The sequence below is a fragment of the Dasania sp. GY-MA-18 genome (assembly GCF_024734385.1).
Taxonomy (GTDB): domain Bacteria; phylum Pseudomonadota; class Gammaproteobacteria; order Pseudomonadales; family Dasaniaceae; genus Dasania; species Dasania phycosphaerae.
The window spans coordinates 1-57671 of sequence record NZ_JANHAP010000004.1; the positions used below are offsets into that span (position 1 = coordinate 1).

Annotated in this window: 51 protein-coding genes and 1 tRNA gene (1 of these 52 running past the window's edge); 32 read left to right on the top strand and 20 right to left on the bottom strand. The window is 47.9% G+C overall.

All coding sequences use genetic code 11. The features are described from left to right. Window positions 1–196: 196 nt before the first annotated feature. The 3 genes from trpC to NO559_RS05920 are packed head-to-tail and all read right to left on the bottom strand — an operon-like array spanning window position 197 to window position 2667. Complete coding sequence (gene trpC, locus NO559_RS05910; protein WP_258330882.1) at window positions 197–1024, bottom strand: indole-3-glycerol phosphate synthase TrpC; 828 nt, start codon at window positions 1022–1024, stop codon at window positions 197–199. Window positions 1025–1034: 10 nt separating this feature from the next. Then, window positions 1035–2060 (bottom strand): anthranilate phosphoribosyltransferase, encoded by a 1026-nt coding sequence (gene trpD / locus NO559_RS05915; protein ID WP_258330883.1) that lies wholly within the window; start codon window positions 2058–2060, stop codon window positions 1035–1037. A 28-nt stretch (window positions 2061–2088) separates the two neighbouring features. Next, window positions 2089–2667 (bottom strand): aminodeoxychorismate/anthranilate synthase component II, encoded by a 579-nt coding sequence (locus NO559_RS05920; RefSeq protein ID WP_258331126.1) that lies wholly within the window; start codon window positions 2665–2667, stop codon window positions 2089–2091. An 89-nt stretch (window positions 2668–2756) separates the two neighbouring features. Here NO559_RS05920 and NO559_RS05925 point away from each other — a divergent pair, with 89 nt between their 5' ends. From NO559_RS05925 to NO559_RS05955, 7 genes are all read left to right on the top strand, one after another. Continuing rightward, complete coding sequence (locus tag NO559_RS05925; RefSeq protein ID WP_258330884.1) at window positions 2757–2999, top strand: trp operon repressor; 243 nt, start codon at window positions 2757–2759, stop codon at window positions 2997–2999. A gap of 50 nt (window positions 3000–3049) precedes the next feature. After that, a complete protein-coding gene (locus tag NO559_RS05930; RefSeq protein ID WP_258330885.1) occupies window positions 3050–4456 on the top strand; it encodes an anthranilate synthase component I family protein in 1407 nt (468 codons plus the stop codon). An 8-nt stretch (window positions 4457–4464) separates the two neighbouring features. Continuing rightward, window positions 4465–5127, top strand: coding sequence for an aminodeoxychorismate/anthranilate synthase component II (locus tag NO559_RS05935; protein ID WP_258330886.1), 663 nt, complete (start codon window positions 4465–4467; stop codon window positions 5125–5127). A 96-nt stretch (window positions 5128–5223) separates the two neighbouring features. After that, window positions 5224–7065, top strand: coding sequence for a carbamoyltransferase (locus NO559_RS05940; protein WP_258330887.1), 1842 nt, complete (start codon window positions 5224–5226; stop codon window positions 7063–7065). A gap of 4 nt (window positions 7066–7069) precedes the next feature. Then, a complete protein-coding gene (locus tag NO559_RS05945; protein ID WP_258330888.1) occupies window positions 7070–7462 on the top strand; it encodes a hypothetical protein in 393 nt (130 codons plus the stop codon). Beyond that, window positions 7463–7615 carry a DUF5989 family protein gene (locus NO559_RS05950; RefSeq protein WP_258330889.1) on the top strand — a complete coding sequence of 51 codons (153 nt, stop codon included), beginning with the start codon at window positions 7463–7465 and terminating at the stop codon, window positions 7613–7615. A 6-nt stretch (window positions 7616–7621) separates the two neighbouring features. After that, the gene (locus NO559_RS05955; RefSeq protein ID WP_258330890.1) at window positions 7622–8719 is read left to right on the top strand and encodes an SGNH/GDSL hydrolase family protein; all 1098 of its coding nucleotides are present in this window, start codon (window positions 7622–7624) and stop codon (window positions 8717–8719) included. On the opposite strand, the gene NO559_RS05960 is transcribed toward NO559_RS05955, so the two are convergent. Beyond that, complete coding sequence (locus NO559_RS05960) at window positions 8716–9408, bottom strand: phosphoglycolate phosphatase (protein WP_258330891.1); 693 nt, start codon at window positions 9406–9408, stop codon at window positions 8716–8718. The two genes, NO559_RS05955 and NO559_RS05960, sit on opposite strands and share 4 nt — an antisense overlap. Window positions 9409–9414: 6 nt before the next feature. Further along, window positions 9415–10083, bottom strand: a complete 669-nt coding sequence (gene rpe, locus NO559_RS05965; RefSeq protein WP_258330892.1) for a ribulose-phosphate 3-epimerase — start codon at window positions 10081–10083, stop codon at window positions 9415–9417. Window positions 10084–10185: 102 nt separating this feature from the next. Between rpe and NO559_RS05970 the strand changes: the two genes are divergently transcribed. Continuing rightward, a complete protein-coding gene (locus tag NO559_RS05970; protein WP_258330893.1) occupies window positions 10186–11043 on the top strand; it encodes an alpha/beta hydrolase family protein in 858 nt (285 codons plus the stop codon). Between the two features lie 173 nt (window positions 11044–11216). Here NO559_RS05970 and murU read toward each other — a convergent pair whose 3' ends face one another. Both murU and NO559_RS05980 read right to left on the bottom strand, forming a co-directional pair. Next, the gene (gene murU / locus NO559_RS05975) at window positions 11217–11897 is read right to left on the bottom strand and encodes an N-acetylmuramate alpha-1-phosphate uridylyltransferase MurU (protein WP_309149061.1); all 681 of its coding nucleotides are present in this window, start codon (window positions 11895–11897) and stop codon (window positions 11217–11219) included. A gap of 5 nt (window positions 11898–11902) precedes the next feature. Further along, window positions 11903–12934, bottom strand: coding sequence for an aminoglycoside phosphotransferase family protein (locus NO559_RS05980; protein ID WP_258330895.1), 1032 nt, complete (start codon window positions 12932–12934; stop codon window positions 11903–11905). A 180-nt stretch (window positions 12935–13114) separates the two neighbouring features. Between NO559_RS05980 and NO559_RS05985 the strand changes: the two genes are divergently transcribed. Genes NO559_RS05985 through NO559_RS06010 form a run of 6 tightly spaced genes read left to right on the top strand, consistent with a single transcriptional unit; the run spans window position 13115 to window position 19875 of the window. Beyond that, window positions 13115–15505 (top strand): LPS-assembly protein LptD, encoded by a 2391-nt coding sequence (locus NO559_RS05985; RefSeq protein WP_258330896.1) that lies wholly within the window; start codon window positions 13115–13117, stop codon window positions 15503–15505. Further along, entirely contained in the window at window positions 15489–16811 is a 1323-nt protein-coding gene (locus NO559_RS05990; RefSeq protein ID WP_258330897.1) for a peptidylprolyl isomerase, read from the top strand. The genes NO559_RS05985 and NO559_RS05990 overlap by 17 nt, the downstream gene beginning before the upstream one ends. Before the next feature lie 7 nt (window positions 16812–16818). Beyond that, entirely contained in the window at window positions 16819–17805 is a 987-nt protein-coding gene (gene pdxA, locus NO559_RS05995; RefSeq protein WP_258330898.1) for a 4-hydroxythreonine-4-phosphate dehydrogenase PdxA, read from the top strand. Window positions 17806–17851: 46 nt separating this feature from the next. Continuing rightward, window positions 17852–18631 (top strand): 16S rRNA (adenine(1518)-N(6)/adenine(1519)-N(6))-dimethyltransferase RsmA, encoded by a 780-nt coding sequence (rsmA, locus tag NO559_RS06000; RefSeq protein ID WP_258330899.1) that lies wholly within the window; start codon window positions 17852–17854, stop codon window positions 18629–18631. 4 nt (window positions 18632–18635) lie between these two features. Next, the gene (gene apaG / locus NO559_RS06005) at window positions 18636–19025 is read left to right on the top strand and encodes a Co2+/Mg2+ efflux protein ApaG (RefSeq protein ID WP_258330900.1); all 390 of its coding nucleotides are present in this window, start codon (window positions 18636–18638) and stop codon (window positions 19023–19025) included. 37 nt (window positions 19026–19062) lie between these two features. Further along, window positions 19063–19875: a symmetrical bis(5'-nucleosyl)-tetraphosphatase gene (locus tag NO559_RS06010; RefSeq protein WP_258330901.1), complete on the top strand. Its 813-nt coding sequence runs from the start codon at window positions 19063–19065 to the stop codon at window positions 19873–19875. A 36-nt stretch (window positions 19876–19911) separates the two neighbouring features. On the opposite strand, the gene NO559_RS06015 is transcribed toward NO559_RS06010, so the two are convergent. Next, window positions 19912–20541, bottom strand: a complete 630-nt coding sequence (locus NO559_RS06015) for a LysE family translocator (RefSeq protein WP_258330902.1) — start codon at window positions 20539–20541, stop codon at window positions 19912–19914. 153 nt (window positions 20542–20694) lie between these two features. Here NO559_RS06015 and NO559_RS06020 point away from each other — a divergent pair, with 153 nt between their 5' ends. From NO559_RS06020 to NO559_RS06030, 3 genes are all read left to right on the top strand, one after another. Then, the gene (locus NO559_RS06020; protein WP_258330903.1) at window positions 20695–22980 is read left to right on the top strand and encodes a TonB-dependent receptor; all 2286 of its coding nucleotides are present in this window, start codon (window positions 20695–20697) and stop codon (window positions 22978–22980) included. A gap of 117 nt (window positions 22981–23097) precedes the next feature. After that, window positions 23098–24180 carry a multifunctional CCA tRNA nucleotidyl transferase/2'3'-cyclic phosphodiesterase/2'nucleotidase/phosphatase gene (locus tag NO559_RS06025; protein ID WP_258330904.1) on the top strand — a complete coding sequence of 361 codons (1083 nt, stop codon included), beginning with the start codon at window positions 23098–23100 and terminating at the stop codon, window positions 24178–24180. Then, a complete protein-coding gene (locus tag NO559_RS06030) occupies window positions 24177–24923 on the top strand; it encodes a pteridine reductase (protein WP_258330905.1) in 747 nt (248 codons plus the stop codon). The genes NO559_RS06025 and NO559_RS06030 overlap by 4 nt, the downstream gene beginning before the upstream one ends. A 74-nt stretch (window positions 24924–24997) precedes the next feature. On the opposite strand, the gene folK is transcribed toward NO559_RS06030, so the two are convergent. The 3 genes from folK to tsaD are packed head-to-tail and all read right to left on the bottom strand — an operon-like array spanning window position 24998 to window position 26925. Continuing rightward, window positions 24998–25501 (bottom strand): 2-amino-4-hydroxy-6-hydroxymethyldihydropteridine diphosphokinase, encoded by a 504-nt coding sequence (gene folK / locus NO559_RS06035; protein ID WP_258330906.1) that lies wholly within the window; start codon window positions 25499–25501, stop codon window positions 24998–25000. A gap of 1 nt (window position 25502) precedes the next feature. Next, window positions 25503–25856: a dihydroneopterin aldolase gene (gene folB, locus NO559_RS06040; protein WP_258330907.1), complete on the bottom strand. Its 354-nt coding sequence runs from the start codon at window positions 25854–25856 to the stop codon at window positions 25503–25505. Window positions 25857–25896: 40 nt separating this feature from the next. Then, window positions 25897–26925, bottom strand: a complete 1029-nt coding sequence (gene tsaD, locus NO559_RS06045) for a tRNA (adenosine(37)-N6)-threonylcarbamoyltransferase complex transferase subunit TsaD (protein WP_258331127.1) — start codon at window positions 26923–26925, stop codon at window positions 25897–25899. 277 nt (window positions 26926–27202) lie between these two features. Between tsaD and rpsU the strand changes: the two genes are divergently transcribed. The 12 genes from rpsU (at window position 27203) to qatD (ending at window position 41683) form a co-directional block, all read left to right on the top strand. After that, entirely contained in the window at window positions 27203–27418 is a 216-nt protein-coding gene (gene rpsU, locus NO559_RS06050) for a 30S ribosomal protein S21 (protein ID WP_258330908.1), read from the top strand. 143 nt (window positions 27419–27561) lie between these two features. Then, window positions 27562–28011, top strand: a complete 450-nt coding sequence (locus NO559_RS06055; RefSeq protein ID WP_258330909.1) for a GatB/YqeY domain-containing protein — start codon at window positions 27562–27564, stop codon at window positions 28009–28011. Between the two features lie 139 nt (window positions 28012–28150). Then, a complete protein-coding gene (gene dnaG, locus NO559_RS06060; RefSeq protein ID WP_258330910.1) occupies window positions 28151–30022 on the top strand; it encodes a DNA primase in 1872 nt (623 codons plus the stop codon). A gap of 141 nt (window positions 30023–30163) precedes the next feature. Continuing rightward, a complete protein-coding gene (gene rpoD, locus NO559_RS06065; RefSeq protein ID WP_258330911.1) occupies window positions 30164–31957 on the top strand; it encodes an RNA polymerase sigma factor RpoD in 1794 nt (597 codons plus the stop codon). A gap of 638 nt (window positions 31958–32595) precedes the next feature. After that, window positions 32596–33561 carry a cysteine synthase A gene (gene cysK / locus NO559_RS06070; RefSeq protein WP_258330912.1) on the top strand — a complete coding sequence of 322 codons (966 nt, stop codon included), beginning with the start codon at window positions 32596–32598 and terminating at the stop codon, window positions 33559–33561. A 124-nt stretch (window positions 33562–33685) separates the two neighbouring features. Then, window positions 33686–33762: transfer RNA gene (locus NO559_RS06075), tRNA-Ile, on the top strand. Window positions 33763–34106: 344 nt separating this feature from the next. Then, on the top strand, window positions 34107–34967 hold the full coding sequence (locus tag NO559_RS06080) for a cyclin-dependent kinase inhibitor 3 family protein (RefSeq protein WP_258330913.1): 861 nt from the start codon (window positions 34107–34109) through the stop codon (window positions 34965–34967). Between the two features lie 59 nt (window positions 34968–35026). Further along, a complete protein-coding gene (locus NO559_RS06085) occupies window positions 35027–36838 on the top strand; it encodes a phosphotransferase (RefSeq protein ID WP_258330914.1) in 1812 nt (603 codons plus the stop codon). Between the two features lie 114 nt (window positions 36839–36952). Beyond that, complete coding sequence (locus NO559_RS06090; protein ID WP_258330915.1) at window positions 36953–38815, top strand: P-loop NTPase fold protein; 1863 nt, start codon at window positions 36953–36955, stop codon at window positions 38813–38815. Further along, a complete protein-coding gene (gene qatB / locus NO559_RS06095) occupies window positions 38815–39666 on the top strand; it encodes a Qat anti-phage system associated protein QatB (protein ID WP_258330916.1) in 852 nt (283 codons plus the stop codon). Before NO559_RS06090 ends, qatB begins: the two co-directional genes overlap by 1 nt. Beyond that, window positions 39663–40937, top strand: coding sequence for a Qat anti-phage system QueC-like protein QatC (gene qatC / locus NO559_RS06100; RefSeq protein ID WP_258330917.1), 1275 nt, complete (start codon window positions 39663–39665; stop codon window positions 40935–40937). Before qatB ends, qatC begins: the two co-directional genes overlap by 4 nt. Beyond that, window positions 40937–41683: a Qat anti-phage system TatD family nuclease QatD gene (qatD, locus tag NO559_RS06105; protein WP_258330918.1), complete on the top strand. Its 747-nt coding sequence runs from the start codon at window positions 40937–40939 to the stop codon at window positions 41681–41683. The genes qatC and qatD overlap by 1 nt, the downstream gene beginning before the upstream one ends. 57 nt (window positions 41684–41740) lie before the next feature. Here qatD and NO559_RS06110 read toward each other — a convergent pair whose 3' ends face one another. The 4 genes from NO559_RS06110 to NO559_RS06125 form a co-directional block, all read right to left on the bottom strand. After that, entirely contained in the window at window positions 41741–42655 is a 915-nt protein-coding gene (locus NO559_RS06110) for a sugar kinase (RefSeq protein WP_258330919.1), read from the bottom strand. Between the two features lie 29 nt (window positions 42656–42684). Continuing rightward, window positions 42685–43716: an SPFH domain-containing protein gene (locus NO559_RS06115; protein WP_258330920.1), complete on the bottom strand. Its 1032-nt coding sequence runs from the start codon at window positions 43714–43716 to the stop codon at window positions 42685–42687. Between the two features lie 168 nt (window positions 43717–43884). Then, window positions 43885–45312, bottom strand: a complete 1428-nt coding sequence (locus NO559_RS06120) for a nicotinate phosphoribosyltransferase (RefSeq protein WP_258330921.1) — start codon at window positions 45310–45312, stop codon at window positions 43885–43887. 83 nt (window positions 45313–45395) lie between these two features. Beyond that, window positions 45396–46478, bottom strand: coding sequence for a bifunctional nicotinamide-nucleotide adenylyltransferase/Nudix hydroxylase (locus tag NO559_RS06125; RefSeq protein WP_258330922.1), 1083 nt, complete (start codon window positions 46476–46478; stop codon window positions 45396–45398). A gap of 272 nt (window positions 46479–46750) precedes the next feature. Between NO559_RS06125 and NO559_RS06130 the strand changes: the two genes are divergently transcribed. After that, a complete protein-coding gene (locus NO559_RS06130) occupies window positions 46751–47488 on the top strand; it encodes an NUDIX hydrolase (RefSeq protein WP_258330923.1) in 738 nt (245 codons plus the stop codon). A gap of 26 nt (window positions 47489–47514) precedes the next feature. Next, on the top strand, window positions 47515–47907 hold the full coding sequence (locus NO559_RS06135; protein WP_258330924.1) for a hypothetical protein: 393 nt from the start codon (window positions 47515–47517) through the stop codon (window positions 47905–47907). A gap of 308 nt (window positions 47908–48215) precedes the next feature. On the opposite strand, the gene NO559_RS06140 is transcribed toward NO559_RS06135, so the two are convergent. The 5 genes from NO559_RS06140 to tmpT form a co-directional block, all read right to left on the bottom strand. After that, window positions 48216–50612 (bottom strand): CHAT domain-containing protein, encoded by a 2397-nt coding sequence (locus NO559_RS06140; RefSeq protein ID WP_258330925.1) that lies wholly within the window; start codon window positions 50610–50612, stop codon window positions 48216–48218. A 225-nt stretch (window positions 50613–50837) separates the two neighbouring features. After that, entirely contained in the window at window positions 50838–53228 is a 2391-nt protein-coding gene (locus NO559_RS06145) for a TonB-dependent receptor (RefSeq protein ID WP_258330926.1), read from the bottom strand. A gap of 569 nt (window positions 53229–53797) precedes the next feature. Then, window positions 53798–54964 carry an MFS transporter gene (locus tag NO559_RS06150; protein WP_258330927.1) on the bottom strand — a complete coding sequence of 389 codons (1167 nt, stop codon included), beginning with the start codon at window positions 54962–54964 and terminating at the stop codon, window positions 53798–53800. Between the two features lie 66 nt (window positions 54965–55030). Then, the gene (locus NO559_RS06155) at window positions 55031–56302 is read right to left on the bottom strand and encodes an aromatic ring-hydroxylating dioxygenase subunit alpha (protein ID WP_258330928.1); all 1272 of its coding nucleotides are present in this window, start codon (window positions 56300–56302) and stop codon (window positions 55031–55033) included. 582 nt (window positions 56303–56884) lie between these two features. Beyond that, complete coding sequence (gene tmpT / locus NO559_RS06160) at window positions 56885–57541, bottom strand: thiopurine S-methyltransferase (RefSeq protein ID WP_258330929.1); 657 nt, start codon at window positions 57539–57541, stop codon at window positions 56885–56887. 98 nt (window positions 57542–57639) lie between these two features. On the opposite strand from tmpT, the gene NO559_RS06165 reads away from it, so the two are divergent. Continuing rightward, on the top strand, window positions 57640–57671 hold the 5' end (the start) of the coding sequence (locus tag NO559_RS06165; protein ID WP_258330930.1) for a helix-turn-helix domain-containing protein. The gene runs 421 nt beyond the window's last position; only the first 32 of its 453 coding nucleotides appear in the window; the start codon lies at window positions 57640–57642; its stop codon lies beyond the right edge, outside the window.

Consider the following 57671-nt stretch of genomic DNA (forward strand, 5'->3'; position numbering starts at 1 on the left):
AACGCTTGGTGCAGTCCTACATTAATGACTTTTATAACACGTGGCGAGTACATGGCACCTTGAATCAGGTGCCAATGCTCTGCTATAAAGCTGCAATCTAAGTGTCCGTTTTATGTGGGTCACATCAGCAAGCTGCAAAAATTTTGAACATATAAATCTAAAAAGCCAAGCCCTCGCTTGGCTTTTTGCTTGCCGCTTATAGCTTGCCGCTTGCCGCTTCGAAGAATAGCTCTTTTAATTTCGCACCGGGGTCATCCGCTCGCATAAACGCCTCGCCCACTAAAAACGCATTGACTTTATGCTCGCGCATGGCGGCCACATCGGCAGCAGTGTGTATGCTGCTTTCGGTGACGACTATGCGATCATCGGGAATATGCGGCAGCATATTGAAGGTGGTATCTAGCGTGGTTTCAAAAGTGTTTAAATCGCGGTTATTAATGCCCACTAAGGTATTACCTACGGGCAGGGTGCGATCTAACTCTGCACGATCATGCACCTCTATTAATACATCCATACCCAGTTCTAGGGCGGCGGCATTAAGTTCGGCAATTTGTATATCGTCTAAGCAGGCGGCAATTAATAAAATACAGTCAGCACCTATGGCGCGCGCCTCGACCACTTGGTAGGGGTCTACTATAAAGTCTTTTCGTATTACTGGCAGGTTGCAAGCAGCCCGCGCCTGCATTAAGTATTCTTCACTACCCTGAAAAAAATCAGCATCAGTTAATACCGACAGGCACGCTGCACCGCCTTGCTCATAGCTTTTGGCGATGGCTGCGGGGTCGAAGTTAGGCCGTATCACGCCTTTACTAGGCGAAGCTTTTTTTGCCTCGGCGATAACACCTGATAAACCTGCATCCAGCTTGGCAGCAATGGCATGCGCAAAACCACGGCAAGCTGTTTGCTGGGCCGCTAAGGCCTGCAATTGCGCCACGCTAGTCTTGGCCGAACGCTCTGCAATTTCTTCACGTTTGCGGGCGACAATTTTTTTTAAAATGGTTGGGGTATTAATAACTGTGCTCATAATAGGATGACTAACCTTCTTTCATGGCGCGGGTCAGGGCCACGAGCTCATGTAATTTTTCTAAACCTTTACCGCTGTTTAAAACATCTTGTGCAGCTTTTATACCCAGCTCTAAGCTGTCTACCACATTGGCTGCATATAAAGCCGCACCGGCATTTAAGGCCACTATATCAGCAGCAGGGCCTTTTTCACCGGCTAACAAAGCATTCACTATCACTAGGCTTTCTGCTGCACCGCTGACTGTTAAGCTATCTAAGCTGGCGCGGGTCATACCAAATTGTTCGGGGGTAATAGTGTATTCGGTAATTTCGCCATTGCGTAATTCTGCTACGTAGGTTTCTTTGGCTATGCTAATTTCATCCAGGCCATCAGCAGAGTGCACTACCAATACGTGCTCACTACCTAAGTTTTTTAGCACCTCGGCCATAGGCCGTACCCAGTCTTTGCTGTACACGCCTAATAATTGATTGACCACACCGGCGGGATTAGTCACCGGCCCCAGTAAATTAAATACTGTGCGCAGTGCTAACTCTTTGCGGGGGCCTACTGCATATTTCATCGCAGCATGATGGTTGACCGCAAACATAAAACCTATACCTGCCCGGCTAACACACTCAGCCACTTGCTCAGCACTTAAATCCAAGCGCACTCCAGCAGCCTCTAATAAGTCGGCAGCGCCGCTTTTAGAGCTCACCGAACGGCTGCCGTGCTTGGCCACTTGACCTCCGGCGGCCGCCACTACAAAGCTACTGGCAGTAGACACATTAAACAGGCTGGAGCCATCACCACCAGTACCAACAATATCTACCAGGTAATCACCGCTAACACTAACTGGCGTAGCCAACTCGCGCATCACCTGTGCGGCGCCGCAAATTTCTTCCACGGTTTCACCCTTTACCCGCAGGCTCACCAGCAAAGCGGCAATCTGTGCATCGGTGGCCTGGCCCGTCATAATTTGGCGCATAACTGCCGTCATCTGCTCGGTGCTTAATGAGCGGCCTTCAATCACTTCGCCTATAGCGGCTTTAATATCCATGGTTGTTTCCTGTTTTTATAAGCTAGGCTTAGCTTGCTAAAAAATTACGTAATAATTGGTGGCCATGCTCAGTCAAAATAGACTCGGGATGAAATTGCACCCCCTGCACGGCTAGAGTCTTGTGCTTAAACCCCATAATCTCAGCCAAGCTACCGTCTTCATGTTGAGTCCAAGCGGTAAGCTGCAAGCAATCGGGCAAGCTATGCTTATCCACCACCAATGAATGATAACGGGTGGCTTGAAAAGGATTACTCAAACCGGCAAAAACCCCTTGATCGTTATGATAAATAGCCGAGGTTTTACCGTGCATAACCTTGCCCGCTGGCACTACCTCACCACCAAACACCTGACCTATAGCCTGATGCCCCAGGCATATACCCAGTAAAGGGATCTTGCCGGCAAAGGCCTCTATAGCTGCCAGCGATACCCCCGCTTCGTTGGGGGTACAAGGGCCCGGTGAGATCACAATTTTTTCTGGCTGCAGCTGGGCAATTTCCGCCACGGTGATCTCATCATTATGCACCACCTGCACCTCAGCCTTTAGCTCGGCCAGATACTGCACCACGTTATACGTGAAGGAGTCATAGTTATCTATCATTAACAACATTAGCGATTTGCCCACATCAATAACCGTTAGCTTCACGGATAAGCTCACCGCTATTGATCTTTCATTGATTTGTGGTAGTGTACTAGTACATGGATACAGAATGCAACTACACCCACGAACTAATCGCCCATCTGCTCACCGCGGAAGACAGCGGCCGCATGGAACATATACTGCGCAGCCTGCTGACCCCTTCGGAGCTCAGTGAAATCAGCAAGCGCCTGCAGATCTTTAAGCTGCTGGAGCAGGGCATGCCACAGCGGCAAATTGCCGAAAAGCTGGGCGTAGGTATAGCCACTGTTACCCGAGGCTCCCGCGCCCTCAAAGGCGACTAGCCTCTGCTGGCAGCATTGACAAACATTACTACCGAACTAGAGCTAGGACTATGGCCAACAAGCCCCGCAGCATAACACTGCCCAGAAAGCCCCACTATATAACTCTCACTGCCGATTGTGATTTTTTTGCGCTGTTTAAAAAAATAGAGCGCCGCTTTGAGCACTGCTTTTATTTAGAGTCACTGGGCGAAGACAGCCATATGGCACGCCACTCTATTATAGGCTTCGATCCCGAACAGCTAATCCACGCCAACGAAAATACCCTGAGCATAGAACAGCGCGACGGCAGTACCGAGCACTTTAATAGCGACAACCCCTACCAACTGCTGCGCGATATAGTGCCGCAAAATATTTTGTCCCGTAAATATGCTGGCGGCCTCACCGGCTATCTTAGCTATAACTGCATGAATTATTTTGAGCCCAGCTTACAGCTACAAGACAGCGACATGTTTGACGCCTTTCGTTTTGGCGTCTTTAAAGACGGCCTTATCCTAGACAAAATGACCGGCGAACTTATCTACTTTTATTACGAGGGCAGCGACACCGGCAACCGCGAAGCACTGATTAAAGAGCTAATAGAGCAACCCGATGTTGTTAACGGCGAACTGACCATCACCCCGCTGGGCGAAACCATGAGCCAAGAGCAGCACAAAGCGGCGGTATTAAAAGTTAAGCAAGACATTATAGATGGCAAAATATTCCAAACCGAAGTGGGCTTTAAAAAACGCTTCCGCCTAGAAGGCGACACCATCAATATTTACGAGCAACTGCGCGAGGAAAACCCCTCACCGCAAATGTACTACGTGAAATTTGGCCAGCAAAAACTCATAGGTGCCAGCCCGGAATTACTATTCCGCCTGCGCCAGGGCGAAATGGAAACCTTCCCACTGGCGGGCACCACCACCCGCGGTGCCACAGCCAAAGAAGACACCGCCCTGGCCCGCGCCATGCTCAACGACCCCAAAGAAATTGCCGAGCACAATATGATAGTGGACTTACACCGCAACGATATAGGCAGGGTCGCCCAGTTTGGTACCGTCAAAGTACGCAGCCTGATGGACATCAAGCGCTTTAGCCATGTACAGCATATCTCTAGTGAAATCGTTGGCATTATTGCCGAAGGCGAAGACATGTTTTCTGCCCTAGCCAGCAACTTTCCCGCAGGCACCTTAACGGGCGCCCCCAAAATAGAAGCCATGAAAATCATTAATGATTTAGAAAACGAAGGCCGCGGCCCCTACGGCGGTGCGGTGGGCCACTTCTCCTTTAACGGCGACTGCACCTTTGCCATACCCATACGCACGGTATTCGCCAATGGCGAGCAGGCCTATGTACAAACCTGTGGCGGCAATGTTTACGACTCCAACCCCGAAGACGAGTACGAAGAAATACGCCGCAAGTTCGCTGGCACTAAAAAAGTGTTAGATCAATTTATTCCAGCCGCGCACAAAGGGTAACCGCAGTCATGAAAGTTTTTATTATCGATAACTACGACTCTTTCACCTACAACCTATACCAATACATAGGTGAGATACTCAGCTCCGAAAAAAATCGCGGCCACATCAACGATTTTGAAATCATCGTCAAACGCAATGACCAAATCAGCCTGCAAGAAATACGCGACATCAACCCCGATCGTATTATTATCTCACCAGGGCCAGGCTCACCCGACGATGAAAACTATTTTGGCATATGCGCGCAGGTGATTACCGAGCTGGGCCAACACACCCCACTGCTAGGGGTTTGCCTGGGCATGCAGGGCATTACCCATGTATTTGGCGGCAAAGTGGTGAAAGCCCATGTACCCATGCACGGCAAAATCAGCCCTATCACCCATAACGGCCTAGGCATGTTTAACAACATACCCGATCAGTTAGAGGTGATGCGCTACCACTCGCTTATGGCCGAAGCCGAAAGCTTTCCCGACTGCCTGCAAATAACCGCCCTGGTAGGCGATATACCCGCCAGCGAATTTGAAAACAAAGCGCTGATCCAAGCCGGTGGTGATTTTGAAATTATGGGCATACAACATCGCGAGCACCCCATCTACGGCATACAGTTTCACCCCGAGTCCTTTGCCACTGAGGGCGGTAAAGAACTGATTAAAAACTTTTTATTTTGCCGTTAAGTATCTTTACGCCGCAGCCTGCTGCGGCAAATCCGTGACTATCTAGCAGAACAGGACTATCTTTAAACACTAATCCCCGATAAAGAACGGATAATAATGAATAAGGGACTTATTCTAGGCATATCCGCCTACTATCACGACAGTGCGGCGGCCCTGATTGACTGCGGCAATATTATTGCTGCGGCGCAAGAGGAGCGCTTTAGCCGTATAAAACACGACCCTAGCTTTCCGCTACAGGCCATCAACTATTGCTTAGCACAGGCTAATTGCCAGTTAAGCGATGTTGCAATTATCGTATTTTACGATAAGCCCTTTCTTACTTTCGACAGACTACTGGAAACCACACTCAGCTATGCCCCGCGCGGCCTTAGTACTTTTTTACGACAAATGCCGCGCTGGCTTAAAGAGCGGCTACATTTAAAGTCGCTATTGCGCCGCGAACTCTGTGCGCTCAGCCAATTACATAAACACCAACTACCCCAGTTATTATTTACCGAACACCATCAAGCCCATGCCGCCTCAGCCTTTTACCCCAGCCCCTATCAAGACGCTGCAGTGCTGTGCCTAGATGGCGTAGGTGAATGGGCGAGCACCTCTGCCTGGATGGGGCGCGGCCAGCAACTGGAGGCTTTATGGCAAATTAACTTTCCCCATTCACTGGGTTTATTGTACTCAGCCTTTACTTACTATTGTGGTTTTAAAGTCAATTCCGGCGAGTACAAACTGATGGGCTTAGCGCCCTATGGTAAGCCCCGTTATGCCGAGTTAATCAAACAACAACTCATCGATATACGCGCCGATGGCAGTTTTAAGCTGGACCTAAGCTACTTTGACTTTTGCCTAGGCAACACCATGACCTCGGCTAAATTCCATCAACTATTTAACGGCGAACCCCGCCAACCCGAAAGCCCTCTCAGCCAAAAACAATTAGACTTAGCAGCCTCTATACAGGCCGTCACCGAACAAGTGGTTATCCAGCTCGCGCGTACATTGCAAGCCGAAACAGCTGCGACAAAGCTGTGCCTGGCGGGGGGTGTAGCCCTTAACTGCATGGCCAATCGCGCGCTTAAACAGGCAAATATTTTTGAACATATCTGGGTACAGCCCGCAGCGGGCGATGCCGGTGGTGCACTGGGAGCTGCACTGGCGGGCTGGCATATATATCAACAGCAAGCGCGCACCAGCAGCGCTGATGGCGACAACATGCAAGGCTGTTATTTAGGGCCTCAATATAGCTCACAATATATTGCCGATTATTTACACGCTCAGAACATAACTCATCAATATTACAACGATGCTGAGCTCACCCAACTATGCGCAGACTTACTCTCTCAAGGCCAAGTATTAGGTTGGTTTCAAGGGCGCATGGAGTATGGCCCCAGAGCCTTGGGAAATAGATCCATACTGGCCGACCCGCGCAATAAAGACATGCAATTAAAACTCAATAAAAAAATTAAATTTAGAGAATCTTTTAGGCCTTTTGCCCCCGCAGTGCTAGCAAATAAAACCGCCGATTATTTTCAATCTGAACAAAGCCCCTATATGACATTTACCTGCGGCGTCGCAGAAACTATACGCAAACCCCACAGTGAACAAAAAATGGCAACGCTGGCCATGATGGACAAACTCTATGTAGAGCGTTCACAGCTGCCCGCTATTACCCATGTAGACTACAGCGCCAGAATCCAAACCGTCGACGGTCAGCACAATCCTTTATTTCATCAACTACTCACGGCGTTTGAGCAACTAACCGGCTGCCCGGTATTAATTAACACCTCCTTTAATGTGCGTGGCGAACCCATAGTGTGCAGCCCTGAGGATGCCTACCAATGCTTTATGGCCACCGACATGGATTACTTAATACTGGGTAACTACCTGCTGCGTAAAACTGAGCAACCCCCAGCCACATCTGCAACACGCACTTTTGAGGCGGATTAAAGCTATGGATACCCGCACAAAAACACTGCGCATATTTATTATTAGCCTAAGCTTGGTAGCAGCCTTCTGGTTTAGCCTATTCAACTACTGGCAGCAGTACAGCACAGCCTATGTGATCAGCGCTTACTTAATTATTGGATTATTTGCCTGCCATGGCTTATGGCAGCCACAGCGCTATCTGGGGTTTTATTGCGGCTGGATTAAAGTCAGCCACACTCTTAACCGCTGGCTGATACAGTTTTTATTAACTATGATATTTTTTATCATTATCACCCCCAGCGCATTACTATACCGTTTAAGCGGCAAAAACATACGCAACAGCACGCTTAATCAACAGGGTTCTTATAGAATTAATAGCAGCAAAAAAACAGCCCAAGACATGGAGCATCCATTCTAAATGTTTGAATTTTTAAAAGACCTATGGTTGTACGGTAAAAAACACAAAAAGATGTGGATGCTGCCTATTATTCTTAGCATGATGCTAGTGGGGGCTTTAATTATTTTTACCGAATCTTCGGCACTCAGTCCGTTTATTTACACCTTGTTTTAAACGGCTATGAATAAAAACTTTTGGCCAGCCAGTTTTTTTATTATTAGCAGCAGCGTACTAAGCCTGCTAGCTATTGAATTTATCCTAGCCAAATATAATAGCAGCATAGCTAACAGCTCCCATATCAGTGCCAATTTATTACGCTACCACCCCACCCTAGGTTGGACGCTCACCCCCAACTGGCAAGGCCAGCATCAACACCATGATTTCAATGCCAGCTACAGCACCAACCTGTTGGGCTTTCGCGGTGAGCTCAGTAATTTTAATCAGGCCCAGGCCAACAGTTTGGCAATAGTGGGCGACAGTTTTAGTTTTGGCCTGGGCGTTAACGATGATCAAACCTTTAGCAGCTTAATTAACCAGCAAGTCGCTAACCGGGTATTGAATCTCAGCATCCCCGGATACAGCACCGACCAGCAACTCTTGCTGATCAAAGATATGGCGCCGCGATTAAAAGCTCAACACTATGTGTTATTTTTTTATCTGGGCAATGATTATTTAGACATTATGCTCAGCTACCCATTACAAGCCGCCCAAGCCAAGCCCTTATACACACTACTACAGCAGCAGCTGCAACTGACTAACACCCCAGTGCCCAAAACCCCAAAAAAAACCAGCACTAACTCGCTGCGTCTATCTATCAATCAAACACTCAGCCAACAACACACGCCCTTAATTAAGCTAAGGCAGCGCAGCTTATTACTGCAACGCTTACTACCCGCTCCTCGGTACGACCCTGTTACTACGCAAGCCCTGTTTGCACAATATTATAGTGACAATAGCCGCTTACTCACCGCCCTGCTTAAAGAACTGCAACAACAATTACAACAACAAGGTGCCAGCCTCACTGTTGCCAGCCTACCCAACAACACGTATTTACAAGCACCGCTATCTGCGGATGGTTTACTACAAGCTTATATAGAGGGGCAGTTACAAACGATATGCCAGCAATTAAGCTTAGACTATTGGAACTTAGCCCAGCAATTACAACAGCTTTACTTAGCGCAGGGGCAGCCGCAGTGGTACTACCCCCATGAAGGGCATTTAAATCCTCAAGGTCATCAGATTATTGCCCAACTGATACAACAACAGTTTAAACTTTAAGCACACAACTCTAACAAAGATCCCACCACCACATCAGGGTTAGCAGCACTAATAGGCTGGCCCTGATTATAGCCATAGTTCACACAAGCCACCGGCATACCAGCAGCCCTAGCGGCGGCCACATCAATTTGCGAATCGCCTATCATCACACAGCGATCTAGCGGCACAGCTAAAGCAGCGCAGGCCTGGATTAAAGGCGCCGGCTGCGGTTTGCGCTGGGGCAGGCTGTCGCCCCCTAGGCACACAGTAAAAAAATCCTCTAGGGCAAACTGCTTTAGTATATGCGGAATAAATTCAGCGGGCTTATTGGTGACTACCGCCATGGCTATGCCCTGGCTGTGCCAATGTTGTAAAGCTGGCATTACGCCTGCGTATAAGGCGCTGTGCTGGCCACTACTTTGCCGATAATATTTAAAAAACTGTTGCTGCTGTTGCGCCAGTTCTGCGTCATCCAATTCAGCGAGCTCGCAATTTTGCGCAAAGGCCAATGCTTTTTGCACCAGCACTTTAGCGCCATTGCCCACCCAAGTACGCACCCGCGACTCCCCCGCCAAGGGCAAATTGGCAGCAGCTAACATCGCATCTACTGCAACGGCTAAATCGGGTACGCTATCGACTAGAGTGCCATCCAAATCAAACAACAAACCTTGCAGCGGCTGATCTAATAAGGCACTGAGCTTTTTAGCCATAACGCGCTACACTGATGCCAATTGCTCACGCATCTCATCTATGACTTTTTTATAATCAGGCTGATTAAAAATGGCTGAGCCCGCCACAAAAGTATCGGCACCGGCAGCGGCGATTTCGGCGATATTGCTAGCAGAAATACCGCCGTCGACTTCCAAGCGTATGTCATAACCACTGGCGTCTATTAATGCACGCACTTCGCGTACCTTGTCTATGGTAGAGGGGATAAATTTTTGACCGCCAAAGCCGGGGTTAACCGACATCAGCAAAATCATATCCAATTTATCCATCACATATTTCAGCGGCTCTAAACCCATGGCCGGGTTTAATACCAAGCCAGCCTTGCAACCGGCATCGCGTATCATTTGCAAAGAGCGGTCTACATGGGTGGAAGCATCGGGGTGAAAAGTAATATAGCTGGCTCCGGCCTTGGCAAAGCTGGCGATCAAATCATCCACCGGGCTTACCATTAAATGTACATCTATAGGCGCGGTGACACCGTGCTTGCGCAGCGCTTCACACACCATGGGGCCTATGGTGAGGTTGGGCACATAGTGATTATCCATTACATCAAAATGAACAATATCGGCACCGGCCGCGATGACGTTATCCACCTCTTCGCCTAAACGGGCAAAGTCTGCGGCAAGAATAGAGGGTGCTATTTGATAATCTCTCATAATACAATCCGAACTCTAGGTTTAGGCTAATTGGCCGCTATCTTACTGAAATACTAGCCGCGATTCAGCAGGCTTTGCAGGATTCCACAAAATAATTGCTACATGATGACTCAACTCAACGCCATAGCACGATTACTAATAGTTAGCCTTTGGCTGCTTAGCGCGGCCGCCTACGGCCAGGATGAATCGGTCGACAGTGCCGCTGACACTAACGAAGATACCGCGCCAGCCGCTACCCCCGCAGCCAGAGCACAGTTTAGCAGCAATACCCCCACACTCTTGGCCCAAGACCTACCCCAAGAGCAAGTCATGTGGCTGGAGGTGGCTGGCCAGAAAATACTTAGCCTATATAGCCCCGACCACTCTGGCGAGGCCCGCGGCGGCGTGATATTGCTGCCCCGCCACGAACAAACCATTACCCGCCATAACCGGCTTTTTAACCTGCAACAAACTTTAGCTGATAACCGCTGGCACGCTTTAATGCTGACCATGCCGCCGCTCACTACCGACACTGCCGAACAGGCACAGCAAACCATTGCCGCCGCCATTAGCTTTTTTAACAGCAAGGGCATCTACAATATGGTGTTGCTGGGGGAAGGTAGCAGCGCTAATCGCCTAATCAACTATGCCAGCCAAATCAGCGATAAAACCCAACTCAAACAAATTCGCGGCTTGGCGCTGGTGGATGCCAAAAACCAAATCAACCAACAGCCCATTACCGCACTATTGCCCAAGTTGAAATTTCCAGTGTTGGATATTTATTTTAGTGGCGATAGGCAGGCTCAGCTCTTTGCCCAGCAACGCCTGCGCAGCACCAAACCTTTGCCACGGGGCCAATATCAACAGGTGCGCATGCCCCGCATGGGTTTGCGCCCACAGCAGGACGAAGACAAACTCAGCAAACGCATACGCGGCTGGCTAAACAAAACCGCAGCAGGTTTTTCGGTGGGGGTTAAATAATAGGGCTGCTCGCAGCCCAGCTTTATAACGGGCCGCTAAGGAATCAGCTCGGCGACTTGCACCTCATAGCTGGCATACCACTTCGCCTTACCCAAAGCCTGCGCCTGCTGGTGTTCGGCATTGTTATGCCAGGCTTTAATATGTGCCAGCGACGGCCAATAGGAAATGGCTAGCTAATCACAGCACGCTGCCCGCACCTGCCTATCCAATTCCAGCAAGCGCTGCGGTGTGCCCACATCCACCCAGTTGCCGCGGTAGTGCTCACCACTAACTTGGCCCGCCGCCATTGCCTCGGTTAACAGCCCCAGTAAGGGAAAGCTGCCCGGCTCGCAGGCATTAAATAAGTTGGGGTGTAATAGGCTCAAGCCGGTAAAGGTCAAGCGCGGCCCCTCACCCTCGGCCACCACATGTTGGCCGGGTAATAATACAAAATCACCTGTAGCGTTATGTTCGGGGTTAGCGGTTAACACCAAGTGTGCCAGCTTTAAGCTGTTGGCGCCCTGGCGCAAGACTAATTGCTCTAGCGGGTAATCGGTCCACACATCGCTGTTAACCACTAAGAAAGGCTGCTCACCCAATAAGGGCAAGGCTTGGTATATTCCGCCGCCGGTTTCCAGCGGCTCACCCTCGCGGGAGTAACTAATACTCGCCCCCCAGCGCGAGCCATCCCCCAGGCAGTGTTCAATTTGCTCGCCTAGGTAGGCGTGATTAATCACTATGTCCCTTATACCTGCCGCCACCAGTCGCTCTATGTGGTATTCAATTAAGGGCTTACCGGCAATTAACAATAAAGGCTTGGGTACATGATTGGTCAGTGGCCGCATGCGCTTACCTAAACCGGCGGCTAAAATCATGGCCTTCACTGCGCTTGCTCCTTGCTGGCTAAAGGGTTAACTAAAGGTGAGATGATGGCCAGCAAGCTAGTTAGGCTGCTCAACTCCGGCCTACGCTCACTCACAGTCTGTAAATACGCGATAAACCTAGGGGCATCTTGCAAGTATTGGGGCTTGCCATCACGGTAGTGGATGCGGGCAAAAATCCCCAACACCTTTAGGTGACGCTGCACCCCCATATAATCACAATCGGTTAAAAAATCTTCAAATTGCGCAGCCACGGGTAACTGCGCCGCCACGGCCTGCTGCCAGTATTGCTGCAACCAAGCCTGTACCTGCGGCTCTGGCCAGCTGATAAAGGCATCTTTAAATAGGCAAATAGGGTCGTAGCTAACGGGGCCGTAGACCGCATCTTGAAAATCAATAATGGCAGGCTTGCTCTCAGCATCACTAAGCATCAGATTGCGAGGCATATAATCGCGGTGCACAAAAACCCGGCCTTGGGCGCTGATATTAGTCAGCAGTTGCTGGCTCAAAGTGTTAAATAAGCTGCTGATTTCCGCCTTGGCTGCTGGGCTCAGGTGCTCATTGAGATGCCGACCTATATACCACTCGGGGAACAACGCCAGCTCCTTGCTCAGCAGCGCCTCATCATACGCTGGCAAACCGGCACTGGCAGTATGGGTTTGCATGGTCACCAAAGCCTGGATGGCGTCGCTCATTAAAACCTGGGCATTATCGGCATTAATAGCCTGCAAATAAGTTTGGGTACCCAAATCGCTAAGCAGCAAAAAACCCTGCGCTTGCTCATAAGCAATAATTTCCGGCACGGTTAAACCGGCTTGCGCCAAGCGCTGGGCTATATCAACAAAGGCGGGATTGTTCTCAGTATCGGGGGGCGCATCCATGCCGATCACGCTGCGCTGATCAGCTAGGGTATAACGAAAATAACGTCTAAAGCTGGCATCGGTAGAAGCTGGCACCCCCACCACAGGCTGCCCTAACTGACTGCTGGCCCACTGCTCTAAAGCCTGCTGCCTTTTATCCTTTGCTAACACACACTCACCACACATACCGGTTATTGATATTATCTTGCACCATGCTGCGCCACTATAACCGAAACCGCCACAAGATAAATCCACCTATTTAACAGAAGCCAGTCGCAAACAGGCAATTTATTAAGGAATGCTTTATTATGCCTGCTTCCATCACAGAGCTTGTTATTGCCAAGCTTATTATTGCCAACCCAGCCCGCGCTGTTATCGCCGGTAACTAAAATACACTTTATGGCCGCAGTAAAATCCATCTACACGCCGCTATTTCGCTACCACAGTTTGGCGACGGCAATCACCCTATGCGCTGGCATTAGCCCAGCCATGGCCAACGACTATCAAGCCTGGGACTGGCTGCCAGAACATGAGCTTAGTGACCAGCAGCGCTGCCAAATGAGCACCGGCTGCCAAGGCGCCTATGTAGAGCCTAAAGCCGACTGGCCCGAGGCCCATATCCCCCCCGAGCAAGCCGCCTTGCATGCGGGTGCCAACCAGTCGTCTATGACGGAAAACACCGTAGAGCTCAATGGCGATGTCATTTTAAGCAAAGGCCAGCGCCGCGTAATTGCCGACAGCGCCACCCTTAATCGCTTAAGCAATGTGCTCAAGCTTAAAGGCCATGTAGAGGTGCGCGAGCCCGGCTTTTTATTGCGCTGTGAAGCTGGCGAAATCAATACCGATACCGGCCTAGGCTCTTTTAGCCAAGCCCATATACTCAATCACGATACCGGCCTGCGTATTAGCGCCGAGCAAGCCGAGCACCCCAGCGAGTTCAGCTTTAATTTTAGCGGTGCGCGCTATACCCAATGTACTCCCGACGACGAAGTCTGGGTTATGACTGCAGGCCAGCTAAACCTAGACCAAGCCACCGGCTGGGGCAGCGCCGAAGATGTAGTCGTGCGCGTAAAAGACATTCCGGTTTTTTACAGCCCCTACCTCACCTTCCCCATAGATGATCGCAGAAAAACCGGCTTTTTATGGCCCACCATAGCCAGCAGCGATGGTGGCTTGGATTTATCGCTACCCTACTACCTCAATATTGCCCCCAACTTTGACGCCACCATCACACCCCGTCGCGTGGGCCAGCACGGTAATATGTTAGAGGCCGAAACCCGCTATTTAAATCAATACAGTTTTTGGACTGTCGCTGGCGCGCAGCTTAACGACGATGAAATGGATGGCGAAAAGCGCTGGCTGGGCAATATCAAAGAGCAAGGTCGCTTCGGCCAACACTGGAGCCATAGCATAGATTACAACAAGGTCAGTGACCTGGATTATTTGCGCGACTTTAGTTTTGACAGCATCAGCACCCAAAGAAGCAATCACCTAGCCCAAACCGGCCGCATGAGCTTTAACTCGCAAAACTGGAGCGGGCAAGTCTTAGTGCAAGAGCATCAAAGTTTGGACACGGTATACAACGCCCCCTATAAACGCCTGCCGCAAATCAGCCTCAGCAGGCAAAGCCACGGCGAAAACTTCGTCCCCGATTACTCGCTGTCGCTGCAATTCACCGAATTTGACCACGAAGAATCCAAAGAAAAAGGCGGCAGCTTTGACAGTGGCCAGCGCCGTTACGCCGAGGCCGGTGTTAGCTTTCCCATGCGCTGGGCACCGGGCTTTATTATCCCCAGCACCAAAGTACGCCACGTCAGCTACCAGCTGGACGGCCTGCAAGCTAGCGAAGACGACAGCCCCGAGGCCACCGTCGCCTTAGGCTCTTTAGATATGGGCCTAATCTTCGAGCGCCCCTTTAGCCTTAGCGACAGCCGCTACAGCCAAACCCTAGAGCCACGTGTTTATCACCTGTACAGCGACTATGAAGAGCAAAACCAACAGCCCGACTTTGACAGCAAGGCGCTGAACTTTAGCTACAACCAACTCTTTAGAGACAGCCGCTTTACCGGCCACGACCGATTAGACGACGCCAACCAAACCTCAGTGGGTGTCACCAGCCGCTTTATAGACGAAGCCACCGGCCTGGAAACCCTCACCCTAAGCTTGGGGCAAACCTTTTATTGGCAGGACCGACGCATACAGGAAGACCTCAGCGACAGCCCGCTAAGCCAGGACAACTCGCAGATAGCCGCCGAAATACGCTACCAGCCTCAGGACAACTTCTGGTTAAATAGCACCAGCCTGTGGGACTCGCGCCAAGACAAAATGGATGAGTTTGGCTTTAGCAGCCACTATAAAAACGACAAAGCACTATTAAATGTAGGCTACCGCTTTCGCCGCGACGACCCCGCCACCAGCAGCGTAGAGGCACTGGAACAAGCCGACATCTCCACAGTCATAGCACTTAACGATAGATGGCAGGCCATGGCCAGGTTTCAATACGATGTCGCCGAAGACCGCTCGCTGGAAGACCTGTTCGGCATAGAGTATCAAGACTGCTGCTGGCTAACCCGCATAGTCTACCAACGCGCCGTTAAAAAAGTTAACGCCAGTAGCAGCCTGGACACCGAGCACGATCACAAAATCGTTTTACAGTTTCAATTAAAAGGCCTGGGCGGCATAGGCAACAAAGCCATACGTCTACTCCAAGAAAGCATTTTAGGATATGAAGAACGTGATTAACAAAGCCCTACTTAACACCATCATGCGCCCTTTATTGATAAGCGGCCTACTTAGCGTTAGCGCACTTAGCCACGGCCAAGTACAAGCAGCCAACGCCAGTGCGCCACAAACTCTGGATCGCATCATTGCCATCGTCGATGACGATGTCATCCTAGCCAGCGAATACCGCGAACGCTACGAATCGGTAAAAGCCAACTTCAGCAACAACCAGCAAGCCCTGCCCGACGATAAAGAACTGCAACGGCAAATACTGGATCAGCTAGTAGTAGAAAGCATACAGCTGCAAATGGCCTACCGTGCTGGCGTGCGCATTAGCGACGAGCAACTCAACGAAACTCTGGCCCGCATCGCCCAGCAAAATCGCCTTAGCGTACCGCAGTTTAAAGCCATGCTAGAAAAAGAGGGCCGCTCTTACACCGCCGTGCGCGAACAAATACGCAAAGATTTACTCATCCAGCGCGTGCAAAGTGGCAACGTCAGCCGCCGCATACAAATTAGCGATCAAGAAATTGAAAACTACCTCAACTCAGAAGAGGGCAAAAAACTCACCGCCCCCGAATACCGCTTTTTACATGCACTTATTCCACTGGCCAGTGATGCCAGCCAAGCGCAGGAAATTAAAGCGCAAGAGCACGCCCACGCCTTAGCGCAACAAGTACGCAAAGGCACAGACTTTAGCAAAGCCATCACCGACGGCGGCCCCTTTAATATCAACAGCGGCGATTTAGGCTGGCGTAAACTGGACGACCTGCCCGGCTTTTTAACCGACGCCGCCACCAGCTTAAGCAAAGGCGAAGTCGCCGACCCCATACGCAGCGCCAGCGGTTTTCATATTGTGCAACTGCTTAGCAAGCGCGGCGATGGTGAAATCATTCCACAAACTCAGGCGCGTCACATTTTGCTAAAACCCTCAGCCATACGTGACGACAAGGCCACCGAAGCCGAAATCAAAGCCCTAAGGCAGCGCATACTCAATGGCGAAGATTTTGCCGAACTGGCCCGCGAATACTCTGAAGACATAGGCTCAGCCAGTGAAGGTGGCGACCTATCCTGGACCAGCCCCGGCCAGCTAGTACCCGAGTTTCAACAAGCCATGGACAGCACCGACATCAACGGCGTTAGCCCGGCTTTTCGCAGCCAATACGGCTGGCACATACTGCAAGTGTTAGATCGCCGCGACAAAGACGTGACCGAAGATATGCGCCGCCGCATTGCTGGCAACCACCTGCACGATAGAAAGTTTAAAGACGAGCTACAAATTTGGCTGCAGCAAATTCGCGACGAAGCCTACGTGGATTACAAATAAATAAACCATGACCCTACGCATAGCATTAACCGCCGGTGAACCCGCCGGCATAGGCCCCGACCTCTGCGTGCAACTGGCACAGCAGGCCTTAGCCATAGAGCTAGTGGTCATCGCCGACCCCGAACTACTGCAGCAGCGCGCGCAGCAATTAAAACTGCCTTTAAGCCTACGCACGTTTAACCCCCAGGCCGCGCCACAGCCCAGCCGGGCCGGTGAACTCTGTGTATTACCGGTAGCGTTAAGCCAGCCCTGCCTGGCCCAGCAGCTCAACCCAGCCAATGCCCGCTATGTATTAAACACCCTACAAGCCGCTATAGACGGTTGCTTAAATAAAGACTTTGCCGCCATGGTCACCGCCCCCGTACACAAGGGCGTGATTAACGATGCAGGCATAGCCTTTAGCGGCCACACCGAATTTTTAGCCCAGCAAACCAACAGCCCGCAAGTCGTCATGATGCTGGCCACCGAAGGCTTGCGGGTAGCTTTAGTCACCACCCATCTACCGCTAAGCGCCGTGCCCGCCGCCATTACTGAAGAGTTACTTAGCAGCGTAACCCGCATACTGCACCGCGATTTACAGCAGCAGTTTGGCATAGCCCAACCGCGCATTATCGTGCTGGGCCTCAACCCCCACGCTGGCGAAGGCGGCCATATGGGCCGGGAAGAAATCGATATTATAGAACCCTGCCTAGCCCAGCTGCGCCAGCAAGGCATGAACCTACAGGGGCCACTCCCCGCCGATACGGCCTTTAACGATAAATACCTGCAGCACTGCGATGCGGTGCTGGCCATGTATCACGATCAAGGCCTGCCAGTACTTAAATACAAGGGCTTTGGTGAAGCGGTGAATATTACCTTGGGGCTGCCTATTATTCGCACCTCGGTAGATCACGGCACCGCCCTAGATTTAGCTGGCACCGGCAAAGCCGATGGCGGTAGCTTACAAACTGCGCTTAACTATGCCATTAGCATGGCCACTAACGCGCAGCGCTAGGCCCTAGACCTTAAGCACACCTTTTACCTTTCACAGATAATTTTTTATGACAGAGCATCGCGCCAGAAAACGCTTCGGCCAAAACTTTTTAACCGACCACGGCATTATTCACCGCATCGCCCGCGCCATTAAAGCTGGGCCTAAAGACCATCTGGTAGAAATAGGCCCCGGCCAAGGTGCCTTAACCGACGAGCTGTTGGCCGCCGGTGCACCGCTGGACGCCATAGAGCTGGACCGCGACCTAGTGCCCATACTGCAGCAACGCTTTGCCGATGAAGCGCATTTTACTTTGCACCAAGGTGACGCCCTGGCCTTTGATTTTGCCTCACTGCAAAAGGCCGATGAGCAGCTGCGTATAGTGGGCAACCTGCCCTATAACATCTCCACCCCGCTCATTTTTCACCTGCTGGCGCACCAACACCTCATTAAAGACATGCACTTTATGCTGCAGCTAGAAGTAGTGCAGCGCATGGCCGCACAACCCCGCGGTAAAAACTACGGCCGCCTAGGGGTAATGTGCCAATACTATTGCAAAGTAGAAATGCTATTTGAAGTACCGCCAGAGTCTTTTGACCCTAGGCCCAAAGTACAGTCAGCCATTGTCAGGCTCACCCCACACCAAGAGCTACCCCATGTCGCCAAAGACATTAAAAAACTGGACACCATATTGCGCACCGCTTTTAATATGCGCCGCAAAACTTTGCGCAACTCGCTTAAACAATTATTCAGCGAGGCCGATATAGAGGCCTTAGGCATAGACCCAACGGCCAGGCCAGAAACCCTTAGCCTGGAAGACTTTATTCGCCTCAGCAATGCATTAAGCTAACACTATGACAGCCAGTAACCCCAGCAATAATCCAATAGCTATAAACGTAGCCACCGCCTTTTTGGCGGAGCAGTCAGCTCCCGAATATGACCGCTACGCTTTTTCGTACACCATTACCATCACCAATAACGGTGAGGAAAATGTACAGCTACTCAGCCGCCACTGGTTGATTACCGACAGCGACAATCGCGTGCAAGAAGTGCGCGGCGAAGGCGTGGTGGGGCAACAACCCACCATTCCCCCCGGCGAAAGCTATCAATATACCAGCGGTGCCATTTTGGAAACTGCCGCTGGCACTATGGAAGGCAGCTATCAAATGATTAGCGCCAGCGGTGAGTTATTTGAGGCCCCCATAGCCACCTTTTCGCTAATACACCCTTCGGCGTTACACTAGCGGCTATAGTAATAACACGGTAAGCAACGAGTACATCATGACCCGCTACGCGGTAGGCGACTTACAAGGCTGTTTAAAACCCCTGCAATGTTTATTGCAGCGGGTTAACTTTGACCCGCAACAAGATCAACTTTGGTTAGTAGGCGACTTAATTAATCGCGGCCCCGACTCCCTGGCCACGCTGCGTTTTTTAAAAAACTTAGGCCCCTGCACCCGCATTGTTTTAGGCAACCACGACCTGCACTTTTTAGCCGTAGCCTATGGCACCACCACCCCACGCCCCCATGACACCTTGGATGAATTATTACAGGCCCCCGACAAAGACGAACTGGTAGCCTGGTTAATACAGCAGCCCTTAATGTACCGCGACCCCAGTGGTGATTACTGCATGAGTCACGCCGGTATTTCACCGCTGTGGACTATAAGCCAGGCCGAAAGCTACGCTCGCGAAGTCGAACAAATTTTACAAAGCAGTAAGGCCGTGGACTTTTTTAACAATATGTACGGCAACAAACCCGCGGGGTGGCAAGATGATTTACAAGGCTGGCCGCGCTATCGCACCATCACCAATTATTTTACCCGCATGCGCTACTGCGGCCCTCAGGGCGAGTTAGATTTAAACAACAAAAGCAGTACCGCACCGGCTAACTTTCACCCTTGGTTTACCCACCCACTGCGCAGCACCCAGCAGCAAAAAATTATCTTTGGCCACTGGGCCGCCCTACAAGGCAAAGCCAATACAGAAAATATTTTTGCCCTGGATACAGGCTGCGCGTGGAAGGGCCATCTATCACTAATGAATTTAGAGACGCAAGCAATAGAAACTTGTGATTGTGGAGACAGTCGCTAGTCACTAGAGACTAGTGACTTTTCTAACTAAAGACTGTCAACTAGCGACTTTCCCTAAAGACTGAAAAACCAACCGCAGCCCCACCAATATCAACACCGCAGCAAAAATTCTTTGCAGCCACAGCGAGTGCTGAGTAAAACGCTGCCGCACCAAGCCATGACTTAATAACAGGGCCACCAAGCAATACCACAGGCCATCCACTACGGTAACCGTTGCCACTAAAATCCCTTTTTGTAGCCAATCTAAATCCGCGTGCAAAAACTGGCTAAACAAGGCCGTAAAAAAGATTAATAACTTGGGGTTTAAAAAAGCAATTAAAAAACCTTCGCGGGCACTCTTGCGGCTAGCTTGCGCGGGTGGCTGCTCATCAACAATAGGGCCACTGGCGGCAAGCAACACCTTTAAGCCCATGTAAATTAAAAATAGCGCCCCGGCAATTTTAACTAGCCCAAATAAGGTGGGTGTAGCCAGCATCAACACCGCCAAACCGGTCACTGTGAGTAGAGCATAGACCCCCACCCCCAACGCATGAGCGATAGCGGTAACCACACCCTGAGTAAAACCGCCGCGCAGGGTATTTTGTAACACCACTGCCAAACTGGGGCCGGGCATAGCCGCCCCTAAAGCACACACCAACACCAATGATATCCACTGCGCTAAACTCACCACCCCTCCTAAATTACAAATAGTTGCCTGTAAACTTGCAGGCCATGTTAGCCACTACTAATCTTAACGGAGCAATATGCTCACAAAACAACAATAAACACAGCTTTTAGCCATAACAATCATAATAAGGTTTATAGCCTGGAGGCAGCCCCCATGCACAAACTCAACGTCAGTAAAGCACTACTACCCACTTTAATCGCCGCAGCAGCCAGCAGTGTAAGCTACGGCGCACCGGCTCTGGAAGAGGTGATGGTAACGGCGACTAAACGCAGTGCTTCTATACAAGATATACCACTAAGTATTAGCGCCGTCAGCGGCGAGTCTTTAGCCGCCGCTGGCATACAAGACTTTGATGACCTCATCGGCTCCGTCCCCTCACTCTCCATGAAGTCTTCCGGCCCCGGCCGAACTAAGCTAAACATACGCGGCATCTCTGCAGCTACCGGCTTTGCCCCTACCGTTAGCTACTACATTGATGAAATGCCTATATCCTCTATTTCGTCAGGCTCCTCTACCTCTTTTGCACAAACCGTGATCAGCCCCAAGCTTTTTGACCTAGACAGAGTCGAAGTATTAAGAGGCCCACAGGGCACACTGTTTGGCTCCAGCTCTATGGGTGGCACGGTACGTTTAATCACTGGCCAGCCCAACCTAGCTGAAAACGAAGGCAAAATCGCAGGCGAGGTCTCAAGCACCAAAGACGGCGGCTTAAACCAAACCCTCAATGGCATGTATAACCATGTATTCACCGACAAGCTCGCGCTTAGAGTTGTGGGCTCTATTACCGACAATAGCGGCTATATAGACAGAGTGTATGACGATGGCGCAGGTAACTCGGGTAAAGTAGATGACGTTAACACCGAAGAAACTGAATCGCTACGCGCCTCGCTACGCTACCAACTCACTGACGACACTTACATACAGCCAGCTTACTTCAATCAAACCATGGAAATGGACGGCAAGCCTAATTACGATGGACCGGGCTCTGATGACTCACAAATTCGACCCTTTAATGCCGCCGAACCTTTTGAAGACGAATTTACTATGACCAGCTTAACCATCAACAGTGACTTTGATGGTGTAAATCTATTAATCAACCTTTCTAAAATGGATAGAGAGTTTATCAACTCTGAGGATATGACCGACGCCGTTGAAGCACTGTCGGGAGGGTTCTCTTACAGCTCACCCACTGCGGCGGCGTTTGTAGATGAAACCGTTAGCTTAAAGGACGAAACTTTCGAAGTACGCCTATCCTCTAATGGCGACAGCAACTTCCAATGGGTAGCCGGCATCTATAACAAAGACGCTGAAGTTAATTCCGACTACGTCATGCAGCGGGGCTTCGAATACGTCACCAATAACGGCTTAGCCAACACCAACGACAGAAGCACCTACGACGAGAGCGCTATTTTTGGTGAAATTAACTATACCTTTGCCGAGCAATTTACCCTCACCTTGGGCTTACGCTCCTTGGATTATGATTTTGCACAACATAAAGAGGACTGGGGGCTGGTCTATGGTGACACCACATTAAGTGAAGCTAACCTTTTAGACGTAAATAACTCCGATGAAGAAACTAATTATCGCGTAACCTTAGCTTGGGATTTTTCGGACGCAGGCCAAGTTTTCGTCACCTCATCGGACGCTACTCGCCCTGGCGGTGGTAATCGCTCTATCCCACGCAGCACCGACTCTGCCGATGTTCTAGCCTTCGCCTGTAATAACGATTTAAACGATTTAGGCATTAGCGGCAACCCCACCTCATACGCTGGCGACAAAGTAGAAAACCTAGAACTAGGCCTTAAGCTAGACCCCAGCGACCGCCTAAGAGTCAACGCCTCTGTATACCATTTAAAATGGACAGACATACAGCAGCGCGTTAACACCAGTGGTGCTTGCGGCTTTAACTTTACCGCCAACGTCGGCGAAGCTGTATCACAAGGTATAGAGGCTGAAGTTAACTTCGCAGTATTAGACAACCTAACCATTAACGCCGGTATCAGCTATACCGATGCAGAGTTTACAGAAGACACACCCGCTGCAGGCATAATGGATGGCGACCAATTAGCTGATGTCCCCGAGATTACCGCTAACCTATCCATAGACTGGAGCATGCCCTTAGAACAAGGTGAAATGTTTGTATTAGCCGGTGTTAGCTATGTCGATGACTCGCTGGAAATAGCCGGTGACAAAAATACCGATGTTACCGCTTTCACCATTGAGTCTGGCAACGTTAAACCCAGCTACACCATAGTTGACTTACGCGTAGGCTATAACAGTGGCAAAAACTGGGAAGCCGCCTTCTTTGTTGACAACCTGACTGACGAGGAAGCTATCTTTACTTATAACGACGCCATCGTATTTAACCTGCCAAACTACGACAGAACCGTACGCAATCGCCCCCGTACCATGGGCGTATCGGCTTCATACAACTTTTAAAAGATTCTACAACACACTCAAGGGCACTACGGTGCCCTTTTTTATACCCCATACTTTTTCTCCAATCACCCTGCACAAAACTAGCGGCTATAGACTGGTAACTGTAGACTAAACCCCATGAAAACTTACCTAGTCGGCGGCGCCGTACGCGATACATTATTGGGCTACCCCTTTCACGAACGTGACTGGGTAGTGGTAGGGGCTACCCCGCAGCAACTGCTGGCACAGGGCTATCAGCAAGTGGGTAAAGACTTCCCGGTTTTTTTACACCCCGAAACCAAAGAGGAATACGCACTGGCGCGTACCGAGCGCAAAAATGGCCAGGGCTATAGCGGTTTTGCCTGCTACAGCGCCCCTGACGTTAGCTTAGAAGACGACCTATTGCGCCGTGATTTAAGCATTAACGCCATAGCGCAAGATGAAAAAGGCAATATCATAGACCCCTACCAGGGCCAACAGGATATAGCCGCCAAAAAGCTGCGCCATGTTTCCCCCGCCTTTGCCGAAGACCCTTTGCGGGTACTGCGCACCGCTCGTTTTTTAGCGCGCTACCATCACCTAGGTTTTAGCGTGGCCGAAGAAACCCTACAGCTAATGCAACAACTAAGTAGCAGCGGCGAGCTGCAACACCTTAGCCGCGAACGCATCTGGGTAGAAACCGAAAAAGCGCTAAGCGAGCAATCACCCCAACAATATTTTCTATGCCTGCAACACTGCGGCGCACTGGCGCAGCTATACCCGCCCATGCCGGCACTAACAGAGCAAAGCGCCACACGATTACAACAGGCCAGCAAAAACTGCAGCCCAGCCCAGCGCTTTGCCTTATTGTTTTATCAAGCGCAAAATCAGGATTTACTCAAACAACTTAAAGCCCTAAAAGTACCCAACGAAGTTGCCGAACTCTGCCAGCTGTTTAGCCTATACGCCGACACGGTTATAGCCGAGCAGCTCAGCGCCCAACAAGCCCTGCAGCTATTACAAAACTGCGATGCTTATAGGCGCGGCTCACGCTTTGCACTTTTTTTACAATGCTGCCAGCAACTCAGCCAACACAACCACGCAGACAAACTCAACCTAGCCTTAACACTATGTCTGTCGGTAGATGCCAAAGCGCTAGCAGCTCAGGGCCTTAGCGGTAAAGCAATAGCACTAGCTATAGAGCAACAAAGGCTAAACTTACTCAGCGAGATATTGCCATGAGCACTCAGCCCGTCGCCATCATCACCGGTGGTGCCCAACGTATAGGCGCAGAGATTTGCAACAGCTTGCACCGCCACGGCTACAATGTGGTAATACATTATCGCCACAGCCAAAGCAAAGCCGAAGCATTGTGTGCGCAACTCAACCAGCAACGCAGCAATAGCGCCATAGCATTAGCAGCCGACTTGGCCGATGTAAGCGCACTGCAACAACTTATCAGGCAAGCACAACAACAGTGGGGGCGTTTAGACGCACTGGTTAATAACGCCTCTAGCTTTTACCCCACACCCGTAGCGCAATGCGACGAAAACCAATGGCATGATTTATTTAACAGCAATGTTAAAGGCGCGTTTTTTCTCAGCCAGGCCGCGGCACCCTATTTGCAAAAACATAAAGGCTGCATAGTCAACATCGTCGATATACATGCGCAAAAACCTTTAAAAGAACACAGCCTATACTGCATGGCAAAAGCGGCACTGGCGATGATGACCCAAAGCCTGGCCAAAGAACTGCCCCCCGTGCGCGTTAACGGCGTCGCACCCGGCGCTATACTGTGGCCAGAGCAACAGGGCAAAAGCGTACTCAGCGACGAAGACAAACAACAGATCACCCAAAAAATCCCGCTGGGCCACAGCGGCAGCCCCCAAGACATCGCCAAAACCGTGTTGTTTTTAATTAAAGATGCGCCCTATATTACCGGGCAAATTATTAGCGTAGACGGTGGACGTAGTTTGGGGATGTGAATAATCAGCGCCTTTGGCGCTGAGCTGCAAGCTGCAAGCTGCAAGAAAACATCTTATAGCTTGCAGCTTATGGCTTACAGCTTTGTTTTATTCCACTCAAAATCTACCGACCATAATTGCTGGCTGGCCTGATCATAGTCCTGCCACAATTGCTGATAGCTGGTTTGGGTTAAGGGGTGTATAGCGTTAGGGGCAACATTAAATAGCGGTAACAGCACAAAGGCGTTGTCTAAAATTTCGGGGCGCGGTAGCAGTACGCCATCCACTTCGCCCACTAAATCATCAACGGTTAAAATATCTATGTCTAAAGTACGCGAGCTAAATTTAGGGCCGCCGCGCTTGCGGCCGTAGTCATCTTCAATTTGTTTTAGCAGGGCTTGCAACTCACCTACCGAGTAGGCGGTTTCAAAACCCACCACCAAGTTGAGAAAGTTATCACCTTCAAAACCCACCGCCACGCTTTCGTATACTGGTGAAATGATTAACTCACCAAAGCACTGCTGCAGCGCATCTAACGAGGCAGATATGTGGCGATACCTGTCGGTATTGCTGCCTATGCTCACAAAAACTTGTGACATATTAACGCTCGCCTCGCTCTATAATCACACCCACATCCCGTGAGCCGCGCACTGCGCCGGGCTTGCTCACCTGTAATTTAAGCCAAGGCACCTTAAACTCTTCGCGTATGATTTGCGCGCACTGTTCGGCCATGGTTTCTACCAGTAAAAATTCACTGGCCTCTATAAACGCGATTAAGCGCTTAGCTACCGCTTTGTAGTTTAAGGTGTAGGCTATATCGTCAGTGGCGGCCGCTTTACGTATATCGTGACCCATTTCTACATTCAGGCTAACGGTTTGTTTTATTTCACGCTCCCAATCATAAATACCTATGGTGGTTTCTATACATAAATCGCGTATGTAAATGATATCCATATTGAATCCTGTCGCTAGAAAAAAGTTGTTCGCTAAAATATTAAATCGCGCTGAGTTGTTCCATAGGCCAGCGAGGGCGGGTCTTAACCGCCAAATCATCCTGCTGGCCAGCCAATAAACGCTGGCAACCGGCGTAGGCAATCATGGCACCGTTATCGGTACAAAACTCTGGCCGCGCATAAAACACCGAGGCTTTAATTTTGGCTAAGGCGTTTTCTAAATCGGCGCGCAGCTTTTTATTGGCGCTAACACCACCGGCGATAACTAAACGCTTTAAGCCCTCTTGCTGCAGGGCGCGCTTGCACTTAATTACCAAGGTACTTACCACTGCCTGCTGAAAGGCACAGGCGATATCGGCCTGAGTTTGTGGGTCCAGCTCGCCCTGCTCGTTTTTATGCGCATTCACGGTATTGAGGGTAAAAGTTTTTAAACCGCTAAAGCTAAAATCTAAACCGGGGTGTTTCACCATGGGGCGGGGGAAATCAAAACGCTGATTGTCACCCTGCTCTGCCAGCTTAGCCACCATAGGGCCGCCGGGGTAAGCCAGGCCCAACATTTTTGCGGCCTTATCAAAAGCCTCACCGGCGGCATCATCCAAAGACTCACCCAGTAATTGATACTGGCCTATGCCATCTACCCGTACCAATTGGGTGTGGCCACCGGATACCAGCAAGGCAATAAAGGGGAACTCGGGCGGCTGAGGTTCTAACATGGGGGCCAGTAAGTGCCCCTCCATATGGTGCACCCCTATGGCGGGCACAGCTAAGGCATAGGCTAAGCCTCGGCCTATCATAGCGCCTACCATTAACGCCCCTACCAAACCGGGGCCTGAGGTATAGGCCACGGCGTCTATATCAGCGCGCCTGAGGCCAGCCTCAGCCAGCACCTGCTCGATTAACGGTAGGGTTTTACGTATATGATCGCGGGAGGCCAGCTCAGGTACTACCCCGCCGTACTCGGCATGCAGCTCGATTTGGCTGTATAAAGCCTCAGCTAACAGACCCTGCTCGCTATCGTACAGGGCGATGCCGGTTTCATCACAGGAGGTTTCTATACCCAGTACACGCATTTCAGGCCTCAATAGCACGGTTAATATCGTGAAATAGCGCCCTTTAGCGCCACAAAACTCAGTGCCGCGAATGATACTGGCTATACTGTCTACAGGCCAGCACCGAAAGGGAAAAGGCCCTTTTCTGGCCCTACCACCCCAGCTGGCTATGCAAGGCCTTTTTAGGCTTTGCATTTTATTCACCTTCCGAATATAATGCCGCCCCCTTGCATAGGGTGGTTAAGCACTAACCGCATGCAATACGAATTTTATATCCACACAGACATAGGTAGGCCCAATGCCTTCAGTTAAGTTAAAAGAAAACGAGCCATTCGATATCGCTCTACGTCGCTTCAAGCGTTCTTGTGAAAAAGCCGGTGTTTTAGCCGAAGTACGTCGCCGTGAATTTTACGAGAAGCCCACTTCTGTACGTAAGCGTAAAGCCGCTGCCGCCGTTAAGCGTCACGCTAAAAAAGTTTCTCGCGAAACTAAAAAGCACCAGCGTTTATACTAAGCAAGCCTTCGGTTACCTTTGGCAAACGAGCAAGGTAACCAACGTTAACTTAGTAAGTAGTAAACACCCCAAACCACAGGGTTTGGGGCTATGTTTCCAACTAGCACTGTACCGCCCCAACTTTTAAAGAGGCTTGTTATACGATGACTGAGCAAACGCTTAAAGCTCGTATTAAAGACGAAATGAAAGCGGCCATGAAGGCCAAGGCTAAACAGCGCCTAGTTACTATTCGGGCTATTCAGGCCGAAATTAAACGCATAGAAGTTGATGAGCGCATAGAAGTCGATGATGCTCGGTTATTGGCCGTGCTAGACAAAATGTGCAAGCAACGCCGCGACTCTATACAGCAGTACACCGACGGTGGCCGCGCCGACCTCGCCGAGGTTGAACAAGCGGAAATGCTGATCATACAAGAGTTCCTGCCCGCCCAGCTTAGCGAAGCCGAAATCCAGGCACTTATTACTGACGCCATCGCCAGCACTGGCGCCGCCGGTATGCAAGACATGGGCAAGGTTATGGGTGTATTAAAGCCCAAACTACAAGGCCGCGCCGATATGGCTGCTGTAAGCAAGCTGATAAAAGCTAGCCTGTAAGGCAGGCTCTAGTCGACAGTGCCTAGTCACTAGAAAATACTACCCCTAAAAATCCCTCCCTAGAAACCTGTAATAGAATCTAGCATTCTAGCGGCTGACATCTAGGAACTAGCGACTATCATCTGTAGACTTCCCCCCTATGGCCGGACGCATACCTGAAGCTTTTATAGACGACTTACTGGATCGCCTCGATATCGTCGAGGTGATAGACAGGCGCGTCAAATTAAAAAAGAGCGGCCGCAACTACATGGCCTGCTGCCCCTTTCACGACGAGAAAACCCCCTCGTTTAGCGTCAATCAAGAAAAGCAGTTTTACCATTGCTTTGGCTGTGGCGCTGGCGGCAACATGATAGGCTTTTTGATGGACTATGAGCGCCTGGATTTTCCGCGCTGCATAGAAACCCTGGCCGATATGGCCGGGCTGGAAGTCCCCCGCGAAGCCTCGGTTTTTAAAGAAGAGCCACAACTCAAACGCAACATTTACACCCTGCTGGAAAAAGCCGCCAGCCATTATCAACGCCTGCTCAAAGAGCACCCCAACCGCCCCCGCGTGGTGGACTACCTAAAAAGCCGCGGCCTCAGCGGCGAAATCGCCCGCGACTTCGGCATAGGCTACGCCGCTCCCGGCTGGGACAACCTGCTCAAAGAGCTAGGCCACAGCGATGAAGATAAGCAGCTGCTCATAGACGGCGGCATGTTGATAGAAAAACCCGAAGAGAACAAATGCTACGACCGCTTTCGCGACCGCATTATGTTCCCCATACACGACAACCGCGGCCGCGTTATCGCCTTTGGCGGCAGAGTTTTAGGCGACGACAAACCCAAATACCTAAACTCACCAGAAACTCCGGTATTCCACAAAGGTCGCGAGCTCTACGGACTGTATCAAGCCCGCAAAAATAACCGCCAACTGCGCCAACTGGTGGTGGTTGAAGGCTATATGGATGTAGTAGCACTGGCTCAGCATGGCATAGGCTATGCCGTAGCCACCTTGGGCACGGCCACCAGCACCGACCACCTCAAACGGATTTTTAGGCAGTGCCCTGAAGTGGTGTTTTGTTTTGACGGTGACGAAGCTGGCCGCAAAGCCGCCACCCGTGCCCTAGAGTCAGCCCTGCCAGTCATGGAAGACGGCCGCCAAGCCAAGTTTTTATTTTTACCGCAGGGTGAAGACCCCGACAGCCTAGTGCGCAAAGTCGGCAGCAACGAGTTTAAGCGCCTGATAGACAAAGCCGCACCACTGGAAAACTACCTGTTTGAACACCTGGCGCAAGATATAGACATCAGCTCACTAGAGGGCCGCGCCCGCATGAGCAAACTGGCCGCGCCGCTTATAGACCAGCTACCCCAAGGCGTATTTAAAAGCCTAATGATGAGCTCACTGGCCGAGCGCACCGGCCTGGCCGAAGACAAGCTGATAGAAATCATTGCCCAGCAACCCAAACCCAAAACCAGAGGCCAGGCCACAGCGCAGGACCAGCAGCACGAGGCTTACAACAGCAAGCAAAGCCACGGCGATAACCAGCAAGCCCCCTTTCAAACCAACAACCAGCCTAAGCAGCGCAGCCCGCTGCCCCCCAAGGCCAACATCCATCGCGACCCCGTGCTATACGCCATAGGCTTACTCATACTCTACCCCAAGGCCGGGGCGCAGCTGCCTGAATTTAACATAGACAACGATCAACTAGAGCTGCAATTGCTGCGTGATATTATTACCCTCACCCAAAAGCGGCCCGACTCCACCACCTATATGATTTTGGCCAACTGGCAGCAGCAACCTTGGAAGGGACTCATTGAAGAAGCCCTAAACCAAGCGCATATCTTTGGCGTACAGGGCAGTGCTGAAAACCCCGAGCAGGAGCTCAGCGATACCATTAAACATATTTTGCGAAATAATACCCATATTCACCTGGACCAACAGGTCGACAAACTATTGGCCACCAACTACGCTGATCTAAGCACAGAGGATAAAGAGCAGCTAAAACAATTACTCGCCCAAAAGCACAGTTAATAATCAATAAATCAGCCCTTAATCCACGATAAAAATCGGTGTAAACCGCTTCTAGCCTGCATTCCCGCTGGCATAGAGCCGTGTTTGCCATTATAATGTTGGGCTACCTTTCGTCCACGTATTACAAGTGAAAGATCAACTATGAGCGGAACCGCTAACAAACAGTCTCGCCTGAAGGACCTTATTGCCAAGGGTAAAGAGCAGGGCTACCTGACTTATGCCGAGGTTAACGACCACCTTCCGGAAGACATCTCTGATCCAGATCAGGTCGAAGATATTATCCAGATGATCAACGACATGGGCATACAAGTGTTTGAAAACGCTCCCGATGCCGATGACCTAATCCTGGCCGAAAGCGACTCACCCGATGACATCGCCTCTGCTGAAGCTGCCGCCGCACTTGCCGCCGTAGAAACCGAAGCTGGCCGCACTACCGACCCCGTACGTATGTATATGCGTGAAATGGGTACCGTAGAGCTGCTAACTCGCGAAGGCGAAATCGCCATAGCCAAGCGCATAGAAGAAGGCATACGCGATGTAATGGCCGCACTAACCTACTACCCAGGTTCCGTGCAAGACATACTGGACGACTACGACAAAGTAGCCACCGAAGAGCGCCGCCTGGCCGACATACTCACCGGCTACCTAGAGCCCGCCGACGTAGTGGCCCCGGCCAATGCTCAAGCTGCAGCCGCCAGCGATGATGACGACGAAGACACCTCTGGCCCCGACCCAGTAGAAGCCGAAAAACGCTTTAAAGAAATACGCAAAGCCAACAACAAGCTAGAAAAAGCCATAGAAAAGCATGGCCGCTACAGCAAAGAGTCAGCCAAAGAGCTGCAAAAAGTTGCCGAGCTATTCAAGTTTTTAAAACTGACGCCGCGCACCTTTGACCCGCTAACCATACGGGTACGCTCTAAATTTAACGTGATACGCAGCGGCGAAAAAGAAATCGCCAGGCTTTGCGTTAAACAGTGCAAAATGGACAGACGCGCGTTTATCAAATCATTCCAAGGCAACGAAACCAACCTGGAATGGCTGGATGAACAAATAGCAGCCTTCCCCGATATCGCCGACAAGCTCGCCGAAATTAGACCCGAAGTACTGCGCCAGCAGCGCAAGATTGCCCAAATCGAAGAGCAAACCGAGCTCACCATACCCGACATACGCGAAATTAACCGCCGCATGTCCATGGGCGAAGCCCGTGCCCGTCGCGCCAAAAAAGAAATGGTAGAGGCCAACCTGCGCCTGGTAATTTCTATCGCTAAAAAATATACCAACCGCGGCCTGCAGTTCTTGGATCTTATCCAAGAGGGCAACATAGGCTTAATGAAAGCGGTAGATAAATTTGAATACCGTCGCGGTTACAAATTCTCTACCTACGCCACCTGGTGGATACGCCAAGCCATTACTCGCTCTATTGCCGACCAGGCCCGCACCATACGTATACCGGTGCACATGATAGAAACGATTAATAAGCTCAACCGCATCTCGCGCCAAATGCTACAGGAAATGGGCCGCGAGCCTACGCCTGAAGAATTAGGCGAGCGCATGGACTTACCCGAAGATAAAGTGCGCAAGGTGTTAAAAATCGCCAAAGAGCCTATCTCTATGGAAACCCCCATAGGTGATGACGAAGATTCGCACCTAGGTGACTTCATTGAAGACACCACCATAGATCAGCCCATAGACTCGGCTACCGGTGAAGGCTTAAAAGAAGCCACTAAAGATGTACTATCCGGCCTAACTGCTCGCGAAGCCAAAGTGCTACGCATGCGTTTTGGCATAGGCATGAACACCGACCACACCCTGGAAGAAGTCGGTAAGCAGTTTGACGTTACCCGCGAGCGTATACGCCAAATCGAAGCCAAGGCCCTGCGCAAACTGCGCCACCCTTCGCGCTCCGATCACCTGCGCAGCTTCTTGGATGAGTAATCCTTTATAGCAATAACAAAAAGGCCGGTTTTTACCGGCCTTTTTTATACCCCCTAAACTTGTCGCACCCAAAGCACCCGCAATGCTCACGGGGCAGGCTTTGCCAGCCTTGAGCCGGCACCCATAACTTAAACTGTTTTGTACTTATCCAACCCCCAGCAATTGCCGCTGCTAACAATTGTAAACTCTCACTTCCCAAGCTGTCGTACCCAAAGCACTCGCAATGCTCGCGGGGCAGGCTCTACCGGCCTTGCGCCGGTACCCATAGGTTTACAAAGTTCGTGGCATGTATTTAATACAGTTTTTAAAAAATGACTATTTTGATAGCGCATGCTAATCACACGCTGAAGACTACTAGGATATTTCAGTTTCCGTGGATGCCGGGTCGAAGCCCGGCATGACCGGAATAGTAATTTAACCAGACATTAGTGGGCGCGCAGCCCAATAAGACAACTGCCAGCTCTTACTTAAGGCCTACCGGAAAAACCCTTACTTGAGCAAACAGCTAGGACAACAAAAACTACCGGCAAATTCAAACAACTAGCCCGCAAAGCGGTTTCGACCGCGACTAACTGCGTGTATAGTCAAACCCACGTATAAACAGATACACCCTATTCCGCATTTCAAGGAGACCAGACATGGCCGTATATAATGACAACAGCCTTTCCATAGGCAACACCCCACTGGTAAAAATCCAACGCATCTCTGATGGCAATATTTTAGCCAAGATAGAATCCCGCAACCCCGCCAGCTCAGTCAAATGCCGCATAGGTGCCAACATGATATGGGCCGCCGAAAAAGACGGCAGCCTCAAGCCCGGCATGGAGATCGTCGAACCCACCAGCGGCAACACCGGCATAGCGCTATGCTTTGTGGCCGCCTCGCGCGGCTACCCCATTACCCTTACCATGCCCAACACCATGAGCTTAGAGCGCCGCCAAATGATGAAAGCCCTAGGTGCCAATGTAGTACTGACTGACGGTGCCAAAGGCATGCCCGCTGCCATCGCCAAAGCCGAAGAAATGGTAGCCAGTGACCCCAGCAAATACTTTATGCCCGGCCAGTTCGACAACCCCGCCAACCCCGAAATACACGAAAAAACCACCGGCCCCGAGATTTGGCAAGACACCAACGGCGAAATAGATGTATTGATCAGCGGCGTAGGCACCGGCGGCACACTTACCGGCATCTCACGCTACATCAAAAAAACCCAAGGCAAGGCCATCACCACCGTAGCGATTGAGCCCGCCTCTTCTACCGTCATCGCCGCCGCCAAAGCCGGCACCGAGCCCACACACGGCCCCCACAAAATCCAAGGCATAGGCGCAGGCTTCGCCCCCGCCAACCTAGATTTAGAGATGGTTGACCAAGTAGAGCAAGTGAGCAACGAAGAAGCCATGGAATGGGCCCACAAGCTGATGCAGCAAGAGGGTATCTTGGCTGGTATCTCCAGCGGTGCCGCCATGGCCGTGGCCCACCGGGTATCACAGCAACCCGAACATAAGGGTAAAACCATAGTCGTCATACTGCCTGACTCCGCCGAACGCTACCTAAGCTCCGCCTTATTCGAGGGTATGTTTAGCGAAAACGAAACCAGCCAGTAAATAAAGCGAAAAAAACTAAAACGCCGAGCCTGTAGCCTCTTTCATGCTCGGCGTTTTTAGGTATAATGCACAGCTCTTTTTACAGGGTAATTTGTTATACCGTGTAGAGAGTAGTTTTAGTTAAGGGCCCGTAGCTCAGTTGGTTAGAGCATCCGACTCATAATCGGCAGGTCCCCCGTTCAAGTCGGGGCGGGCCCACCACTTTTCCTTATCTAATATCGAACTATAAAGCTTAGAGCATCCGACTCTACTCTTTATAAACCCAGGCAGGTCCCGTTCGGACCGGGGTGTATCTGGGCCTTTGTGCCCCGCAGGGAAACACCACCTAACTCCTTGAACCTCCTATAGATTTAAATAAATTTTTACTTCACGCGCTGCACTCTCAAACTTTTAGAGTCATGTTAGAGGTAATAAATTTTCGCATTCCTCCAGAGCTTTTCATTATCGGCCAAGAGCACCTCCACCAACTGATACCACAAATTCAATAGTATTAACCCCCACTGAACCCTTGCACACATACCAATATACTCATACAGTTAACCGCTATGAGACATTATCTAAACTTCAATAAATCCGCCGTCACAGACCTGTTTAACAACCACTTAGTTACCGCCCCCCTTCCTATCCGCGCCTATATTGGTAGCAGCTTTAAAGACGCTCAATTATTAAGCGATGGCAGTGTTGTAATAAACAACAATACCCACAGCGATTTACAAGCCGCCATGGACGCAACACTTGATGAGACAGAAAGCACCAGTGATGCCTGGCAGTTTTGGACTTGGTTTAGTGATGAACGCCAGGCTTGGACACCGCTGGAGCACTTGCGGGCTAAGAATGCTTATAAAGATGAGCAATCAGAGATTCGCACCAGTGACTCTCACCCCTTACGCATTGATTATGTCGAAGTGCCGAATACTAGTGGGCGTATAGGCCTGACTTTTTGCCCCGGCAAGTGCAGTGAAGGTTTGTACGGCGGTACTTGGGAGCGGGATTTAAATAAAGATCTTGCCGCCATCAAGGCCTGGGGAGCCACTACTCTTATTACGCTTATGGAAGCCCAAGAGTTTGAGATTATTGGTGTACCTCAGTTTATGGAAGTACTTACTAACAGTGATATTGGGTGGCACCACTTGCCTATTCAAGATATGCAGCCGCCTAGTGAATCATTTGAAGTTTTATGGAAAACCGTTGGGCCGCAATTACACAAACTGCTAAGTGACGGGCAAGATATTGTTATTCACTGTCGTGGCGGTCTTGGTCGCACTGGTTTACTCGCTGCGCGTATGCTGGTTGAAGCGGGAATGACTCCTGTTGATGCGGTAGCCGAAGTGCGTAATGCAAGAAAGCACTCCATAGAAACTTATGCACAAGAGCACTATGTATTAACGCAACACTGGAAAAAGTAGGTACTTTCGAGATAAGCTGTGCCCAACAATAAGAACCATGGAAAGATTAAGGACAATGGATGCAGTCTGTTCTCATTACCCAATGCTTGCAAAACGATTTTGTTAAGCCGCTAAATGCTGGCGACCCGCTACCCAATCAATTACACATAGGCCACGAAGAGTCGCAACGGCTAGTGGGCGAAAGCATTGCCACTGGCCCTGTTGGCCGCTTTATGGCATGGGTTAATTCACAGACTAGTAACCAACTCGCAACTATTCATATTCGCGATTGGCACGCCCCAGACTGCCCCGAACAAGCCAGCCACCTCAAACAATTTAATAGCCATTGTTTACAAAACACAGCCGGCGCTGACTTTATATTTTCTGAAACAGAAAGCACGAATAAAGAAGTCACCGTAATCGACAGCACCACCCTTAACGATTTTGAAGGCACTGCTTTAAAACAAACACTCGATAACCTCGCCAGTAGAGCACCCGCAGATGAGAAGTTACGCATAGGCATTATCGGTGTTTGGACGGAAGCTAAAGTTTTATTTTTAGCCTACGAATTAGCAACCCGTTACCCCCATTGTGAAATTGCCGTGTGCAGTGCACTCACTGCCAGCTCATCGCGCAGCCAGCACTTTTTAGCGCTACAACAATTAGATCGCATTGTGGGTATTACCGTGATCGACTCTATTGGTGAGTTCACGCAATACTTGGGCGGCGAAGAGACACCTACACAGCACCAGAGTTTAAATAAGTCCATAGAGATTGTTGCCGACGGCGATATGCTATTGGACGATGAGACAGAGTTTTTAATTCGCCACCTGTTCCGCGATTGCCAAAGAATTTCGCTGAAGATTTTGGATGGTGGCTTCTCGGGAAACTTGGTCGCCGGTGTTAACAGCATTGATATACACGGCCACGAACAAACACCCCATGTGATTAAGATTGGTCCACGCGCCGAGATGGCCAAAGAGCGCACCTCCTTTGAGCAAATCGAAAATGTGATGGGCAACAACGCCCCCGCGATTGCCGACTACGCCGATTCACAACACAAAGGTGCTATTAAATACCGCTACGCGTCTATGGGCTCTGGCAGTGCCCGCTCATTACAAAGCTGCTTCCAGAAAGGTGCAAGTCAAGAAAAGCTACGCAGTTATTTAGATGCCGTATTTAACGAGCAGCTAGGCCGTTTATATCGCGCTGCCACCAACGATACGCAAGACCTGCTGGTATACTACTGCTTTGATTCACACTGGGCAGGTTCAGTAAAAAATAAAATCGAAGAGTTAATTGGTCACTGCCCCGAGCAAGGTGAGCTAACCCTGCCCGGTAATAAAAAAGCCTACAATCTCTATCAATTCTATAAAGAAGATTTAGACCAACTTCCCTCCATGGTAGGCGACTATCCCTTCGCCTTTGTACACGGCGATCTTAACGGCGCTAATGTAATTATTGATGAGCGGGGTAATGTTTGGCTAATCGACTTCTTCCACACTCATAGAGGCCATGTATTAAAAGACTTTGCCAAATTAGAGAATGATCTGCTTTATATCTATACACCGATAGAATCAGAAGAAGATTTAATCAAGGCTTATGCCTTTAGTGATTTTCTTTTAAGCTTTGAACACCCGTTTGAAAACCTACCCGCATTGCCAGATGAGTTTAAAGGCACGCAATTTGAAAAGACTTATGCTTCTATCTGCCATATAAGAAAGCTGGCGGGCCAGTATATTGATAAGAGTGATAAAAGCACTCAAGCACAGTGGCTGATACCACAGCTTAGATATGCTGTGCATACAATTGGGTTTGATGAGCCTAATAAAAAACAGAGAATATGGGCTTTGTACACAGCGACAAGCTCTGCCAATAATTTCAATCACTAATTACTGTTTTCGACCCAAAGCAGACATTAACTAAGTTAACTATCCCCGGAATTAAGAATGGCTTTAATACTAGGAAGTAATTTCTAGCGAGATAATTGAATAAGGTAAAAATGAATGTGGACAGATAATGAAACTGATCGCGATTTTCTTAATTTTTCAACCGTAGCAGCTACGGTTTCAGAGATTATCGCAAGGGCCAATGGGCAGCCTGTTTCTATTGGGGTTTCAGGAAGCTGGGGCGTCGGAAAATCGTCCATGATCAAACTTGTTCAAGCCAATCTGAAAAACACCGATCATAATCCCGACGAAAAAAAATATATTTTTGTTGAGTTCAATGCTTGGTTATATCAAGGATACGACGATGCTAAAGCTGCGTTGATGGAAGTCATTGCTAGGAAGCTTGCAGAAGAGGCAGAACAGCAACAAACGGCGGTTGGCAAGACTAAAGATTTGTTAGGCCGCATTGATTGGTTACGCGCAGCAAAAACAACCGGCGGTGTCGCCGCCTCACTTATAACTGGCCTACCCATAGGTGGTCTTGTCGGTAGGGTTTGGGACTCGGGAGAAGCGCTACTAGACGGCGAAGTTACGGAAGAAGACCTACAGTCTGCTAAAGAGTCCGGTAGCGAAGCCCTACGAGAAGGGAATAGCTTAGTAAAGCCAAAGAAGAGAAAATCTCCCCCTCAGGAAATAGAAGCAATTAGAAGTGGATTTGAGAGTTCGCTTGAAGAGCTTGACGTTACTCTCGTTGTGCTCATTGACGATTTAGATCGCTGCTTGCCAGAAACCGCAATATCGACATTGGAAGCACTGAGACTATTTCTATTCCTAAAAAATACCGCATTTGTAATCGCTGCCGACACAAAAATGATTCGTCACTCTGTCAAAAAGCACTTCCATGATATGCCTGACGACCAACTAGTAACCAACTATTTCGATAAGCTGATACAAATACCTATTCAAGTACCCAAACTCGGTGTACAGGATATTAAAGCTTACCTCTGCATGCTGTACATCGACCTTAGTAGTATCGAGCAACACGAAAAAGACAAACTGAGAGAAAGAATATGCAGGCAGTTAGCTGAAACCTGGAAAGGTGCTCGTGTTGATAGACAGTTTCTGGAAGGCTTATCCCAAGAACTCAATATAGAAATACCCGTAAAACTATCCACACAAATCGACCTTGCTGATCGATTAGCACCTCTAATGTCTTCAGAAACAGCAATTGATGCAAATCCCAGGTTAATTAAGCGTTTTCTAAATGCCATATCAATTCGTCTAGCAATCGGCAACGCCCAAGATATCGCGATTGATGAAGCCGTTCTGACGAAAATACTATTGTTGGAGCGTTGCGGCTCAGATGATGCCTACAGAAAAATTGCGACATCTTGTGCAAGTAATGATGAGGGACTCCCGTCAGTTCTGAAGGACATTGAAGCCAGCTTAGAAGAAGGTAAAGAGATTGAATGGCCATCAGAATTCAATACTGCATTCTTTAAACAATGGGCTGCCTCAAAGCCACAATTAGCTGATATTGATATTCGTGGTGCGTTATATGTCAGTCGAGAACACTCTCCATTGCTCCTCAGCCATGAACAACTTTCATCGAGTGGCCTAGAGATTTTGCGTGCATTAAAAGAAACGCCTGACATGGCAACAGCGCTTAAAGATTCAATTAATGAGTTAGCAACTGAAGATTTGAATCTGATAATGGATAAATTACTGGAAATTGCCGCGCGCGAGCAATCATGGGGCGCGCCGGACATATTAACTGCCTGTGTCGTCGTTGGCCAGTCTCATAAATCTGTTGGTAAACGCTTTGGGGCTTTTTTGAGTGAACGCCCCTCAAGCCAGATCGAACCTAGCATTGTTCCAAAGATCGCTGAGGAGGATTGGGTCGATATTCCGTTTGATGTTTGGACAAACTCAGACGTATCAGGACCAGTAAAAAAAGCAATTCAGAAGAGTAAGAAATAATGGGAACATCAAGTTCAAGCAAAGGCCCCGGTTCAGGGATACCGATGGTACCGCCTTGGGCTGACAACCCTACGGAAGCGCCAGATGCTGGCCAGGGTGGTCAAGACGACAATCAATCAAATCCTGAAGATAACAACGCCGGGGACAACACAAAAGAATCTAATCCACCTCTGCTAAACGCACCTCCAGGAAGATTTGGAGGCGCGCGCAGTAGCTTGGGCGCTTTCGCTGGCGATGGCAGCTCAAGCAGTATGCGTAATGGAATTCGTCAATATGTGTCTAGAGGTTATGGCGGGGCTAAAAGTGCAGCGCGAAGAATGGGTAGCACTGCGTCTACTGCTGGTGGTTTAGCAGGAATATTATCTTCCGACACACGCACAACCACTCAATCTGACCACTTTAATGCACTGTCTTTTCAATCGAAAAACTCCGATGATGTTGTAAATGCAATCATTGAAGCGGTCAGACCTATTGATGGAACTCAGGATTCAGAAGCTTCACGGGAATCTATAAAGGACGCATTAAGCGAGCTATTAGATAAGAACCCCGACGCTGATTTACTGGAACTGAACGATAACGACAAGTATTTAGTCATAGAGACTTTTCTTGCCACCGATATTTATCAAAGAATTGCCTTAGATGTCGGGAAGCACATACAAGACAAGGCACCTAATGCAGCAGCAGGGGTAAACCGATTGAAACAGATAAAAGAGTATGTACGCGAGACAGTTAAGTCCTCATTTAAAAAAATAGGAAACAACCTATCCTCATTGTCACAGAATCAGGTTGCTCTGCTAGCCCGCAGTGTATTAGAAGACACTTACGAAGTTTTTGAGGACTATACGCGATGAAAATTGTATGCGGGCCAAAGGGATTTAACTTCGATGATCATAAATCGAACCTTGACGTTCAGCTCTACTCCATTCCAGACAACAAGAAACTAGCGTATGCAGGTCACGGAATTGCAGAAGTAGCCAGAAAAAGAAAAATTAACCCTTCCTCAAGGTCATGGGACTTTTTATCAATAGCACTTTCAGTGGTATGCGCTGATACCGCTGGACACAGAAAGCAAAGTCCCGACGGTTGGACTAGAGAGTTCGACCTTACAATTGCAGTAATTGATCCAGATTTCTGGAGATCACAAGTAGAGATCATTCAGAAAACTTTAAATTTTCTGACCACAGACCGATGGCTTATCAATTTTTCTGAAGGGGGTTTTTATCCAAAACCACCAAAACCAGAGAAAAAATTCGATGCTGATTGCTTGACACTTTTCTCTGGTGGCATGGATAGTCTTATTGGTGCAATTAACCTTGTTAAAGATGGACGAAAGCCAGTCACTATTAGCCAAGTTGTACAAGGTGATCAAGCCAAACAAAAGTTATTTCCACAAAAGATTGACAGTGACATCGAGTCTCTCGTAATGAGTCATAAAGCCAAAGTACCAAATGGCGAAACTCCTGCGTCTCAGCGTTCACGATCTATAGCTTTCTTAGCCTATGCTGCCCTCGCAGCATCATCCTTAAAAAATCAAAACGGCTCCAATACTGAATTAGTAGTCTCAGAAAACGGCTTTATTTCGCTGAATACACCTCTAACCCCCATGAGAGTGGGCAGCCTAAGTACAAGAACAACACATCCAACCTATCTTTCCGGTATTCAGGAAATTTTTGATTCAGCGGATATTGGACTAAAAATCGATACTCCCTACGCATTGAAAACAAAGGGAGAGATGCTATCAGAGTGCAAAAATAAATCCCTCATTAAGGAGTTGGCCCACCTGTCAACGAGCTGCGGTAGATTCTTGCTTTTTAAGAAAACCCATTGTGGTCGATGCGTTCCCTGCTTAGTTAGAAGAGCGGCATTTCATAAGTGGGGAGAAGTGGATAGAACTACTTACGTGTACAAAAACCTAGGTAAAAAAGACTCCGAAAATTCTGGCTTTGACGATGTTCGTGCAGTTGCTATGGCAATAATACAAGAAAAAGATGTAGGTATTCGTCGCTGGATGGGTGCGGGGCTTTCCTCTGCGCCAATTTCAAACATTCAACCCTACTACGATATCGCCCAGCGTGGTTTAAAGGAGCTTGATGACTTTCTGAAAGCCCAGGGGGTAACTTAGTGGATTTTCATTGCCATTTAGACCTGTATCCAGATCCCCTTGAGGTCGTGACTACGGCGAAGCAACAAGGTACTTTTGTCTTATCTGTTACAACCACTCCGTCTGCTTACGAACAAACCGCACATCTAGCCAAGGATTGTCCGAATATTGAAACGGGACTTGGCCTACACCCGGAGCTAGTCCATCAAAGATTCGGTGAATTATCATTGTTTGACAAATGGATACATTCAACGGACTTTGTTGGTGAAGTTGGCCTTGACGGTTCATCGAGATATAGAAGTTCTTGGGAGAACCAGATAAAAGTATTTACCCACGCACTGAAACTGTCAGATATTCATGGGGGAAGGATTTTATCTATACACAGTCGTCAGGCAGCTACAGAAGTCATGAATTGTCTAGAGCCCTTCAAGCACAACAACACCTTCATCCTACACTGGTTTTCCGGCACTGTTAAAGAGCTTAACAGGGCAATTGAGCTTGGATGCTGGTTTAGTGTTGGCCCTATAATGCTGAGAGGAAAGAAAGGCAAGAATCTGGTCTCAAGGATTCCACAAGATCGTATTCTTTTAGAATCCGACGGTCCTTTCACTTCATTAAAAAATCAACCTCTTTACCCATGGGACACAAATAATCTGTGTATACCTGAACTTTCGGAAATATGGGGTTTTGATTCCAATAAGGTTGATTCATTATTAGCTATAAACAAGGAAGCCATCCTTTCTAAACGCTACTCCCTAAAAATTTAAGAGATTTCAGGGACACGACACTTAATACAAAGTCCGTTATTGGCCGAAAGCGGACTCTTATACCACAATCACGCCTTTTTGATCTGCCGCCCGAATGTTTACAGTTACCCCACTATTAAATTCAATCGCATCATCCACCATGCCATCACTAAAAATCACCCCATTACCCGCCATCAGGGATGAAACTCTCATCCCTGATTGTTGAGTAATTTCACCACACACAATATCGGTGCCTGTTGCCTGACTGGGGAATGGCTCGCGCACTGCAAACTTTAGCTTATCGTCATTCCATGCCATTGCACTTTCAGTTTTTCGCTCACCACCCATTACACCCACAGCACCTGCAACGATGCTTTTCATCCAACCAGTACTACCCAAACCTGTAGACACAATAATGCCACTGGATGACTGCACCTCTGACTTGCCATCGATACTCAATTCATAGCGTGCAGAGATTTGAATGCGTGGGCCTATAAACAAATCATTAACACCAATTAACTCTTGGCCATCATTTAATGTGGCTTTGGCCATGGTGATTTGTTTACTTTGATAACGCTCGCTTAGTACGTCAGAAAATATCGCTTTGGTATCTTCAACGGAAAAAGGTAATAGCACACCATCGAAGCGAGCTGGATCTGGGTTGATAGCAATAACCGGCTGGCCGTTTAGGTACTTTAAGGTATTTGCTACTAAGCCATCCGGCCCTACCACCACCACTTTATCTTGTGGACCAAAGATAAAGTTAGGTAAAAAGCCGCGCTCTAAACGCTGCACACGGGCGGAGCGTTTAAGCTCCGCCTCTACTTCGCTCACCGATTCCATATAGGTGTTGTGCTCGATACGATAATCTTCAAACTCACCGCCTCGGCTTTTTATGACAAAGGCGGCTTGGTCTTCGGTGTTGTATTGGGCTACTAACTCCTCTAAGCGAGTGCGGCGTGTTACTAGTATGACTTTGTTATCAGTACTCATCGTTAACTCCTTAGCCTTCCCTTTATTGGTTACGCTCTAGCGTCACCATCAATTTTACCGGCGATGGATTGCAGCAAGTCTGGCGCGATATTAAGTTGGCCAATTTTTTCGGCACCTCCGGCCAACTCCCTAAAAGCCTGCGCCATAAGTTGTTGCGGGTTAAGGTTAGCCATAGTCATTGCTTCAAAGATTCTAGGTTCAACCTTAGAGAGCGCCTCCATAGTGGCGGCAATTTCATAGGCTTTTACATCGGCTTCTTCACGCTCGTTAGCTGTCGCCAATTCAACAAACTCTTTGCGTTGTTGCTCTAGCACGATATCGGCTTCAAGCTGCTCACGCTCCATTTCGCTACGCTTCTCTTGCTGCAGGCGCTCAGCCTTTAGCCGCTCTTCTTTAATATCTTTTTGCTTGGCCTCGACTGCCAACTCTGTATTAAGCTCGTTTTCTTTTACGGCTCTCTCTTGATCAATCGAGGCATTACGACGACGGTAGATCGCTTCATCTGCCTCTTCCAACAGCTTCTCTCGCACAGCAGCTTCTAATGCCCTGGCTGTATCGGGTGAAGGCTTAATGGCGAGTATGGATAAATCCATTATCTCTATTCCCATAGATTGCAGCACCGATGAATTGCTGAGTTCATTTTTAACGGCACGCACCAGGGTTTGTGATGCGGCAATCGCTTGGCGTAAATCTAGCTGCTCGATTGCGGTACGCATTTTTACCTGTACCAAGTTAACAATGCGGTTGCGTAATTTATCCGGGTCTTCTGAAGAGTAACCAGAGGCGTTTGGCTTTAAGGTAAAGTTCATTAAGCCTGATAACATTTCAGGGTCGGCGATGCGATAAACCACTTGCCCTTGCACTGTTACCTCTTGGTAATCTTTGGTGCTTTCCTTCAGCATAAATGGAAGGTCGGTTGTGCCTACAGGCACAGATACCAATGAAGTAGTAGGTGCGTAGTAAAAAAACGATAGGCCTTTGCCCTGCCGTTTAAGCTGGCCGTTTTTGTACTGCATGATAAATGTTGTGGGTTCTGCTTTGATGTATTGAATGTTAAACATGACAAACTCCTTGCCATTATCGGGCATTAACCCTTTTTGAATTAAGGGCCCGGTCTATCCAGGCCCAACATAAAGTAACTGTTATCACTGTCATTCTCGCGAAGGCGGGAATCCATTCTTTTAAAATCTAGATTCCTGCCTTCGCAGGAATGACGACAGTAGGGACACTTATGCTGCGCTCTCCTCCTCTTGCTTGTTTACGATTGCACCAGCGGCGGCACGTTCGCGAACGTGTTCAAAGCTGTACTCTTTTAAGATTTCACCATTTTTAAACACCGGCACAAGCATATTTTCTCTTTTGCCTAAATCTTGTTCACGAATAGTTTTAACCTCGCCACTTGCGCCTTTGATAACGGCTAAGCGGCCTTTTTTAGAGCGTTTTCCTTGATCAGTGATGGGGTCTTTATACACATCCATCCATAGTCCATTCACTTTTGCAGCTGATGCCTTCATTGCAAACTTCATGGTGTCGCGATTAATTTTTTGTAGTAACTCGCCACCCATGCCAAAGGCAATGTTGTCGGCACTTTGCTTGCGTTGCTTCATAGTTTCCAAAATGGCCTCTATGGATTGTTGTGCAACGCCGTCACCTTGAATCACTCTGATGTAGCTGGGTAATACGCGGTAACCTTTACTATTAACCTCATAACCAAACTTTTTCATTAAGCGTTCGATAGTTTCAGTGACGATGGCAACTGGGTCACCACTGTCAGGGCGCACTACCAAAGTACCGCCTGAGTTTTCGACTTTATCTTTAAGCTCTTCGCCCCAGATATTGTCGATTGCATTCCATAGGTCGTAAGAGTCGCTCACTACCGCTACTATTTTACCTGGGCCACCAAACTTCTCTAGCATATTGGCGTAGGCTGCTGCTTCATTATCACGGCCCCAGCTAGTAATAGTGCTGTGCTCAGCTGCGGGGATAGAGAAGCCTGCCATCTCGGCACCGTAGTAACGGCGCGCTGCCATAATGCCACTGATAGTGTCGCTGCCCATGAAGTTAACTAAGTGTGCTGCACCACCGACGGCTGCTGCCTCTTCAGTAGTTGCACCACGGGCACCAAAGTCGTGTAGTTTAAAAGGTAAGCCTTCTACGCTTTCGGCAGTCTCTTCCATGTAGCATGCTATCACTTGGCGGCAGTTCCATGAAACAGTAGCCACAGTAGTTGGGTACCAAACCGCTCTTAATAGTGCAGTTTCTACATAGCTGGTTAACCATGCACACTTGGGGTCAGTGTTTATCACTTGCACCATGGCATTTTTAACCGGCATGACTGTGCCTTCGGGTACGGCTTGTATCTCTATGGGTAGATAGCCATTGTATTTTTCAACAATGTATCTCCAGCCTTCTTCGTTAAAAGGTACACCGTGTGCCTCAAAGATGGCTTGCGCCTCATCGACATCGGCACTGCTGATTGGCTTGGTTAAATATTCTTTAATGAACATTTGTAGACCAAAGAACACAGCGTCTTTAAACTTGCCGCCACGGGCTTCGATGTAGCTAGAAACCTGAGCAGTGTTAGGTGGATACTGTAAAAAGTGTGACGCTTTATAAGAGTCGGCGTTTAAGATGATGTTGCTTTTGTAGATGCTCATGATGGAAATCCTCCTATCATTGTCCCTCTCGGGTTTGTGTGGAGCTGAGTCTATCCCTGCTCCTTGTTTATTCGCCTACCTCATCACATACCGATCATTTCCTGGATGATGAAATAGTGATCTTCAAATATGTTTGCGGGGTCTAATTCTGCTAATGGAACCCACATGGCGTGTTTTGCGTCGTCCCCTCCTTTTACTTTGGGTAATGCTTTGTTTGGTTCTAACTCTATATAAAATGCGTGAGTAATGGTTCTGCCTCTGGCTGAACGGTGTGGGTCATCAAACACTTCTTGTTTTTTGATGGAGCCTCTCATCACCGGCGCTGGCACCTTTAAGCGAGTCTCTTCGCGCAACTCTCTTAAACAGGCATCAACCAGCTTCTCACCGTGGTCGACAAAGCCACCGGGCAATGCCATTAAACCTTTCCCTGGACGCGCTTTGCGCTCTACCATTAATACGTGGCCGCTTTGTATCACTACTGCATCAACAGTGACAAAGGTTGGCGCATAGGGTGCTGCACTCCAAGCCTCTTTATATTTGGCGACAAACTCATACTCGCCTTTTACTTCTTTATAAACTTCAGAGCGGCTGAACTTCACCATCTCTTGTTGCACGCTAGCGGGCAATACTTGCTTAGCTTTTTCACCTTCAACATAGGCCTCACCCTCTGCTGAGAAGACCGCCTCGCGTATGGGAGTAGCACTTAGGCTTTGATAGTTCTCTACCGCTACCGCGCCCCACTGTGGGAAAAGGTTTAAATAATAAGAGCTTTGATCTTTGCTGTGGCCTATCAAACCCACCTTTGGCAATTTGTGTGGCACACCGTGGTGAGCAGTTACCAAGCCATTAATAGTGGCCTGTACATTGCGAACCCAAGACTCGTCGTTATAAACAATATCCATCAATGGTGCGACGTGGATACGGGCACTGGCTTCAGGGCCTACCGCACCGCGGATCATGGCTTCGCGTTCTGCGACAGTCCAAGGGTTGCGGGCTGAGCGGGGCTGGTGAGCCGAACCGCACAATACAATCATTTGCTCTGCTTGCTTCAAGCCTTCGTTGATAACGGCAAGGTGACCATTGTGAAAAGGCTGAAAACGACCAATGAAGACTAAGAAGTCGTATGGCTTATTATTGCCCTTAGATGATGAAACTTGCTTGTTCATGTCAGCAAACCCCTTGCTGTATATGCCCTACCGGGAGGGCGGAACGAAATTCGGTCTATCCAAATTCGCGTTAGAGGCTGACTTAATCAGCCTGCCTAGCTAGTGAATTCCACTTATTTGCTTGGCTTAAACACATAGTGGCTCAAAGACACTTACCTGTCAACGCTATTTCTAAACTTTATTTATGATTAATTTTCAAACAGGGATTGAATTGGTGTCTTTAGGCCACTAAGATGTTGGCATATAGACATTAACAACGTGTGATTAAGCCCATGACAGCCAAGCAAACCGAAAAGCAATTCTTAAAAAGCTACAACATCCACGATTTTGACGTGCCACTCACTTCGGTGGATATGGCGATATTTACCCTTAAAGATGAGCAGCTGCAGGTGCTTTTAGTCAAAAGAGCCCAGCACCCTGCCCTTGGCCAATGGGCTCTGCCTGGCGGCTTTATCGATTTTAAGAAGGACAAGGTGCTGGCTGATGCCGCAAGACGCAAGCTAGCAGAGAAGACTGGCGTAGATACGCCCTATCTGGAGCAGGTAGCAACCTTTGGCGGCGCCGATAGAGACCCCAGGGGCTGGTCGGTCACTATTACCTATTTCGCTTTGATCGTCTGTGATGAGGTAGAACTGAGCGGGGATGAAAGCTCGGATGATGTTAAATGGGTACCGATTAAGGACATCACCAATAAGCTGGAACTGGCCTTTGACCACAAGCAGGTGCTTGCAGCTTGTATCGAACGTTTAAAAAACAAGGTGCAGTACACCTCTCTGCCTGTGAACCTGTTACCTGAAGAGTTCACATTAACTGAGCTCCAGCAAACCTTTGAAATCATTTTGGATAAGAAGATTGAGAAGAAATCATTTAGACGCCGGATTGATGATGCCGATATTTTGGAAGAAACCGGCAATATGAAAACAGGGAGCAATCGCCCCGCCAAGCTCTACCGAGCAAAACCTAAAGGCGAGAACTTTTATTTTACTCGCAATATAGAAGGGCCACGTTAAGCCAAGCATTAAGTAAGGAGGTAACTATGAATAACAAGCTAAAAGTAGGAATAGACATTCACGGAGTTATCGACACATTTCCAGAGCGCTTTAAATACCTATCAACCGCCCTCTATAAAGATGGCGCAGAAGTACACATCGTTACAGGTATCAAAAGAGATGCCTGCGTTGATAAGTTACTGGCTGATGCAGGCATTATGTTCACCCACTACTTCTCAATTGTTGAGCACCTAGAAGCCACCGAAGAAAACATAAAATGGGTTAATGGCAGGCCTTATGCCGCTGAAGATAAATGGGATAACGCCAAACGGGATTATTGCAAAGCACAGGGTATAGACCTTATGTTTGATGACTCCCCTATTTATTTACCAACGTTTAATGATATTGATTCGACATACTTGCATGTTATTAATCAATAAAATAAAACAACAAAGGAAGTTTACTATTCCTTGGAAACTGAAACTAAATTTTCAAAACTGTGTATCATTAAGCCCTAGATAGGACAAGCATAGACGACCATAAACTACACAAACTAAAAAAACTCTACCCACAGCCTATATCTAAGCTTAGCGCTTCCGTCTCATCACCTTTTGGACGTCAGACAACCCCCGATCAAGTCTAAGCCCATCTCCTGAAGGGCATTCCATTTAATACCACTTTTATCTATAAAAGCCCCCCAATTTAACGCATACATACACTCACCACTCAAGCGCCATCAAACCAACACCTATAAGCCGCCCGTTAATTGAAATGCCGCCCAGTAATAAGGGTGTGGGTAGTGCTGCTTAAGTGCTAGCTGGGCCTGTGTTAACGCTGTGCGCTTATCTAAGCTGGCTAAGTTTTTGTAAAAGCGCTGCATTAAAAAAGAGGTAGCCTCATCATCCACTTTCCATAAGCTGGACACTATAGAGCTAGCCCCGGCATATAAAAAACCTCGACTAAAGCCCAGTACATCATCACCACTGGCCACTTTTCCCAAAGCCGTTTCGCAGGCGGAAAGGGTGACTAAATCTGCGTCCAATTTTAGATTATAAATTTCACTAACGGTTAAGCTGCCATCGTTGGCTGCATCTTTTGCTAGCAGTAATCTGGAATTAAGTGGGGCCCGCTCATCAAACAGGCCATGCGAGGCTAGGTGTATATATTTATATTGTTGGCCGTGAGCTTTTACCGCGGTTTCGGTAGCTTTTTTTCTTAACAAAATATTAGCGTGATTTTTATTGCTGGCTATAGCGATGGCTTCTTGTTCTGCACCAGCAAGGTCGTAGCGACTATCACCCAAATCAGGGTTACCCAATACCAGCAGTGAATCTTGAAGGTGAGTTTTATTGCTTAAAAATTTTAACACTGATGCGCTGGGCAATATGCGCATGGGCTTAGCATCAATAAAAAATTGATTGTCGGTATAGAGAGCATCAAAGGGCAGGTAATGCAGTACACCATGCGGCACTATGGCTACAGCTGCAGCTTCAGCAACCAGCTCTTCTACAGGTTTTAGTAAGTGCTGATAAAGTTTTTTGCCTACAAGCTTATAATCATCGTTATTAACTTGTTGCACACTCGCTCTAAATTTAGCCACTAGTTCCGATAGCTGTTTAGCATCGACATAACTGGCACTGATAGCGTGTTTACTAACGGCAAAAATAAACAATTCATTACTATCCCCATAGTACTCCAGTAATAGCTCGCCTTCCTCTAGCAACAGCTGCACATCACTGCTTTGAGTTGGGTTAACGCTAATTAAAGAGGCATATTGTGGCGCGGCGCTGGTTAATTTTTTTCTTGCCGCCAATAACAGGCCTCTATCTAACGCTCGCGACTGGCTCTTGGCCAGCGCGCCTTTATTATCTACATCAGCCTGTAAACGCTTATACTCTTGCGCCAAGCTTACTGCCTCAGCGCTGCGTGGTGCAGCCTCTGCGGTAAGCCCCTGTTTCCCCGCCAATAAATCTAACAGGGCGCGGGCCTTGGCGCTTTCTGCCACCTCAAATGCAGCTGCAACCTCGCCCTGTTTAAACAACACTTTTACTAGCGACTGGTACACCGCCTGCTTGTTGCCCACATAAGAAACTTTATGATTGTCTTTAGTTAATGAGGCGCGGCTAGTTTCTATGACCTCTATCGCCTGGCGATAAAAATCTATGGCGGCCTTATTATCACCCAGAGCCTCGGCAACTCTACCCCTGTCATGCAACACCGGGTAGTACAAACTAGTGATACCACTAATCAGCTTAGTAGCAAGTATTTCATCAAAACTCGCCTTAGCCTCGGCATATTTACCCAGCTCAAGCTCACTGCGTGCCTTAATGGCTTTAGGCTGCAAGCTATGGGCAAACAGAGTATCGGCAAAACTCTGGCTGTTGCCTTCGGCGGTACGCTCACCCGTAGTGGCGGAGCTGACAGCTGTCATGCTGCTATAAAATGCTTTTTCAAAAAAACCTATATTGCTTAGCTCGTCGATGGCTAGGCTGCTGTGCTTAAGGGCCTGCTGATAATCAGCTAAGGCATAATAACCCTGAGTTAACAGCGGCAAAATTTTAAAGTCTTTAATTAGACGAAAACCGCTATCACCATAATATTTATACTCAGCTAAAGCTTTAGCCCTAGTAATCATCGCCAAAGTATTTGTTTTATCGTCTAACGCTGGATAAGCCGCCATTAAAACTTTAATGACTTCGTAGCTGGTACCGGCAACATCCACAATAGTCGTCAGCGCATAGGGCTCAGCTTCTAATAACTGCAATGCTTTTTCGCCATGCAAAACAGCCTGTTTATAATCCCCCAACTCTAACGCAAGCTCTGCCTGCATGGCTGCAAATATTGCCCGGGTAAGGGCGGGCGTAAAGGCATCACCCTGTATACCTTTTAACGCTCCCTGCTGCCTGCTAGACCTAAGCTCTAACTCTTGGTAACAGCGCTGAAACTCACCAAATTGCTGCAGCTTAATTAAGGACTGGCATACTTTTAATACAGCATAATCATCCAGTGCCTGAAATTGATCTTGGTATTGTGCAATCTGCAGATAATTTTGTTTTAAATACATGCTGTTAAGTGAAATGCCAGAAACTCCGCAGGCAGAGACGGCTACAGCCAACACTAACAATAGAAGTTTTTTTATTATCATGGGGAGGCCTATTAAAGTCTTACTAAGCTTAGCCTGAAAAATATTGGCATTAAGTAAGATTATAGCCTGCCATAATAGGCGCACTAATGATAGATAGGTCTAAGCTGCACATGATAAAGCAGCATCACTATCCAGCGGGAAGGGAATAATTAGCAGTGCATAACACTTTCAAATATAAAAAAGGCGGCATCAGCCATATAGACTAATGCCGCCAAACGAGAGACCCTAAAAGTTATAGGTCGCTGTTAGACCATAGGTACGAGGCGATGCATACACATCATTAACAAATGGCTGCGGCGCACCTGCAACGTCGAGCGCATAAATACGATACTCCTCGTCGCCAAGATTTTTAATCCAACCGGATAATTTCCAATCTTCATTCTGAGAGGTATAAGTTAATCTGGCATTAAAAACCGCATAACTATCCTCTTTATCTAATGGTGCATTTGTTACTTCTAACCACTGCTCTGAGCTATAGTTAAAGTCTATCTGGGTCGATAACGAACCTGACATAAAATCAAACTCATAACGAGCTAAGCCATTGAAGCTATATTCTGGTGCCTGCGGTAACTCAGTATCAATAAATAAGCCTGTTGGCGTTTCAATACCATCAACTTCACTATCTAAGAAAGAGCCACCCAGAGCAAAATCCCAGCCTTCCCAAGGTGTTAAAAATAGCTCAAATTCAGCGCCGGTAACTCTTGCGTCATTATTACTGATGTTTTGCACAAAGTTGATTAAAGAAAATGCCTGATAATCTTTATAATCGTAATAGAAAACCGCAGTATTGAATCTCGCTAGGCCATCTGCGAGTGTAAACTTAGCGCCAATTTCATAGGAGTACAGCGTTTCTTCTTCGTGAAACAATCTATCAGTGCCGCCTATATTTATTGAGTCCGGGAAGCTAGGCGTGGACCAATTACCCCCTTTAACACCTTTGCTTACTGCAAAATAAGTAAGCGAGTCATCATCGATCACCCAGTCAAGCTGCGCCTTACCTGCCCAATCAGAATAATCATATTTGGCGTCTTTATCTGCCACATCACCAGGACACCTGGTATCAACTGACGCGGAATAACAGACAGGCCCAACAGGGACAACACCAAAATCTACTTCTTCCAGTAAAACTTCGCCGTCTTTAGTTTCATAGCGAGAGTAGAAGTCATTGGTTTTTTCATCTTCGGTCCATCGCAGCCCCATAGTAAGCATTAAAGCGTCGGTTAATTGATAGTCAAATTGACCAAACACCGACCATGACTCCGTTTCAACCTCCCAGGTTGACGTTGCAATACTTGATGGCTGAAATCCTACTGAAGGACCACCCGTCCACCATGCAGCTAAGCCTTGTACGGTCTGACTATTATCAGTATCTATATCAAGATAATATAAGCCTGCCTGCCAATTTAATTTTTCATCGCCACCAGAAAGTCTAAACTCCTGCGAAATTTGCTGAAACTCTTGGTCCGTTCCAAAAACAAAAACAGGTAAATCAGCCCCAGCCGGCTGATCGGGGAAAAAACTCTGTACGGTTACAGGCTGTCCATTACCATCAACGTAAAAAGTATCAAAAACTGCCGCAGGGAAACCAGATGCCAAACCTTCGGTATCTTCAATATAGGTCTTATCCATATCCATATAATTAGTGATAGACATAAACTCTACACTATCATTGATACTATGCTTAAGTTCTATAGTTGTGCTTAACAACTCACGATCAAATGCGCCCTCCTGATCTGCATTAAATTTAAAAGGCTCATCATTTTTGTCAACATAATAGCCTAGCCCGGTAATTGGGTCAGGGGCGGCCTCGCTGCGAACATAGGCGCCACTAGGCACATCATCATCCTTGCTGTAATTAACCCTTAGTATCACATCAGTTTTTTCTGTGAGATTGAACTGAAGCGCTGACTTCACACCTATTGCATTTTTTCCATAAGCATCACGAATATCGTCATGTACTTGCAGGTCGCCATTTGCGTTCTCTGATCGCTCCCACTCCAGATAACCATCCTGCTCAGTATACTTCACCGCTAAACGGCCAAGCACAGAATCTGATAGCGGCCCACTAACAACGCCTTCTACCTCAACCAAATCATAATTACCGACCGTTCCTGAAACTCGGCCTTCAAATTCTTCTGTAGGTGCCTTACTGATATAGTGAATAAGGCCAGCAGTTGCGTTGCGACCATAAAGCGTGCCTTGCGGGCCACGTAAGACCTCTACACGTTCAGTATCAAAAAGCTGACCGTTAAGAGCCCCCATAGACGACACATAGGCATTATCAACATAAACAGCAACAGGGGCCTCTAAGGAATCACCAAAGCTATTTTGTGAAACACCTCGTAAATTGTACACGGTTAATGTAGGGCTAAACTCATAAAGCTGTAAACTAGGCGTCTGGCTAACGATATCAGTTGTATTTGTAAATCCCAAAGCCTCCATCTGATCACCGCTAAAAGCGGTTACAGAAATACCTACATCCTGTAGATTTTGCTCACGCTTTTGCGCAGTCACCATTACTTCCTCTAAAACTGCAGACGAAGCAGGAATGGATTGCATTGCAGATAACAATGCAACATACAAGACAGATCTTTTATGTAACTTAACAACACTCATATTTATTCCCCTTTATTACTTTTTCTATTATTAGATGCGGATAAATTATTATTTATATATGAAGTTTTAAATTGCTTATATGCTCTATTTAGCAAATAGCTTTAAATCATTTACACCAGCCAAAATCGCTTAACACAACCCCTAAAGACGCCTACGGCTTATTAATCAAAACCAAAATTCAATCAAGGATAAAATTTTATGGAACTCAATAAACCAACGCCACCAATCCACACATAAAATATAAATACCGTCATATGACGGCGCTTCAATTTATAACCCTTCCCCAACGCCATGTCAACAAATAAAAAGCAATAATGCCTATAGGTAAAACCTAACCAAAAAGAAATAAAAAAGGGTGTTTTTATAGGTTTAAATTACGCTTAGCTATAAAAATAAACTCATGGCATATGGCTAGTAAAACTCAAGAAGAAGCAGCCACCCCCCCTGCCCAATACAATCACTAACAAATTTCATAAATTATTATACTTAATACCAAAGTAACTACGGCATGCAATCGACAACACCCTCTATAGCACCAATATAAAACTATTATGATGGCCTTTACGGGCTTAGCTCCCGTGCCCGACTAGCTCTACATAGCCTGCATTATCACGGGATGCCTGCCACGAAACATACACAATTAACAATGAAGAAACAAAACATGCCAGCATCGCCACAGACCCAATCAACGGTAAAGATTCACCACCCAGCTGCGCATAAAGCACAACACCTAAAGAATACGGAATTAATAAATAACCATTCGCGGCAACAGCAACCCTACCTTGCTTGTCTAAAGCGGCAGCAATACTCAATACGTACGAAAGTGTAAACATATATGAGTAACCATATAAGACAATTGCCAACACATAAAGCATATAACTATCTGCGGCAATCAATAAATAACAGGAAAATCCACTGACAACAAATCCACTAAACGACGGCCAAGTTCGGCCGAACCTATTCGCCAACAAACCAGCCGTAGCAGCACCCAATATTCCAAATAACGTTGATATAGCCAGCAGCACGCCCACCTCGTCTAAGCTTATATCATTGTTTTTGCCTAATCTTTCAACAAAGGTCCAGGTACCGCCAGTAACAATATAAATAGCCGTCATCGCCACAAAAAACAAAACAATTAATTTTATATCTAGCTTACCTGGCTTAGCAGACAGACTTGACACTAATAGACCTGAATATAACTGTGAAAAATTTTTAACAACTAGTCCAGCCATAATAGCGACAATTGAAATAGAGACAAAAATACTCAGTGCCCCAAACTCTAAGTAAACAACAGGAAAAAACCACAAAAGAAAAGAGAATATCAATGAAGTAATTGCCAAGACCCTGCCATAGCAAGAATCTGGATTATCCATTTGCACAATAATATTATTGCTTACCGCCAGAATAACACCTGAGGCGGCCCCTACTAACACCCTAGCAATAAACAACAAATAATATGAATCTACATATGCTGTAGATACCTGCCCTAAACAAAACAACGCAACAGCTACTCTCGTCACGTACACCTTATCCCATGAAGCAATAAAAAAAGATGACAAAATTGAAGCCATAGCAATAGCTAAAATCTCTATCATGCATAGATTTCCGGCTAAGGATTCACTAAAAGACAGCTCATCAATATAAAAACCAAACAACAAAGGCAGCGTATATGTACCCATCAAGCCAGAAACCATGATCAAGCTAATATACAAGCAATTTTTTGTATTTATTATCATAATAAAACCTATACACATAAGGCTGCCCTAAGTTTAGGCCAGCCTTATGCTGATATCAGCTAATAATCAAGAAGACGACTTTAACTGTTTTAGATACCACTTTTTAAAACTTATATTTCTCGCCTCTTGCAGAGAATAGGGGCCAGGCACATATTTACCAGACATCACACCACTCTGATTATTCTCAGTAATTTGCTTATCTTGCTTAATGGTAATATCCCAAACTTTAACTAAATTTTCAGGATCGTAATCAACACCTTCCACGGCATCTTCCGAAACCAACCATGTCAGCTCAATATTAGTATTTAAAGCATCTTTAGGTGTCCAACGTAAGATCACCGCAAAGTCGTTACAACATAAAGCAAAACTGAAAGGGTTGAACGCCAAAGCCGTTTGCCCGCCATCATAGTCCTTAAAATTACCCATTAATTTTTTACAGGCTGGCTTGCCATCTAATGTTTCAGATAGCCACCCTCTATCATTAATAGGATAACGTGCGGCTTGGGCCAAGCCTAAACTATCATTGCCGCCATCATATACGCCTGTTAAATGCCCCATCGCTTGCGCTGCTTCTTCCCAGGCAAGTAACTTTTTAGAATATTTTTCTACAGCCTCTTCTGGGCCAGAACCCGGCCCCGCACCAAAAGCCAATAGTTTTTCTGCGGGATGAACTGAACAGTACTCCGGATGAGCAGGCTTACAGTGGTAGCACTCAATAAAATTCTCAACCACCAACTTCCAGTTTGCTACATTCGGGTACTCTTTCTTCACAGCTATTTTTGCTGTTGCTATCCCCTGCTGCTCAGCAAATGGCGATAATGCTGCGTATTCACTATCAAAGTCTGGCGCTGCCCCCTCGCTTAAATTTATAAATATTAACCCGTGAAAAACTTTTACATGGCAGCTATGCAAGGAATGCTCACTCTTATCAAAATCTTCAGGCATAGTCCTTGCCGCCTTAAGGCTACCATCTAGGTTATAGGACCAGGCATGGTAAGGGCATAACAAAAAGTTACTTTGCCCCTCATTGTCTAGGCAAATTTTAGACCCTCTATGCCTACACACATTATAAAAAGCATTAACTTTATCTTCGCTTTCACGCAAGATAATGATTGACTCATTAGCTATTTCAAATAAGAAATATTGGCCTTTTTCAGGGATGCGAGATATATGATCGACTAATACCCACTGCTTCTTAAAGATAGTTTGCATATCTTCAGAAAACACTTCCTCTGCGCTGTAAAACTCCCTAGCCAGAGCCTTACCAGGGTTACTCTCAGCCTCTTCAATAAGACCGTCTAAATTTATGCTGTTTGAAGTTGTAATAATATTTTTCATGCTAGCCTCTTTAATAAAATAATTTACTTATAATTTTTTATCGCTTATTAAAGAGGTCAATGGCCCTTTATCATTTATCAGCCATTCCAAAAATTCTTTTTCATACATAACAATTGCCCATCTGCTGCATATAACCGTGCCGTTATTCTATTCAGGTAAGACCACGAAAAACCTCTCTTACCCCCAGTGCTTTTCCGTCACACAAACCTAGATATGCATTTGTATTCCTATCCACCACCATCAACACCGTCATATGAAGGCTTTTAACTTTATACGCCCATTGGTAGAGCAAGTCAATTATTAGCCAGAAAGGCTCTTGGTTCTCAAAGAATCTATATACAAGGAGGGAAGCGCTGCAAATTCAGAAACACTACTATTCCTTAAGGGGATGCACCTAATAAGTATTGACTTGCAATGCAGCAGCTGAGCACGCGGCAGGCAACAATTTGAAATAGCATCAATCAGCCTAGTCGCCGCAACCTATGTTGGTCTAATGGGGTATTATTACTCAACCATGAAAAAAGTTATTCGCCCCATGACATTAGCTGACAAAATAAAAAATACCGGTGCTTAACGCTGTTTTTAATTAACCCCACAACGCCTCTGCTTTTGCAGCAACCATACTTTTTCTATCGCTGGGCACTGGCCTTTTAAACCCCCTTGCAATTCAACACTGGCAGCCAAGTTTAGGCTGTAATCTTGGCCATAATATTGTTGTAATTGTTCGCGGCTAATCGCAAACGGCGGCCCCTGCAATAAACTCTGATCGTAATCAAAAGTAATCAACAGCTGGCGCGCTTTAGCGCTAAGCATGGTGATATGCTTAGCATAGTCTGGGCGCATGCTGGCAGGCAAAGCAACCAACGCGGCTCTGTCATAGAGGGCATCTACAGTGCCCAATAATTCTGGCGACAAATCAAAAATATCTCCCACATAAATATCGAGGTTACCCGCATGGTAATGCTGCAACTTACCCTGCTGAGTGATAACTGGCTGCACCCCCAGCTCGGCAAACAATTGCGTTATAGCCAACTCACTCAATTCCACACCGACAACACGATAGCCCTTGCTTAGCAGCCAAGCTATATCCAGCGTTTTGCCACACAGCGGCAGTAAGATGCGACTACCCATAGCGACATTGAGCATGTGAAAATATTTTACCAATAAGGGATTGGCCTCACCTTGATGAAAGGCAATGTCATTGCTCTGCCATTTTTGCTGCCAAAATTGTTTATCCATAGTGACTCCTGATTTTTAACCGGCGCTTAGCCTTTACTTGCCCAGCGCTATATTTAGCCCTAGCATACAACCTCAAGTTAACTTTAGGTCAACTAAAAATGACTAAAATCCCTACCCCTCATGCTCCCAC

What these genes read in the sequence shown, in the direction of transcription:
- NO559_RS06080 (WP_258330913.1), top strand. Translation starts at nt 34,107, where the DNA reads ATGAGACATTATCTAAACTTCAATAAATCCGCCGTCACAGACCTGTTT.
- apaG (WP_258330900.1), top strand. Translation starts at nt 18,636, where the DNA reads ATGACAGCCAGTAACCCCAGCAATAATCCAATAGCTATAAACGTAGCC.
- pdxA (WP_258330898.1), top strand. Translation starts at nt 16,819, where the DNA reads ATGACCCTACGCATAGCATTAACCGCCGGTGAACCCGCCGGCATAGGC.
- NO559_RS06030 (WP_258330905.1), top strand. Translation starts at nt 24,177, where the DNA reads ATGAGCACTCAGCCCGTCGCCATCATCACCGGTGGTGCCCAACGTATA.
- NO559_RS05925 (WP_258330884.1), top strand. Translation starts at nt 2,757, where the DNA reads ATGGATACAGAATGCAACTACACCCACGAACTAATCGCCCATCTGCTC.
- rpe (WP_258330892.1), bottom strand. Translation starts at nt 10,083, where the DNA reads ATGAGAGATTATCAAATAGCACCCTCTATTCTTGCCGCAGACTTTGCC.
- murU (WP_309149061.1), bottom strand. Translation starts at nt 11,897, where the DNA reads ATGATTTTAGCCGCCGGTTTAGGTAAGCGCATGCGGCCACTGACCAAT.
- NO559_RS06090 (WP_258330915.1), top strand. Translation starts at nt 36,953, where the DNA reads ATGTGGACAGATAATGAAACTGATCGCGATTTTCTTAATTTTTCAACC.
- NO559_RS06155 (WP_258330928.1), bottom strand. Translation starts at nt 56,302, where the DNA reads ATGAAAAATATTATTACAACTTCAAACAGCATAAATTTAGACGGTCTT.
- trpC (WP_258330882.1), bottom strand. Translation starts at nt 1,024, where the DNA reads ATGAGCACAGTTATTAATACCCCAACCATTTTAAAAAAAATTGTCGCC.
- rsmA (WP_258330899.1), top strand. Translation starts at nt 17,852, where the DNA reads ATGACAGAGCATCGCGCCAGAAAACGCTTCGGCCAAAACTTTTTAACC.
- NO559_RS06055 (WP_258330909.1), top strand. Translation starts at nt 27,562, where the DNA reads ATGACTGAGCAAACGCTTAAAGCTCGTATTAAAGACGAAATGAAAGCG.
- NO559_RS06125 (WP_258330922.1), bottom strand. Translation starts at nt 46,478, where the DNA reads ATGAACAAGCAAGTTTCATCATCTAAGGGCAATAATAAGCCATACGAC.
- folK (WP_258330906.1), bottom strand. Translation starts at nt 25,501, where the DNA reads ATGTCACAAGTTTTTGTGAGCATAGGCAGCAATACCGACAGGTATCGC.
- dnaG (WP_258330910.1), top strand. Translation starts at nt 28,151, where the DNA reads ATGGCCGGACGCATACCTGAAGCTTTTATAGACGACTTACTGGATCGC.
- rpsU (WP_258330908.1), top strand. Translation starts at nt 27,203, where the DNA reads ATGCCTTCAGTTAAGTTAAAAGAAAACGAGCCATTCGATATCGCTCTA.
- NO559_RS06020 (WP_258330903.1), top strand. Translation starts at nt 20,695, where the DNA reads ATGCACAAACTCAACGTCAGTAAAGCACTACTACCCACTTTAATCGCC.
- NO559_RS05940 (WP_258330887.1), top strand. Translation starts at nt 5,224, where the DNA reads ATGAATAAGGGACTTATTCTAGGCATATCCGCCTACTATCACGACAGT.
- NO559_RS06120 (WP_258330921.1), bottom strand. Translation starts at nt 45,312, where the DNA reads ATGAGCATCTACAAAAGCAACATCATCTTAAACGCCGACTCTTATAAA.
- NO559_RS05930 (WP_258330885.1), top strand. Translation starts at nt 3,050, where the DNA reads ATGGCCAACAAGCCCCGCAGCATAACACTGCCCAGAAAGCCCCACTAT.
- tmpT (WP_258330929.1), bottom strand. Translation starts at nt 57,541, where the DNA reads ATGGATAAACAATTTTGGCAGCAAAAATGGCAGAGCAATGACATTGCC.
- NO559_RS06115 (WP_258330920.1), bottom strand. Translation starts at nt 43,716, where the DNA reads ATGTTTAACATTCAATACATCAAAGCAGAACCCACAACATTTATCATG.
- NO559_RS05945 (WP_258330888.1), top strand. Translation starts at nt 7,070, where the DNA reads ATGGATACCCGCACAAAAACACTGCGCATATTTATTATTAGCCTAAGC.
- NO559_RS05920 (WP_258331126.1), bottom strand. Translation starts at nt 2,667, where the DNA reads ATGTTGTTAATGATAGATAACTATGACTCCTTCACGTATAACGTGGTG.
- folB (WP_258330907.1), bottom strand. Translation starts at nt 25,856, where the DNA reads ATGGATATCATTTACATACGCGATTTATGTATAGAAACCACCATAGGT.
- NO559_RS06130 (WP_258330923.1), top strand. Translation starts at nt 46,751, where the DNA reads ATGACAGCCAAGCAAACCGAAAAGCAATTCTTAAAAAGCTACAACATC.
- NO559_RS06025 (WP_258330904.1), top strand. Translation starts at nt 23,098, where the DNA reads ATGAAAACTTACCTAGTCGGCGGCGCCGTACGCGATACATTATTGGGC.
- NO559_RS05970 (WP_258330893.1), top strand. Translation starts at nt 10,186, where the DNA reads ATGATGACTCAACTCAACGCCATAGCACGATTACTAATAGTTAGCCTT.
- NO559_RS05955 (WP_258330890.1), top strand. Translation starts at nt 7,622, where the DNA reads ATGAATAAAAACTTTTGGCCAGCCAGTTTTTTTATTATTAGCAGCAGC.
- tsaD (WP_258331127.1), bottom strand. Translation starts at nt 26,925, where the DNA reads ATGCGTGTACTGGGTATAGAAACCTCCTGTGATGAAACCGGCATCGCC.
- qatC (WP_258330917.1), top strand. Translation starts at nt 39,663, where the DNA reads ATGAAAATTGTATGCGGGCCAAAGGGATTTAACTTCGATGATCATAAA.
- NO559_RS05960 (WP_258330891.1), bottom strand. Translation starts at nt 9,408, where the DNA reads ATGGCTAAAAAGCTCAGTGCCTTATTAGATCAGCCGCTGCAAGGTTTG.
- rpoD (WP_258330911.1), top strand. Translation starts at nt 30,164, where the DNA reads ATGAGCGGAACCGCTAACAAACAGTCTCGCCTGAAGGACCTTATTGCC.
- NO559_RS05950 (WP_258330889.1), top strand. Translation starts at nt 7,463, where the DNA reads ATGTTTGAATTTTTAAAAGACCTATGGTTGTACGGTAAAAAACACAAA.
- NO559_RS06140 (WP_258330925.1), bottom strand. Translation starts at nt 50,612, where the DNA reads ATGATAATAAAAAAACTTCTATTGTTAGTGTTGGCTGTAGCCGTCTCT.
- NO559_RS06145 (WP_258330926.1), bottom strand. Translation starts at nt 53,228, where the DNA reads ATGAGTGTTGTTAAGTTACATAAAAGATCTGTCTTGTATGTTGCATTG.
- cysK (WP_258330912.1), top strand. Translation starts at nt 32,596, where the DNA reads ATGGCCGTATATAATGACAACAGCCTTTCCATAGGCAACACCCCACTG.
- NO559_RS06010 (WP_258330901.1), top strand. Translation starts at nt 19,063, where the DNA reads ATGACCCGCTACGCGGTAGGCGACTTACAAGGCTGTTTAAAACCCCTG.
- NO559_RS06150 (WP_258330927.1), bottom strand. Translation starts at nt 54,964, where the DNA reads ATGATAATAAATACAAAAAATTGCTTGTATATTAGCTTGATCATGGTT.
- NO559_RS05990 (WP_258330897.1), top strand. Translation starts at nt 15,489, where the DNA reads ATGAAGAACGTGATTAACAAAGCCCTACTTAACACCATCATGCGCCCT.
- qatB (WP_258330916.1), top strand. Translation starts at nt 38,815, where the DNA reads ATGGGAACATCAAGTTCAAGCAAAGGCCCCGGTTCAGGGATACCGATG.
- trpD (WP_258330883.1), bottom strand. Translation starts at nt 2,060, where the DNA reads ATGGATATTAAAGCCGCTATAGGCGAAGTGATTGAAGGCCGCTCATTA.
- NO559_RS06135 (WP_258330924.1), top strand. Translation starts at nt 47,515, where the DNA reads ATGAATAACAAGCTAAAAGTAGGAATAGACATTCACGGAGTTATCGAC.
- NO559_RS06085 (WP_258330914.1), top strand. Translation starts at nt 35,027, where the DNA reads ATGCAGTCTGTTCTCATTACCCAATGCTTGCAAAACGATTTTGTTAAG.
- NO559_RS06110 (WP_258330919.1), bottom strand. Translation starts at nt 42,655, where the DNA reads ATGAGTACTGATAACAAAGTCATACTAGTAACACGCCGCACTCGCTTA.
- NO559_RS05935 (WP_258330886.1), top strand. Translation starts at nt 4,465, where the DNA reads ATGAAAGTTTTTATTATCGATAACTACGACTCTTTCACCTACAACCTA.